This is a genomic window from Herbidospora sakaeratensis, assembly GCF_001570525.1.
Taxonomy (GTDB): Bacteria; Actinomycetota; Actinomycetes; order Streptosporangiales; family Streptosporangiaceae; genus Herbidospora; species Herbidospora sakaeratensis.
In genome coordinates this window covers 55,544-103,589 of record NZ_BBXC01000027.1, presented here as the reverse complement: position 1 = coordinate 103,589, position 48,046 = coordinate 55,544, and the positions used below count along the sequence as shown (strand labels likewise).

General features: G+C 72.1%; 48 protein-coding genes, 1 pseudogene and 1 riboswitch (1 of these 50 only partly in view). Of the genes and pseudogenes, 23 read left to right on the top strand and 26 right to left on the bottom strand.

Going from position 1 to position 48,046, the window contains the following annotated elements; genetic code table 11:
* Positions 1-260: pseudogene (locus AW271_RS41760) on the top strand (hypothetical protein); the annotation flags it as partial.
* Between the two features lie 125 nt (positions 261-385).
* Here the strand turns inward: AW271_RS41760 and AW271_RS36355 are convergent.
* Together AW271_RS36355 and AW271_RS36350 are read right to left on the bottom strand one after the other, a co-directional pair.
* Entirely contained in the window at positions 386-1,357 is a 972-nt protein-coding gene (locus tag AW271_RS36355; RefSeq protein ID WP_218008263.1) for an RNA-binding protein, read from the bottom strand.
* Positions 1,358-1,428: 71 nt separating this feature from the next.
* Positions 1,429-2,124, bottom strand: coding sequence for a L,D-transpeptidase family protein (locus tag AW271_RS36350; RefSeq protein ID WP_245653370.1), 696 nt, complete (start codon positions 2,122-2,124; stop codon positions 1,429-1,431).
* Between the two features lie 210 nt (positions 2,125-2,334).
* Between AW271_RS36350 and AW271_RS36345 the strand changes: the two genes are divergently transcribed.
* The 3 genes from AW271_RS36345 to AW271_RS43015 all read left to right on the top strand — a co-directional run bounded on the left by AW271_RS36345 (position 2,335) and on the right by AW271_RS43015 (position 3,711).
* Positions 2,335-2,811: a YbaK/EbsC family protein gene (locus tag AW271_RS36345; protein ID WP_062342577.1), complete on the top strand. Its 477-nt coding sequence runs from the start codon at positions 2,335-2,337 to the stop codon at positions 2,809-2,811.
* 18 nt (positions 2,812-2,829) lie between these two features.
* Positions 2,830-3,384, top strand: a complete 555-nt coding sequence (locus AW271_RS36340) for a GNAT family N-acetyltransferase (protein ID WP_174553142.1) — start codon at positions 2,830-2,832, stop codon at positions 3,382-3,384.
* Positions 3,385-3,579: 195 nt separating this feature from the next.
* On the top strand, positions 3,580-3,711 hold the full coding sequence (locus tag AW271_RS43015; RefSeq protein WP_275935793.1) for a hypothetical protein: 132 nt from the start codon (positions 3,580-3,582) through the stop codon (positions 3,709-3,711).
* 49 nt (positions 3,712-3,760) lie between these two features.
* Here AW271_RS43015 and metF read toward each other — a convergent pair whose 3' ends face one another.
* Positions 3,761-4,681, bottom strand: coding sequence for a methylenetetrahydrofolate reductase [NAD(P)H] (gene metF, locus AW271_RS36335; protein WP_062342575.1), 921 nt, complete (start codon positions 4,679-4,681; stop codon positions 3,761-3,763).
* Positions 4,682-4,810: 129 nt separating this feature from the next.
* Here metF and AW271_RS36330 point away from each other — a divergent pair, with 129 nt between their 5' ends.
* Positions 4,811-5,878 carry a polyprenyl synthetase family protein gene (locus AW271_RS36330; protein ID WP_062342597.1) on the top strand — a complete coding sequence of 356 codons (1,068 nt, stop codon included), beginning with the start codon at positions 4,811-4,813 and terminating at the stop codon, positions 5,876-5,878.
* On the opposite strand, the gene thiE is transcribed toward AW271_RS36330, so the two are convergent.
* Genes thiE through AW271_RS36315 form a run of 3 tightly spaced genes read right to left on the bottom strand, consistent with a single transcriptional unit; the run spans position 5,875 to position 8,131 of the window.
* Positions 5,875-6,519: a thiamine phosphate synthase gene (gene thiE / locus AW271_RS36325; protein ID WP_062342573.1), complete on the bottom strand. Its 645-nt coding sequence runs from the start codon at positions 6,517-6,519 to the stop codon at positions 5,875-5,877. The two genes, AW271_RS36330 and thiE, sit on opposite strands and share 4 nt — an antisense overlap.
* 24 nt (positions 6,520-6,543) lie before the next feature.
* Positions 6,544-6,918 (bottom strand): Rv2175c family DNA-binding protein, encoded by a 375-nt coding sequence (locus AW271_RS36320; RefSeq protein ID WP_062342571.1) that lies wholly within the window; start codon positions 6,916-6,918, stop codon positions 6,544-6,546.
* 43 nt (positions 6,919-6,961) lie between these two features.
* Complete coding sequence (locus tag AW271_RS36315; protein ID WP_062342569.1) at positions 6,962-8,131, bottom strand: NAD(P)/FAD-dependent oxidoreductase; 1,170 nt, start codon at positions 8,129-8,131, stop codon at positions 6,962-6,964.
* Positions 8,132-8,255: 124 nt separating this feature from the next.
* Positions 8,256-8,370, top strand: a riboswitch (TPP riboswitch).
* Here AW271_RS36315 and thiO point away from each other — a divergent pair.
* From thiO to pknB, 4 genes are all read left to right on the top strand, one after another.
* Positions 8,360-9,406 carry a glycine oxidase ThiO gene (gene thiO, locus AW271_RS36310; RefSeq protein ID WP_062342567.1) on the top strand — a complete coding sequence of 349 codons (1,047 nt, stop codon included), beginning with the start codon at positions 8,360-8,362 and terminating at the stop codon, positions 9,404-9,406. (Overlaps the previous riboswitch by 11 nt.)
* Positions 9,407-9,607, top strand: coding sequence for a sulfur carrier protein ThiS (gene thiS / locus AW271_RS36305; protein WP_062342565.1), 201 nt, complete (start codon positions 9,407-9,409; stop codon positions 9,605-9,607). It abuts the gene before it with no gap.
* A 6-nt stretch (positions 9,608-9,613) separates the two neighbouring features.
* Positions 9,614-10,384 carry a thiazole synthase gene (locus AW271_RS36300; RefSeq protein WP_062342560.1) on the top strand — a complete coding sequence of 257 codons (771 nt, stop codon included), beginning with the start codon at positions 9,614-9,616 and terminating at the stop codon, positions 10,382-10,384.
* 72 nt (positions 10,385-10,456) lie between these two features.
* Positions 10,457-12,373, top strand: coding sequence for a Stk1 family PASTA domain-containing Ser/Thr kinase (gene pknB, locus AW271_RS36295; RefSeq protein WP_062342559.1), 1,917 nt, complete (start codon positions 10,457-10,459; stop codon positions 12,371-12,373).
* Here pknB and alc read toward each other — a convergent pair.
* The 9 genes from alc to uraD are packed head-to-tail and all read right to left on the bottom strand — an operon-like array spanning position 12,370 to position 20,053.
* The gene (gene alc / locus AW271_RS36290; RefSeq protein ID WP_062342557.1) at positions 12,370-13,311 is read right to left on the bottom strand and encodes an allantoicase; all 942 of its coding nucleotides are present in this window, start codon (positions 13,309-13,311) and stop codon (positions 12,370-12,372) included. The two genes, pknB and alc, sit on opposite strands and share 4 nt — an antisense overlap.
* The gene (gene allB, locus AW271_RS36285; RefSeq protein WP_062342554.1) at positions 13,308-14,588 is read right to left on the bottom strand and encodes an allantoinase AllB; all 1,281 of its coding nucleotides are present in this window, start codon (positions 14,586-14,588) and stop codon (positions 13,308-13,310) included. The genes alc and allB overlap by 4 nt, the downstream gene beginning before the upstream one ends.
* A complete protein-coding gene (locus tag AW271_RS36280) occupies positions 14,585-15,736 on the bottom strand; it encodes a glycerate kinase (protein ID WP_062342553.1) in 1,152 nt (383 codons plus the stop codon). Before AW271_RS36280 ends, allB begins: the two co-directional genes overlap by 4 nt.
* 7 nt (positions 15,737-15,743) lie before the next feature.
* On the bottom strand, positions 15,744-17,072 hold the full coding sequence (locus AW271_RS36275) for an 8-oxoguanine deaminase (RefSeq protein ID WP_245653369.1): 1,329 nt from the start codon (positions 17,070-17,072) through the stop codon (positions 15,744-15,746).
* On the bottom strand, positions 17,069-17,545 hold the full coding sequence (locus AW271_RS36270) for a (2Fe-2S)-binding protein (protein ID WP_062342552.1): 477 nt from the start codon (positions 17,543-17,545) through the stop codon (positions 17,069-17,071). Before AW271_RS36270 ends, AW271_RS36275 begins: the two co-directional genes overlap by 4 nt.
* Complete coding sequence (locus AW271_RS36265) at positions 17,542-18,384, bottom strand: FAD binding domain-containing protein (protein WP_062342551.1); 843 nt, start codon at positions 18,382-18,384, stop codon at positions 17,542-17,544. Before AW271_RS36265 ends, AW271_RS36270 begins: the two co-directional genes overlap by 4 nt.
* Entirely contained in the window at positions 18,384-19,238 is an 855-nt protein-coding gene (gene pucL, locus AW271_RS36260) for a factor-independent urate hydroxylase (RefSeq protein WP_062342548.1), read from the bottom strand. The genes AW271_RS36265 and pucL overlap by 1 nt, the downstream gene beginning before the upstream one ends.
* Positions 19,239-19,241: 3 nt before the next feature.
* On the bottom strand, positions 19,242-19,583 hold the full coding sequence (uraH, locus tag AW271_RS36255; RefSeq protein WP_062342546.1) for a hydroxyisourate hydrolase: 342 nt from the start codon (positions 19,581-19,583) through the stop codon (positions 19,242-19,244).
* Entirely contained in the window at positions 19,580-20,053 is a 474-nt protein-coding gene (gene uraD, locus AW271_RS36250; RefSeq protein WP_062342545.1) for a 2-oxo-4-hydroxy-4-carboxy-5-ureidoimidazoline decarboxylase, read from the bottom strand. The genes uraH and uraD overlap by 4 nt, the downstream gene beginning before the upstream one ends.
* A gap of 128 nt (positions 20,054-20,181) precedes the next feature.
* On the opposite strand from uraD, the gene AW271_RS36245 reads away from it, so the two are divergent.
* Positions 20,182-21,018 carry a deoxyribonuclease IV gene (locus tag AW271_RS36245; RefSeq protein ID WP_062342544.1) on the top strand — a complete coding sequence of 279 codons (837 nt, stop codon included), beginning with the start codon at positions 20,182-20,184 and terminating at the stop codon, positions 21,016-21,018.
* 96 nt (positions 21,019-21,114) lie between these two features.
* On the opposite strand, the gene AW271_RS39220 is transcribed toward AW271_RS36245, so the two are convergent.
* Both AW271_RS39220 and AW271_RS36235 read right to left on the bottom strand, forming a co-directional pair.
* Positions 21,115-21,825, bottom strand: a complete 711-nt coding sequence (locus AW271_RS39220) for a LytR/AlgR family response regulator transcription factor (RefSeq protein ID WP_245653368.1) — start codon at positions 21,823-21,825, stop codon at positions 21,115-21,117.
* A gap of 28 nt (positions 21,826-21,853) precedes the next feature.
* On the bottom strand, positions 21,854-22,396 hold the full coding sequence (locus AW271_RS36235) for a molybdopterin-dependent oxidoreductase (RefSeq protein ID WP_083977754.1): 543 nt from the start codon (positions 22,394-22,396) through the stop codon (positions 21,854-21,856).
* Positions 22,397-22,671: 275 nt separating this feature from the next.
* Between AW271_RS36235 and aroF the strand changes: the two genes are divergently transcribed.
* Together aroF and AW271_RS36225 are read left to right on the top strand one after the other, a co-directional pair.
* Complete coding sequence (aroF, locus tag AW271_RS36230) at positions 22,672-23,706, top strand: 3-deoxy-7-phosphoheptulonate synthase (RefSeq protein WP_062342541.1); 1,035 nt, start codon at positions 22,672-22,674, stop codon at positions 23,704-23,706.
* Positions 23,707-23,717: 11 nt separating this feature from the next.
* On the top strand, positions 23,718-24,905 hold the full coding sequence (locus AW271_RS36225) for an MFS transporter (RefSeq protein ID WP_157554998.1): 1,188 nt from the start codon (positions 23,718-23,720) through the stop codon (positions 24,903-24,905).
* On the opposite strand, the gene thiI is transcribed toward AW271_RS36225, so the two are convergent.
* Genes thiI through macS form a run of 3 tightly spaced genes read right to left on the bottom strand, consistent with a single transcriptional unit; the run spans position 24,894 to position 27,887 of the window.
* Entirely contained in the window at positions 24,894-26,090 is a 1,197-nt protein-coding gene (gene thiI / locus AW271_RS36220) for a tRNA uracil 4-sulfurtransferase ThiI (protein WP_062342540.1), read from the bottom strand. The two genes, AW271_RS36225 and thiI, sit on opposite strands and share 12 nt — an antisense overlap.
* Positions 26,091-26,133: 43 nt before the next feature.
* Entirely contained in the window at positions 26,134-26,784 is a 651-nt protein-coding gene (locus AW271_RS36215) for a response regulator (RefSeq protein ID WP_062342539.1), read from the bottom strand.
* On the bottom strand, positions 26,781-27,887 hold the full coding sequence (gene macS, locus AW271_RS36210) for a MacS family sensor histidine kinase (protein WP_062342538.1): 1,107 nt from the start codon (positions 27,885-27,887) through the stop codon (positions 26,781-26,783). The genes AW271_RS36215 and macS overlap by 4 nt, the downstream gene beginning before the upstream one ends.
* Positions 27,888-27,997: 110 nt before the next feature.
* Between macS and AW271_RS36205 the strand changes: the two genes are divergently transcribed.
* The gene (locus tag AW271_RS36205; protein ID WP_062342537.1) at positions 27,998-28,834 is read left to right on the top strand and encodes an MHYT domain-containing protein; all 837 of its coding nucleotides are present in this window, start codon (positions 27,998-28,000) and stop codon (positions 28,832-28,834) included.
* 28 nt (positions 28,835-28,862) lie between these two features.
* On the opposite strand, the gene AW271_RS36200 is transcribed toward AW271_RS36205, so the two are convergent.
* Complete coding sequence (locus AW271_RS36200; RefSeq protein WP_062342535.1) at positions 28,863-29,888, bottom strand: 6-phosphofructokinase; 1,026 nt, start codon at positions 29,886-29,888, stop codon at positions 28,863-28,865.
* Positions 29,889-29,995: 107 nt separating this feature from the next.
* On the opposite strand from AW271_RS36200, the gene AW271_RS36195 reads away from it, so the two are divergent.
* Positions 29,996-31,450: an FGGY family carbohydrate kinase gene (locus tag AW271_RS36195; protein ID WP_062342533.1), complete on the top strand. Its 1,455-nt coding sequence runs from the start codon at positions 29,996-29,998 to the stop codon at positions 31,448-31,450.
* A 4-nt stretch (positions 31,451-31,454) separates the two neighbouring features.
* Here AW271_RS36195 and AW271_RS36190 read toward each other — a convergent pair whose 3' ends face one another.
* Complete coding sequence (locus AW271_RS36190) at positions 31,455-32,423, bottom strand: lactonase family protein (protein WP_062342531.1); 969 nt, start codon at positions 32,421-32,423, stop codon at positions 31,455-31,457.
* 88 nt (positions 32,424-32,511) lie between these two features.
* Here AW271_RS36190 and AW271_RS36185 point away from each other — a divergent pair, with 88 nt between their 5' ends.
* The 5 genes from AW271_RS36185 to AW271_RS36165 are packed head-to-tail and all read left to right on the top strand — an operon-like array spanning position 32,512 to position 37,065.
* Positions 32,512-33,423 (top strand): bifunctional helix-turn-helix transcriptional regulator/GNAT family N-acetyltransferase, encoded by a 912-nt coding sequence (locus AW271_RS36185; RefSeq protein WP_062342529.1) that lies wholly within the window; start codon positions 32,512-32,514, stop codon positions 33,421-33,423.
* A gap of 17 nt (positions 33,424-33,440) precedes the next feature.
* Positions 33,441-34,505 carry an LLM class flavin-dependent oxidoreductase gene (locus AW271_RS36180; RefSeq protein WP_062342527.1) on the top strand — a complete coding sequence of 355 codons (1,065 nt, stop codon included), beginning with the start codon at positions 33,441-33,443 and terminating at the stop codon, positions 34,503-34,505.
* Positions 34,502-35,263 (top strand): ABC transporter permease, encoded by a 762-nt coding sequence (locus AW271_RS36175; RefSeq protein ID WP_062342525.1) that lies wholly within the window; start codon positions 34,502-34,504, stop codon positions 35,261-35,263. The genes AW271_RS36180 and AW271_RS36175 overlap by 4 nt, the downstream gene beginning before the upstream one ends.
* A 10-nt stretch (positions 35,264-35,273) precedes the next feature.
* On the top strand, positions 35,274-36,254 hold the full coding sequence (locus AW271_RS36170; protein ID WP_062342523.1) for a taurine ABC transporter substrate-binding protein: 981 nt from the start codon (positions 35,274-35,276) through the stop codon (positions 36,252-36,254).
* On the top strand, positions 36,241-37,065 hold the full coding sequence (locus AW271_RS36165; protein WP_083977748.1) for an ABC transporter ATP-binding protein: 825 nt from the start codon (positions 36,241-36,243) through the stop codon (positions 37,063-37,065). Before AW271_RS36170 ends, AW271_RS36165 begins: the two co-directional genes overlap by 14 nt.
* 231 nt (positions 37,066-37,296) lie before the next feature.
* Here AW271_RS36165 and AW271_RS36160 read toward each other — a convergent pair whose 3' ends face one another.
* A complete protein-coding gene (locus AW271_RS36160) occupies positions 37,297-38,277 on the bottom strand; it encodes a YncE family protein (RefSeq protein ID WP_083977746.1) in 981 nt (326 codons plus the stop codon).
* A 152-nt stretch (positions 38,278-38,429) separates the two neighbouring features.
* Between AW271_RS36160 and AW271_RS36155 the strand changes: the two genes are divergently transcribed.
* Positions 38,430-41,252 carry a KAP family P-loop NTPase fold protein gene (locus AW271_RS36155; protein WP_062342519.1) on the top strand — a complete coding sequence of 941 codons (2,823 nt, stop codon included), beginning with the start codon at positions 38,430-38,432 and terminating at the stop codon, positions 41,250-41,252.
* A gap of 13 nt (positions 41,253-41,265) precedes the next feature.
* On the opposite strand, the gene AW271_RS36150 is transcribed toward AW271_RS36155, so the two are convergent.
* Together AW271_RS36150 and AW271_RS36145 are read right to left on the bottom strand one after the other, a co-directional pair.
* Positions 41,266-43,035 (bottom strand): PASTA domain-containing protein, encoded by a 1,770-nt coding sequence (locus tag AW271_RS36150; RefSeq protein ID WP_062342517.1) that lies wholly within the window; start codon positions 43,033-43,035, stop codon positions 41,266-41,268.
* 212 nt (positions 43,036-43,247) lie between these two features.
* Positions 43,248-43,715 carry a Dps family protein gene (locus AW271_RS36145; protein WP_062342515.1) on the bottom strand — a complete coding sequence of 156 codons (468 nt, stop codon included), beginning with the start codon at positions 43,713-43,715 and terminating at the stop codon, positions 43,248-43,250.
* Between the two features lie 108 nt (positions 43,716-43,823).
* Here AW271_RS36145 and AW271_RS38090 point away from each other — a divergent pair, with 108 nt between their 5' ends.
* Positions 43,824-44,582 (top strand): helix-turn-helix domain-containing protein, encoded by a 759-nt coding sequence (locus AW271_RS38090; protein ID WP_063818224.1) that lies wholly within the window; start codon positions 43,824-43,826, stop codon positions 44,580-44,582.
* Positions 44,579-46,951, top strand: a complete 2,373-nt coding sequence (locus AW271_RS36135; RefSeq protein WP_062342513.1) for a VIT domain-containing protein — start codon at positions 44,579-44,581, stop codon at positions 46,949-46,951. The genes AW271_RS38090 and AW271_RS36135 overlap by 4 nt, the downstream gene beginning before the upstream one ends.
* 54 nt (positions 46,952-47,005) lie before the next feature.
* On the opposite strand, the gene AW271_RS36130 is transcribed toward AW271_RS36135, so the two are convergent.
* Positions 47,006-47,713 (bottom strand): lysophospholipid acyltransferase family protein, encoded by a 708-nt coding sequence (locus AW271_RS36130; protein WP_062342511.1) that lies wholly within the window; start codon positions 47,711-47,713, stop codon positions 47,006-47,008.
* Positions 47,714-47,837: 124 nt separating this feature from the next.
* On the opposite strand from AW271_RS36130, the gene AW271_RS36125 reads away from it, so the two are divergent.
* A protein-coding gene (locus AW271_RS36125) for an alpha/beta hydrolase (RefSeq protein ID WP_062342508.1) crosses the window boundary here: on the top strand, positions 47,838-48,046 show its start. The gene runs 556 nt beyond the window's last position; the window shows 209 of its 765 coding nt (coding positions 1-209); it begins with the start codon at positions 47,838-47,840; the stop codon falls past the right edge of the window.

Genomic DNA, 48,046 nt, shown 5'->3' with positions numbered 1-48,046 from the left:
GCCCCGCCTCACCGCCCCGCCTCACCGCCCCGCCTCACCGCCCCGCCTCACCGCCCCGCCTCACCGCCCCGCCTCACCGCCCCGCCTCACCGCAGCCCGAACCGATCCCGCCGGCCTACCCCGAACCGGCCGGCCCCGCCCGCCGGTGGCACCTACCGGCCGCCGGCCTCCGCGCCCTCGTGGGGCAGCACCAGCGGCGACGGGTTCGACGACCCCGAGCCGCCTCGTCAGGGCAGCGGGTCGACCTGGTCGACCGGTGAGGCGGCGGGCTACCAGATGCTCGCGGCGCAGCCGTCCTGCAACGACTTCTCTACCGGCGCACACCAGACCGGACGAGGTGTTTCGGCACCCGCCTCTGCGACCCGGCGTCATGACTTCCGCGAGGTCAGGGCGTCCAGCGGGCGCGGAGCACTCCGTCGGGGTCGGGGAGCACGGCGGCCATCAGGGGGTGGTACTCGTCCTCGTAGAAGGAATTGATCAGCACCGCGCGGGCGTCGGTCAGGATGGCGCGCAGCTCCGTGTAGTGGGCCTCGCTGACCACCAGACTGTCGATATGGCCCTGCGGGCTCTGCCAGATGATTTCGCTGACGCCCTCGTCGGGAAGACCGGCCAGTGCCGCCTCCACGTCCGTCGACAGGTCAGGCCAGACCAGCAGTCTGGCCCTCGGGGTGAGCTTCGCCCGGATCTCTGCGATCTCGTCCACGGTTGTGATCCGGTGCCAGTGCGAGGCGTTGCCGACGTAGAGCTCCTCCAGCACCACCGCGCCGCGCCCCGCGACGAGTGCCCCCAGGTCGGCCCAGAAGGCCGCGTCGGCAGGGCGTCGTCGTGCGGGATCGGCCTCGTCGAGTTCCGGGTCGTACGGCGACCGGCCGAGGGGCTCGGCGAACAGCCCTCGCCGGTGGGTGAACGTCACCGCCTCCGCGCACGGCAGCGCGCTGCCGACGTAGACGTACTGGTCGTAGCCCACATGGACGAAGAACCGGCCCTCGGCCTCGAGGCGGCACCAGGCGCCGTTGCCGCGCAGCATCGCCCTGACCAGCTCCAGGGCGACGTGGACGGACACCTGCGCGCCGTCGTGGTAGCCGGCCAGGTCGGGCGGGAACAGCCCGGCCAGGCCGTGGCCCTCGATCGGAGCTTCGACGCCGAACTCGATGAAGCCGGTCACCGACGGTTCCCGGATCGTCAGGCGGGTGACGCCGGTCTCCCGGGCGAACGCGGCCACGGCCTCCAGATAGGCCGCCTCGACGGGGCCGTGATCGCTGCGCACGTCCTCGGGACCGGCGTAGTGGCCGCGCTCGTCGCGGTCTGCCGGGTCGTACTTCGTGATTCGGTGGACATAAACCAGCGAGCGCCCCACCCTGGCCTCCCGCGTTCACGTACAGAACGAAAAGGGCCCCGCTTTCAGCGGGGCCTTTCCTGATGCCGGCGTCAGCGCTGGAACCTGCCCCGCACGTGCACCGGCACCCCCTTGCCGAGCAGGCCGGGAAGGATCTCGGCCACGTGCATGGGGAGCCGCACGCAGCCGTGCGAAGCCGGGTAGAGGGGGACCGACAACGCGCCGTGGAAGGCGATGCCGCCGTTGAAGAAGATCGGGTTGTAGAGCTGGCCCAGGTAGGACTTGTGCCAGCCGTCGCGGCGCCACGTCGTCTTGAAGTTCCCCGTGGGGGTGCGGGCGTCGCCGGTGAACTTCTGGCGGGTGCCGTTCCACGTCGCGTATTCCACGTAGGGGATGCCGCTGCCGCTGGAGATGTGCGAGATCAGCTTGATCTGGCCCTTGACGTACAGGACCAGGATCTGGGTCGTCAGGTTGACCTCGGCGCGGGTCGGCTTGCCGTTGGGCACCAGCACCTTCGGGAGTTTGGGGTTCTCCAGGGCGCGCCAGGTCTTCGCGGCGATGGTGCTGGTCGGCTTGATGCCGTTGACCTTCTGGAAGGCCCAGACGGCCGACTGCGTGGAGCCGCCGTAGCGGCCGTCGATCTTGCCGGGCATGTATCCCAGTTCCCGCAGCCGCGTCTGCAGGATCTTGACGACGCTGCCCTTCGCGCCGAGTTTCAGCGTCTTGCCGGGTGAGACCCAGGCAGATGCGGTCTGTACGGTCTGCTGCACGGCCACCGGCGCCGCCATGGCCGGCGGTGATATCGCTAGCACGGCCCCCGCCGTGACCATAGCGGCGGCGACAGCCAGATGCTGCCGAACCCCCATTGCTACCAACCCCTCCAAATGTGCACAAGCTCGGGTCAATGGACCATAACCCAAGGGCCGATTGGTCCAAATGGGGGGCGTGGTGTCGTTATCAACACGCCATGTCCCATCCGATCTGTTTAGAGTTGGCGCGTGCCAGAAAAGTTGCCGCCGAGCGCTGTCCACATCGCCGGAATCCTCCGGGCCCATGGGGCCACCGGGGAGATCGTCCTCCTGGAGGACGCGGCGCCGACCGCCGCGACGGCCGCCGCCCAGGTCGGGTGCGAGGTCGGCGCGATCGCCAACAGCCTGGTGTTCGACGCCGACGGCGCTCCGCTGCTCGTGCTGACCAGCGGCGCGCACCGGGTCGACACCGGCCTGGTGGCGTCGTTGATCGGGGTGGCGAAGGTCCGCCGGGCGTCCCCCGAGTTCGTCCGCGAGCACACCGGGCACCCCATCGGCGGGGTGGCCCCTATCGGGCATCCGGCGCCGGTGCGCACCCTCATCGACACCTGGCTCGGCAAGCACCCCGTCGTCTGGGCCGCCGCCGGACACCCCCACACGGTCTTCCCGACGACGTTCGACGAGCTCGTCGCCCTGACCCGGGGTTCACCCGCCGACGTGGCGTGATCGGCTAGGGTGCAGGGGATGATCGAGATGCGCCGGGTGGGGCCCGAGAGCTTCACCTCGGAACTGCGCACGGTCCTGGGCATCTACACCGCCGCCATGCGCCCGCCGCCCGACCAGTTGTCGGGGCGGCTGGCCATAATGCGCAACCACACCACCTACCCGGCCTTCGCCGGGGTGCTGGCCACGACCGAGGCCGGCGAGATCGCCGGGTTCGCCTACGGCTTCCACGGCGCCCACGGCCAGTGGTGGCACGACGTGGTCAAACGGTCCCTGTTCGAACGCGCGGGTCCCCTGGTGGCCGACGACTGGTTCGGCGACGCGCTGGAGCTGGCCGAGATCCACGTCCACCCCGACCACCAGAGCAAGGGCATCGGCCGCCGCATGATCCACACCATGTGCGCGGGCCGCCCGGAACGCACGGCCGTCCTGTCGACCCACGACGCCCCGACGGCGGCCCGCCACCTCTACGCGAGCCTCGGCTTCTACGACCTGATGACGGCCTTCGCCTTCCCGGGCGGCTCAGAGCTCTACGCCATCGCCGGCGCCCGCCTCCCCCTCGGGCCGCCCGCCTAGCGCCGGCCCCGCCAAAGCCCGGGCTCGCCTTGCGACACTGGCCCAGAACGGCCCCCTGCCCGCCCGGCGCGGGCGTCTGTCGTCCCGCCGCTCTACCGCTCCACCTCGTCCAGGGCCGCAGTGATCCTCAAGACGGTTACAAGATCGCTTTGGCAGCGTGGGGCGGGTCAGGTTCTCCGCACCCAAGGGGTTCACGTGAGCGATTTCGCCTCTTCCGCCCGCCCGCTCGACGAAAGCGAGCTCGCCGAGATCACCGGCGGCCACGCCGCCGACTACAACTGGGCGGAGTACGACTGGCGCGACGCCGTGATGTGCGCTCTGCCGTAGTCACGCGAAAGGCGGGGCCGTCGTCGAGACGGCCCCGCCTTTTCGTGTGTCAGAGTGCCGGGACCGCCGGCATCAGGGCCTGGTAGACCTCGCGCGTCGCGTTCGACCGGTTGAACGTGATGAAGTGGATGCCCGGCGCGCCCTCGTCGAGGAGGCGGCGGCACAGTTCCACGCCGTGCTCGATGCCGAGCTTGTAGACGGCGTCGGGGTCGTCCTTGACCTTCTCGAAGCGTTCGGCCACCTTCGCCGGGAACGGCGCGCCCGACAGCTGCTCGGAGCGGGCGATGGTGGCGAACTTGGTGACCGGCATGATGCCGGGGATGATCGGCGTCTCGCAGCCCGAGGCGGCGACCCGGTCGCGCAGCCGCAGGTAGTCGTCGGCCTCGAAGAACATCTGGGTGATCGCGTAGTCGGCGCCGGCCCGGCACTTGCGCACGAAGTAGTCGACGTCGGACTCGACCGACGGCGACCTCGGGTGCTTGTAGGGGAAGGCCGCCACGCCCACGCAGAACTCGCCCGACTGGCGGATCAGCCGGACCAGGTCTTCGGCGTAGTGCACGCCCTCGGGATGGGCGATCCACTCGCCCATCGGGTCGCCGGGCGGGTCGCCCCGGACGGCCAGGATGTTGCGCACGCCCGCGTCGGCGAAGCGGCCGATGAGGTGGCGCAGTTCGCGGACCGAGTGGTTGACGGCGGTGAAGTGGGCGACGGGCGTGAGCGTCGTGCTGTGGGCGATGCGTTCGACGATGTCGACGGTGCGGTCGCGGGTGGAGCCCCCCGCGCCGTAGGTGACCGAGACGAAGGTCGGCTTCAGCGACTCCAGTTCCCGGATCACCCGCCAGAGCTGACGTTCCGCCTCGGGTGTCTTCGGCGGCATGAACTCGAACGAGAACGACCGCTCGCCCGCCGCGAGCAGCTCCCTCACGGTGGCGACACGGTCGGGAAAGCGTGAGGGGAGACCCAGAGCCATGCGGCCAAGGTTACTAGTCTCACTGGAAAGACGGCAGAAACCGCCTTACGGGATGATCAAATCTCGGATCACCAATCACAACCACCCCGCCAGATGAACGAATCGATCACCGGCATATACCCTCATTACATGACAAATGCCACCGCGCCTTTGGACTTCATCCGCCCCGAGGTGGATCGGGCCCTCCAGCGCTTCGTCGACCGCCGCCGGACGGCGTTCGACGACCCCGACCTGACGGCCGTCCTCGGCACGGTTCGGGACTTCCTGGCCGGTGGCAAGCGGCTGCGTCCGGCCTTCTGCTACTGGGGCTGGCGGGCCGCCGGAGGGGCCGACGACCCGGGCGTGATCTCCGCCGCGTCGGCGCTGGAGCTGCTGCAGGCCAGCGCGCTCGTCCACGACGACGTGATGGACTCCAGCGACATGCGGCGCGGCATGCCCTCGGCGCACCGGCGCTTCGAGAAGCTGCACGTCGACTCCGGGTGGCACGGGTCGGCGGTGCAGTTCGGCGAGGGCGCGGCGATCCTGGTCGGCAACCTGCTGCTCATCTGGTCGGGCGAGTTGTGGCGGACCTCCGGCCTGCCCGCCGAGAGCCTGGCGGCCGCCCAGCCGGTCTTCGACCACATGCTGACCGAGCTGATGAACGGCCAGTATCTCGACCTGCTGGCGCAGGCCCACGGCGAGAACTCCTTCGAGAGCGCCCGCCGGGTGGCCCTGTTCAAGAGCGGCAAGTACTCGGTCGAGCACCCGCTGCGGCTCGGCATGATCCTGGCGGCCCAGTCGCGCGAGGCGTGGATCGACCAGGTGTGCGCCGGTTACGGGCAGAACGTCGGCATCGCCTTCCAGCTGCGCGACGACGTCCTGGGCGTCTTCGGCGACCCGGCCGAGACCGGCAAACCGGCCGGCGACGACCTGCGCGAGGGCAAGCGCACGATGCTCATCGCGCGCACCCTGGAGCTGGCCTCCCCCGCCCAGGCCCGTTCGGTACGCGCCCTCGTCGGCGACCCCAAGCTCGACGCCGAGGGCGTGGCCACCCTCCGGGCCGTCATCGAGGACACCGGCGCCCTCGCCTCGGCCGAGGAGCTCATCACGACGTACGTGAAGGAGGCCATCGCGGTCCTCGACGCGGCCCCCATCGAGGCCGAGGCCCGCGAGGCCCTCAAGGCGCTGGCCATCGCGGCGACGACCCGCCGCAACTAACCCCGCAGACGGCGGGCGAACTCCCCGGCGGCCGCCTTCGGGTCGGCGGCCTCGGTGATCGCGCGCACGACCACGACCCGCGTCGCGCCCTGGGCCAGCACCTCGTCGAGGTTGCCCAGGTCGATGCCGCCGATGGCGAACCACGGCCGGTCGGAGGGCAGGCCGGCGGCATGGGCCAGCAGCGGCAGGCCCGGGGCCGGACGGCCCGGCTTCGTCGGGGTCGGCCAGGTCGGGCCGCAGCAGTAGTAGTCGACGCCCGGCTCGGCCGAGGCCGCGGTGGCCTCGCCGGCGGCGTGGGTCGAGCGGCCGATCAGCATCCCGGCCCCGACGATCTCGCGGGCCACCGGCACCGGCAGGTCGTCCTGCCCGAGGTGGAGCACGTCGGCCCGGGCCGCGTAGGCGATGTCGGCGCGGTCGTTGACCGCCAGCAGCGCGCCGTGCCGGTCGCAGGCCGCGCGGAACACCTCGAGGAGCGCGAGCTCCTCCCGGGCCTCCAGGCCCTTCTCCCGGAGCTGGACGACGTCCACCCCGCCGGAGAGCGCCGCGTCGAGGAACTCGACCAGGTCGCCGCGCTCTCGGCGGCCGTCGGTGCAGAGGTACAGGCGGGAGTCGGCGAGTCGGCGCCGGGAGGGGTCAGTCACCCGCCCCACGATGCCATGGGCCCGCTAGAAGCCGAGAGCCTGGGCCCTGCGCTTCACTTCCGTGTGCCTCCCGGCCTTGATGGCGTCGATCGGGGCGCCGGGAAGGGACTCGTCGGGCGTGAAGAGCCATCTGATCGACTCGACCTCGCTGAAGCCCGCGTCGGCGAGCACGGTCAGCGTGCCGGGAAGGCCCTTGATCACGTCGTCTCCGGCGATGAACACCGCCGGGATCTGGGGCTCGCCTCCGCCTCTGCGGGCGCCCACGAGCTTCTTGTCCTTGATGAGCTGCTTCGCCCTGCCGATGCTGAGCTGGAGCTTCTTCGCGACTTCCGAGAGAGGGAGCCACTCCCCCACGAGCTGGTCGGTGTCTCGGTCGATCTGCGCAACTGTAAGCGTCACGAATCCACCATTACCACACGGTCGCCACCATGAAACACCCAGTTTACGCCACGGTGCAGTCTCGAAGGGTAACGCTTGGGTCGGCGAGGCGGCCGGCGTCGAGCCTTTGCCGTCCTTCGACGAGACGTCGGCCTTGCACCAGATCGCGCGGTCTGTCGACCGTGAGGATCGCGGCCAGCCGGTGGTCGTGGGTGAGCCAGCAGGCGGCCCACTTGGCGTCGGTCTCGGGGTCGCCGCGATAGACGAGGCGGGCGCCGTGGTGGTGGCCGGCGTACTGGACCATGCGGCCGAACTGCTCGGACCAGAAGTAGGGCACCGGGTCGTAGACCGCGTTCTCGCCCATCAGGGTCGCGGCGGCGGTGTCGGGGGCGCCCAGGGCGGTGTCCCAGTGCTCGACGCGCATGCGGCGGCCGAAGCGGCGGCTGTACCAGTTGGCGCAGTCGCCCACGGCGACCACGTTGGGCACGAAGCTGCGCAGGTGCTCGTCGACCAGGACGCCGTTGTCGAGCTCCACGCCGGAGCCGTCGAGCCAGGCGACGTTGGGGCGCACGCCGACGCCGGTGACCACGACGTCGGCCGCGATCCGGTCGCCGTTCATCAGGGTCAGGCCGTCGGGGTCGACGGTGCCGACGGGGGCCTCCAGGACCAGTTCGACGCCGGCCTCGGCGTACCAGGGGATCATGTGGCGGCCGATCGGGAGCACGGTCGCGACCGGGGCGTCGGCCGCCTCGACGACCGTGACCCGGCAGCCCGCGCGGGCCGCCGCGGTGGCCGCCTCGGCGCCGATCCAGCCCGCGCCGATGATCGCCACGCGGGCGCCCTCGACCAGTTCGGCGCGCAGGGCCAGGGCGTCGTCGATGGTGCGCAGGACGTGCTGGTGGCCCTCGCCGCGCAGGCGGATCGGGGTGGCGCCGGTCGCGACGACCAGGCCGTCGAAGGCGATCTCGCCGTCGGTGGTCGACAGGACATCGTCGTGCAGCCCCTTGGCGGCGGTGCCGAGCAGGAGCCGGACGTCGAGCGCCTCGAGGTCGGAGTCGACCACGGTCGAGTCGGCGTCGCCCAGCAGGACCGCCTTCGACAGGGGCGGGCGGTCGTAGGGGCGATGGGGTTCCTCGCCGATGAGGGTGATCCGGCCCTGGTACCCGTGAGCCCGCAAGGCCTCGACACTCCGGACGCCGGCCAGACCGGCGCCCACCACCACGACGTGATCCACGAGTAGACCCTAGATTGCCGACGGGCTCACCCGCCAATGGAGATTCGGTAACGAATTGAGTAAGTAGCTCGCACAGCGTGGCTATTCCGTGTTGTGCGAATCAGATCAATTCGCATTACTCTGGACAAAGACGCGCGGGAGTCCGGCTGACCGGGCTGAGAGGGGAACTCCACAGGTTCCCGACCGCTATCGAACCTGATCCGGATCATGCCGGCGAAGGGAGCGCGGATGAACGCTTCAGACGTGTTCGTGATCGGCGGCGGCATCGCCGGCCTGTCGATCGCCTGGCGGGCCGCCACGCGGGGCCTCACCGTCACGCTGGCCGACCCCGACCCGGGCGCGCGGGCGACCCACGCCTCGGCGGGCATGCTGGCGCCCGTCAGCGAGGTCACCTACACCGAGGAGCCGCTGCTGCGGCTCGGCCTCGCCTCGCTCGAACGCTGGCCCGCCTTCGCGGGCGAACTGGAGGCCGCCGGCGGCATCCCCGTCGACCTGCGCGGCGACGGGACGATCGAGGTCGCGTACGACGCCGACGACCTGGCCCAGCTCGACGAGCTGGCCGCGTTCGAGGAGAAGCTCGGGCTGCGCGTGGAGCGGCTGACCGGGCGGCAGTGCCGCCAGGCCGAGCCGATGCTCTCGCCCAACGTGCGGGGCGGGCTGCTGGCCCGCGACGACCTGTGGGTGAACCCCCGGCGGGTGGCCCGGGCGCTGCAGCAGGCGCTGCAGAACGCGGGCGGCCGGATCGTCAGGGAGCGTGTCACCTCGGTCGACGGCCTGTCGGCCGGGCACGTCGTGGTCGCCGCCGGGGCCTGGTCGCCGAGCCTGCTGCCCGGCCTGCCCATCCGGCCGGTCAAGGGGCAGATCCTGCGCCTGCGCGGCCCGCGCGGCTTCCTGACGAAGTGCGTGCGCGCCACCGTGCGCGGCTCGGAGGTCTACCTGGTCCCCCGCGACGACGGCGAGATCGTGGTCGGCGCGACGATGGAGGAGCTCGGGTTCGACACCCGGGTGACCGCCGGCGGGGTGTACGAGCTGCTGCGCGACGCCCGCGAGATCGTCCCGGGGATCACCGAGCTCGACCTGGCCGAGACCTTCGCCGGACTGCGGCCCGGCACCCCCGACAACCTCCCCTACGTCGGCCGGCACGGCGACGTGTGGGTGGCGGCCGGTCACCACCGGGCGGGCGTGCTACTCGCCCCGCTGACGGCCGACGCCGTCGTGGCCGGTCTCTTCGGCGAAGCCGATCTCATGCCCGAATGCTCCCCCGCGAGGATCTAGATGCGCATCACCATCAACGGCGGCCCCTGCGACCTCGACGACGGGGCGACGGTCACGGAGGCCGTGCACAGACTGACGGCCCAGGCCACCGGGATCGCGGTGGCCGTCAACGACGAGGTGGTCAGCAGGGGCGCGTGGGACGCGACCGTGCTGGCCGACGGCGACCGGGTCGAGGTTCTCACCGCGGTCCAGGGAGGCTGACGGAACATGGACGATCCCCTGCTGATCGGCGGCGAGGAGTTCGGCTCGCGGCTCATCATGGGCACCGGCGGCGCGCCGTCGCTGGAGGTGCTCGACCGGGCCCTGGCGGCCTCGGGCACCGAGCTGACCACGGTCGCGATGCGCCGGCTCGACCCGGCCTCCCGAGGGTCGGTGCTCGACGTGCTGCGCGACCGCGGCATCAAGGTGCTGCCGAACACCGCCGGGTGTTTCACGGCGGGCGAGGCGGTGCTGACCGCGCGGCTCGCCCGGGAGGCCCTCCATACCAATTGGGTAAAGCTCGAAGTCATCGCGGACGAACGCACGCTGCTGCCCGACCCGATCGAGACGTTCGACGCGGCGGAGCGGCTGGTGGCCGACGGGTTCGTGGTGCTCCCCTACATCGGCGACGACCCGATCCTGGCCCGCCGCCTGGAGCAGGCGGGCTGCGCGGCCGTCATGCCCCTCGGGTCGCCGATCGGGTCGGGACTGGGCATCCGAAACCCCCACAACATCGAGCTCATCGTCGAATCGGCGCAGGTGCCGGTCATCCTGGACGCCGGCATCGGGACCGCCAGCGACGCCGCGCTGGCCATGGAACTGGGCTGCTCAGCGGTGCTGCTGGCCACGGCGGTCACCCGGGCGCAGAAGCCCGACCTGATGGCGGCGGCGATGCGCGGCGCGGTCGAGGCCGGGCGCCGGGCGTTTCTGGCGGGCCGAATTCCGCGTCGGCGATATGCTGAGGCGTCCTCGCCGGGGCGACCGTTCCAAGACGGGTAAACCTTCCTGTTTCGGTCTCGGTTTGGGATTCCTGCACTCAGCACGTGGCAAATCACCCGTAAACTCGAGGCCGTGGACACGACGCTTTCCGATCCGCTCGTCGGGCATACGCTCGACGGTCGCTACCGCGTCGAGTCCCGGATCGCCCGGGGCGGCATGGCGTCCGTCTATCTGGCTCTGGACGTCCGGCTCGACCGCATGGTCGCGATCAAGGTGATGCACCGGTCGCTCGCGGAGGACCCGCAGTTCGTCCGGCGTTTCATCGGCGAGGCCAAGTCGGTCGCCTCGCTGTCGCATCCCAACATCGTGCACGTCTTCGACCAGGGCACCGACGGCGACCACGTCTACCTGTCGATGGAGTACTTCCCGGGCAAGACGCTGCGGGCGGTGCTCGACGAGCGGGGGCCGCTCGCGCCGCGCGAGGCCCTGGAGATCATGATCCCGGTGCTGGCGGCGCTCGGCAGCGCCCACCAGGCCGGGCTGATCCACCGCGACGTGAAGCCCGAGAACGTGCTGATGACCGAAGACGGCCGGGTCAAGGTCGTCGACTTCGGGCTGGTGCGGGCGATCGAGGGCGGCAACCAGACCCGCTCCGGCGTGATGATCGGCACGGTCGGCTACATGGCCCCCGAGCAGGTCACCACCGGCCAGGCCGACGTCCGCGCCGACGTCTACGCCGCCGGCATCATGCTGTTCGAGCTGCTCACCGGGCGTCAGCCGTTCGGCGGGGAGAGCCCGGTGTCGGTCGCCTACCGCCACGTCCACGAGTCGGTGCCCGCGCCGTCGTCGTTCTCCTACGACATCGCGCCCGCCCTCGACGCGCTGGTGGCGACGGCCACCGCCAAGGACCCGGCCGACCGGCCGCGCGACGCCAACGCGATGCTGGTGGCGGCCGTCGAGGTGCACCGCACCCTGCCCGCCGCCGTGACCGGCCGCCACTCGGCGCCGCCGCGTCCCGCCCAGGTGGAGCAGGCGTTCCACACGGGCTCCCACACGATGATCCAGCCCGCCATCCAGATGCCGCCGACCACGCCGCCGAGGTCGCGGCGCGGGTTCCGGGTCAACTGGGGCATCGTCGCGCTGGCCCTGGTGATGGTGGGCGGCATCGCGTTCAGCGGGTGGTACTTCACGAGCCCGCGCACCGCGATCGTGCCCGACCTGGTGCAGCGCAACGTCGAGGCGGCCCGCCAGCTGGCCGAGAGCAACGGCTTCACCATCAAGATCGCCGAGGGCCGCTACGACGCCAAGGTGCCGAAGGACATGGTGCTGGAGACCAGCCCGGTCAAGGGCGTCGAGGCCGAGCGCGGCTCGATCATCACGATCATCGCCTCGCGCGGCCCCGAGATGGTGGCCGTGCCCAAGGTCGAGGGCAAGACCGAGGCCGACGCCCGGGTCGCGATCTCCGAGGCGGGGCTGAACGTCTCCCGAGTCCGCCGCACCCCGAGCGACACCATCGCGCGCGGCCTGGTCATCAAGACCGACCCCGTCGTCGGCAAGAAGGTCGAGAAGGGCTCCAACGTCATCCTCGCCATCAGCATGGGCCTGCTGCTGCCCGACGTGGTGAACATGCCGCGCGACCAGGCCGAGGCGATGATGCGCGAAAACGGCTTCGACCCGAGCTGCATCAACGAGGTCGTCGACGACACCCAGCAGGGCACCGTCATCGCCCAGGAGCCGATCGCCGGCGCCGAGGTCGACAAGGGCGCCCGGGTCTGCCTGACCGTCTCGCGCGGCCCCGACACCGGCTGGAAGTGGCCCTGGGAGCAGGACCCGTCGGTCGCCGCCCCCGACTTCGTGCCGGTGCCCGACGTCCGCTTCAAGGACGTCAACGAGGCCAAGCGCGAGTTAGAGGCGGCCGGCTTCCGGGTGCAGGTCCACAAGCTGTTCTCCCGGGGCCGTCCCGGCGGCGACGGCGCCGGCAAGCGCGTGCGCGGCCAGAACCCGCTCGGCCAGGTGCCGGCGGGCAGCACGATCAACCTCTGGTACTAGCCGGGCAACTGGCCCAGCAGGCGGAGGCGCGCGAGGCCGCCGTCCGGGTAGATGTCGCACTTCACGTGGGTCACCGGGCGGTCGGCGTCCAGGCGGAAGCGGTGCTGGGCGTCGGGCTGCAGGCGGGTCTTGCCCAGGAGGCTGAACCAGTCGCCGTCGCCGTCGCGGCCCGAGAGCGACACCCAGCCGGGGGCGTTGAAGACCAGGTGGGTGGTGTCGATCTCGGCGACGGCGATCGTGCCGCGCCCGGCCAGGCGGACCACCAGCCAGTCGTTGCCGTCGTCGCGGCGGCGCGCGGTCTCCCAGCCCTCGGCCTGGTGGCGGGCCAGGCCGGGGGCGATGACGTTGTTGGGCGAGCTGTAGAACTGGTTGGAGCAGTCGGTCACCAGGGCGCCGTTGGCGAGCGCGGCCAGGTCGATCGTCAGGCCGTGCAGGAAGCGGGGGTCGGGCACGACCTCGCCGTGCACCCGGAACCGGGCCACTCCCCCGTCGGGGTAGATGTTGAGCCGCACGTGCGTGTAGCGGCCCGGGTCGTCGACGGTGAACTCGTGCTCGCGGTCGCCGCCGAGCGGGCTCCTGGGCAGGATCTCGGTCCAGCCGGTCAGCTCGTCGTACGGCAGCGGCTCGTCGACGGCGCAGGCGTCCACCGAGGCGTAGGGCGGGTAGTTGCCCTTGAACCAGGCGGTGTCGATCACCAGGCCGCGCACGACGCCCGGCAGGCCGAGCCGGACGATCGCCCAGTCGTGCCCGGTGGTGCGCCGGCGGCGGGTCTCCCAGCCGTCGTAGATCTGGCCCTTGGCGCCGAAGTCGTGGGTGTGGAACTGGGCGCGGTGCGGCAGGATCAGCGCCTGGCGTTCGGCGAACGCCTCGTCGTTGGCGGCGATCACCGAGCCGCCGTTGCCGCGCAGGGCCAGGTCGGGCAGGTGGCGGAAGGTCATCGGCTGCCTCTCGTCAGGAACCGGCCGTGGCCGGGGGTCTCACCGCGAAGCCAGGTCTGCCGGACGACGCCCCGCAGCGCCCGGCCCTGGTAGGCGGTCACCGGGTTCTTGTGGGCGAGTTCGCCGGCCTCCACGACGAAGGCCGCCTCGGGGTCGAAGGCCACCAGGTCGGCGTCGGCCCCGGTCTCGATCCGCCCCTTGTACGCCAGCCCCGCGAAGTCGGCGGGCCCGCGCGCCATCCACCGCACGACGTCCCCCAGCGAGTGTCCCCGGGCCGACGCCTCGGTCCAGACGACCGGCAGGCCGAGCTGGAGGGAGGAGATGCCGCCCCAGGCCATGGCGAAGTCTCCGGGGCTCTTCATGTCGGCCGGGCACGGCGAGTGGTCGGAGACGACGCCCATCAGGGTGCCGTCGGCCAGCCCGGCCCAGAGCGCGTCGCGGTTGGCCGCCTCGCGGATCGGCGGGCAGCACTTGAAGGCGGTGCCGGTGACCTCCTCGGCGCTGAGGGTCAGGTAGTGAGGGCAGGTCTCGGCGGTGATCCGCACCCCCTGGGAACGGGCCGCGCGCAGGACGGGGATCGCGTCCCCGGCGGAGACGTGCACGATGTGCGCCCGCGCGCCCGTCTCGCGGGCCACCGCGATCACCGTCTCGATGGCCCGGACCTCGGCGTCGGGGGTGCGGGAGCCGAGGAACTCGGCGTAGGAGGGGCCGGTCGGCTCGGTGAGGGTCCAGGGGTCCTCGGCGTGCGCGATCAGCAGGCCGTCGAAGCGGGCCAGTTCGCGCAGCGCCAGGGTGAGCCCGTTCCCGTCGAGGGCCGGGAACTCGTCGACGCCCGACGGCGACAGGAAACACTTCACGCCGAACACCCCGGCGTCCCAGAGGGGACGCAGGTCGCCCAGGTTGCCGGGGATCGCGCCGCCCCAGAAGCCGACGTCGACGGCGATCTGGCCCCGGGCGGCCTTCTTCTTGATCTCCAGGTTCGGCACGGTCGTGGTCGGCGGGAGCGAGTTGAGCGGCATGTCGACGACCGTCGTCACGCCCCCGGCCGCCGCCGCCCGGGTGGCCGTGGCGAAGCCCTCCCAGTGGGTGCGGCCCGGCTCGTTGACGTGCACGTGCGTGTCGACGAGGCCGGGCAGCAGCGCGACGTCACCGAGGTCGAGCCCGCCGCCGGCATCGTACGGCACCAGCCCCGCGATCCGCCCGTCGACGACGTCGACCCCGAGGGCCCGCACCCCGTCGGGGGTGACCACCCGGCGCGACCGCACCAGAACCGTCACAGATGCTCCTTCACCGCACTCGCGACGAGCCGCTCCAGCAGCGGCCCGGCCTGGGCCATGCAGACGTCGGGGTCGGGTTCGAGGTCGGTCAGCGCGTACGCCGCCTCGATCCCCGCCTTGCGCAGGTCGTCGGCGGCGACGCTGCGCCGTCCGCAGACCGCGACGACCGGCACGCCGTGCCGCATGGCCGCGTTGGCGACGCCGACCGGGGCCTTGCCGCGCAGCGACTGCTCGTCGAGGGAACCCTCGCCGGTGATCACCAGGCGGGCGCCCTCGACGTGGCTCTCGAAGTCGAGCAGGCCGAGCAGGTAGGCGATGCCGGGCCGGATGGACGCGTTCAGGAACGCGAGCGCGGCGAAGCCGACGCCGCCGGCCGCCCCGGCGCCGGGCTGCCCGGCCACGCCCATCGCGCGGACGATCCCGTCGTGCTCGACCGAACCGGTCAGACCGTGGGTGTGGACGGCGACGGCGGCCAGCCGGGCCAGGCCCGTCTCCAGGAGCCTCACCTGCCCGGCGTCGGCCCCCTTCTGCGGGGCGTAGACGGCCGCCGCGCCGTGGGGGCCGAGCAGCGGGTTGTCGACGTCGGAGGCGACGACGTACTCGGCCGTGCCCGCGTCGAAGCCGGACAGGTCGATCGTGGCCAGATCCACCAGGGCGCCGCCGCCCTGGGGCAGGTCCGCGCCGGAGGCGTCGAGGAAACGCGCGCCCAGGGCGCGGGCCAGGCCGGTGCCGCCGTCGGTGCAGGCGCTGCCGCCCAGGCCGAGCACGATCTTGCTCGCGCCGCCCCGGAGGGCGTGGGCGATCAGTTCGCCGGTGCCGTAGCTGGTGGCGGTCAGGGGTTCGAGCCCGCCGGGCAGGCGGCGCAACCCGGACGCCTCGGCCATCTCGACGACGGCGGTCTCGTCCTTGACGGCGTAGGAGGCCCGGACCGGCTGCCCGGTCGGCCCGGTCACCTCCACCTCGACGCGGGTGAAACCGCAGGCCGCGACCGCGTCGACGGTGCCGTCGCCGCCGTCGGCGACGGGCAGGAGCACGACCGGCACGTCGCCGAGGCCGGCGGCGACGCGGTGGGCGACCTCGGGGGCGGTCAGCGAGCCCTTGAACTTGTCCGGTGCGATGACGACGTGACCGACACTGTGATCCTTCATGCCGTCATCATGACCGAAGCAATCGCGCGTGCGCCCGCGCCCCCGCCGCTCCGGCCGCCTCGCCGGAGACGGTCCGCAGATCCCCGTCTTCGACGACGGTCACGCCGTTGACGATCAGCCTGGCCAGCGGGGGCGTCTGGCCGTAGCCGAGCGCCACGATCGGGTCGTCGGCGGCGGCGTACGGGCCGTCGACCCGCCAGACCGCGACGTCGGCCAGCTTGCCGGGTTCCAGGGAGCCGATCTCGGTCTCGCGGCCCAGGCAGCGGGCCCCGCCGAGGGTCGCCATCTCCAGGGCCTGGCGGGCGGTCAGCGCCTGGGGGCCGTAGCGGGCCCGCTGCATGAGCATCGCCTGGCGGATCTCCCCGGCGAGCGGGATGAACTCGGCCGAGCCGGGGCCGTCGACGCCGAGGCCGACGGTCGCGCCCGCCCGCAGCAGTTCGCTGACCCGGGCGATCCCGGCCCCGAGGCGGCCGTTGGACGACGGGCAGTGGGCGGTGCCGGTGCCCGTCTCGGCGAAGCGGGCGACGTCGGCGTCGGTGAGGTGCACGCTGTGCGCGATCCACACGTCGGGGCCGAGCCAGCCGAGCGATTCGAGGTACTCGACGGGGAGCAGGCCGAACTGCTCCTTGCAGTGGTCGTCCTCGTCGAGGGTCTCGGCGCCGTGGGTGTGCAGGCGGACCTTCAGGTCCCTGGCCAGCGCGGCGGCCTGGCGCATCAGGTCGCCGCTGACCGAGAACGGCGAGCAGGGCGCGACGGCCACGCGCACCATCGAGTCGAACAGCGGGTCGTGGTACTTGCGCACCGCCGCCTCGGTCTCGGCCAGGATCTCGTCGAGGGTCTCGACGACCTCGTCGGGCGGCAGGCCGCCCTGGGAGCGGCCCCGGTCCATCGAGCCCCGGCACGGGTGGAAGCGCAGGCCCACCTCGGCGGCGGCCTGGATCTCGGCGGCGAACAGGTCGCCCCGGCCCTTCGGGAAGACGTAGTGGTGGTCGGTGGACGTCGAGCAGCCCGACAACGCCAGCCAGGCCAGGCCCGCCGTGGCCGCGCCGTGCACCACCTCGGCGTCCATCCGGGCCCAGACCGGGTAGCTGGCCACCAGCCACTCGAACAGGGTGCCGTCGGGGGCCAAGCCCTGGGAGGCCCACTGGTAGAGGTGGTGGTGGGTGTTGACCAGGCCGGGGGTGACCAGGCAGCCCCGGCCGTCGACGCGCTCGGCGTCGCCCGCGTACGCCCCCGCGCCCACCGACACGATGCGGTTGCCCTCGATCGCGACGTGGCCGTCGGGGATCTCCGCGCCGACGACGGGGGCGACGTAGGCGTTCTCGATGACGATCACTGACCGGCCTTCCGGCGGGCGGCCAGGCGGACCGCGTCGAGGATCTTCTCGTAGCCCGTGCACCGGCACAGGTTGCCCGCCAGGTGCTCGCGGATCTCGGCGTCGGGGGGCACCCCGTCGTGCGCCGCGATGAGCGAGTGGGCCTGGACGATCAGTCCCGGCGTACAGAAACCGCACTGGACGGCGCCGCACTCGACGAACGCCTCCTGCACCGCATCGAGCTCCCCCGCACCGGAGGCGAGCCCCTCGACGGTGCGCACCTCGCGGCCCTCGGCCTGACCGGCCGCCACCAGGCAGGCGCAGACCGGCACGCCGTCGAGGTAGACCGTGCACGAACCGCACTCGCCCTGTTCGCAGGCGTTCTTCGCGCCGGGCAGGCCGAGCCGCTCCCGCAGGACGTAGAGCAGGCTCTCCCCCGGCCAGACGTCGTCGGCGGTCATTTGCGCGCCGTTGACGGTGACGTGGACCCTCATGACGTCCTCCTGTGTTCTTCCCAGGCCCAGCCGAGCGTGCGGCGGGCCATCACGGCCAGGGCGTGGACGCGGTAGTCGCGGCTGCCCCGGACGTCGTCGATGGGCGCGGCAGCGGCGGCGACGAGCTCCCCGAACCTCCTGCCCACCTCGGGATCGCCGGGGTTCCAGTTCTCGGCCAGGAACGCCTCCGCCTCGACGGCCCGGCGCGGGGTGGGCGCGGCGGAGCCGATGCCGGTGCCGGCCGTCCGCTCGGCGACGTTCAGGGCGAGGCCGAACGAGCAGACCGCGATGACCATCGCGTTCCTGGTGCCGATCTTGGAGAAGTACTGCGGCCCCTGCCTGACCGGCACGTGGACCGCCCGGATCAGCTCGTTGGCGGCCAGGGCGTTGCGTTTGACGCCGGTGTAGTAGTCGCCGATCGGGATCATCCGCAGGCCGTCCACCGACTCGGCCTCGACGATCGCGCCCGTCGCGAGCAGCGGCGGGTGGCTGTCGCCCGCCGGGGAGGCCGCGCCGAGGTTGCCGGCCACGGTGCCCCGGTTGCGGATCTGCGGCGAGCCGACCGTGCGGGACGCCTGGGCCAGACCGGGCAGCCGGTCGGCCAGCTCGGCGATGATCCGGGTGTAGGTGACCCCCGCCCCGATCCTGATGTTGCCGGACTCGGCCGACCATTCGGTCAGCTCGGTCACCGGGGTGAGGTCGAGCAGCGCCGCCGGGCGGCCCTTGTCGAGGTTGATCTCGACCATGACGTCGGTGCCGCCCTGGACCGGCGTCGCGTCGGGCCGGTCGGCCTTCATCCGCAGGGCCTCGGCCCAGCTGGTGGCGCGCAGGAAGTCCATCAGTCCCACGCCCTTCCGGCGGCCGGCGCGTCGTCGCGCAGCACGGCGCCCTCGATCAGGCCGTAGGGGCGGTCGGCGGCGAAGTAGACCTCGCCGTCGTTGGCGAGCCCGAACGGGTCGAGGTCGACCAGGAAGTGGTGCTTGTTGGGCAGTTCGAGGCGGACCTCGCAGACGTCCGGGCAGTCGGTCAGCACCCGGGCGCCCATGGCGTAGAGGGTCTGCTGGAGCGACAGGCTGTAGGTGGTCGCGAAGGCGTCGAGCAGGGCCTCGCGGGCCGTCGCGTAGGACGCCTCCCAGTCGGCGGGGTCGCCGTCGTGCCGCCAGCGGGCGGTCACGGCGGTGGCCAGCACCCGGTCGCGGGTCTCCGGCAGGGTCGTGTACGCGTCCTTGAGGTAGCCCCAGAACTCCGAGTCGGTCGTGTTGAGCACGACCAGGTCCTTCAGACCGGAGACCACGGTGGCCCGTTCGCCGTCGTAGTGGACCAGGCAGGTGCGCGTCTCGCGGCCCTCGCGGACGAAGGAGTGGTCGCCGCGGCGTTCCCAGCCGTACTCCTCGATCTCCACGCGGGCGTGGTGGATCGTGGGCTGCCCGTCGACGAAGTGGCGGGCCAGCAGCAGGGCGAACTCCTCGATCGCGCCGACGCCGTACTTCCCGGCGAACGCGTAGACGGTGTTCTTCTGCGTGTCGGTCGGCAACACGGCCGCGTTGTCGCCGGTCAGGTGGACGTCGGTCATGTCTCCCGAGAGCGACGACGAGACGTTCAGGTCCTTGATCCGGTGGACGCCGCCGTCCCGGGTGACCCGCACGACCCGGGTCTCGGCTTTGCCGTAGCGGTTGGGGCCGAGCGTGAACACTTTCTAACTCCCCCGGTAGGTCGAGTAGCCGAACGGGCTCAGCAGCAGCGGCACGTGGTGGTGCTGATCGGCGTCGGCGATGGTGAAGACGACGGTGACCTCGGGGAAGAACGCGTCGTCCCCCAGGTAGCCGCCGGTGTCGAAGATCAGCCGGTAGGTCGCCGCCTCCAGCGTGCCGGTCCACTCGCGGCCGAGCGGCGTCCACTCCTTGATGCGGCCGTCCTTGTCGGTGCGGGCCTCGGCGAGGGCGACGTACCCGTGGGCGGCCCTGCGGGCCAGCCGCACGTGGACGTCGGCGGCCGGGCACCCGCGCGCGGTGTCGAGCACATGGGTGGACAGGCTCACGGCCCCTCCTCCCAGAGCTTGGCCAGCCGCAGCCGGACGATCTTCCCGAGCTCGTCGCGCACGACCATCCGCTCCTTCTCCGGTACGTTGCCCAGACGATCCTCCAAGATCGCCAGCATCTCCGGGGCCGACCGCCCGGTCGCGCAGACGAGGTAGACGTGCCCGAACCGCTCCTCGTAGGCCGCGTTCCCCTCCCGGAGCCGGTCGAGCACGTCCTGGTCGGCCGCGGCGGCGCCCGACTGCTCGCTGCGCGACCACGCCGACTCCCGGTCGCTCCCCGGCCGCCGGTCGCCGATCCGGGGGTGCGCGGCCAGCGCCTCCTGGACGTCGGCCCAGTTCAGCATGGCCAGCACCCCGTCGCTGCGGTCGAGCAGCCCGGCCAGGTCGGGGTAGGGCCGCCCGGCCACGCCGTCGGCCCAGCGGGCGGACGCGCAGCACGCCAGCAGGTCGTCGCGGCTCGGTTCACGCATGGTCGCCAGTACACATCGCGGCCCCGCCCGAATCCAGCAGCGGGAGCTCCCAAAGCCCCGTCCATGAGCGGCCGATGGTTTGTACGTTGCCACAAACCGGCGAAACCCCCGGGTAACCTGAAGCCACTATGAGCACTGGAAACGCGATCGGCGGCCACGTCCTGGTAGCGGGCGGGCTGGCCACCGGCGGGCTGAAGTACGCCGCCGAGATCGGCGCCGAGATGGCCCAGGTCTTCGTCACCAACCCGCGCGGCTGGGCTCTGAACGAGGGCAACCCGGCCGAGGACGCCAAGCTGCGCGCGGCCGACCTGCCGGTCTACGTCCACGCCAACTACCTGATCAACTTCGGCTCGCCGACCGAGGCCACGCTGGAGAACTCGATCGCCTCGGTCCGCCACACGCTGCGGCGGGGCCACGAGGTCGGGGCGCTGGGCGTGGTCGTGCACACCGGCTCGGCGGTCAGCCAGCCGCGCGAGGCGGCCTTCCGGCAGCTGCGCGACCAGTTGCTCCCCCTGCTGGAGGAGATCCCCGACGACGGCCCCGACCTGCTGCTGGAGCCGATGGCCGGGCAGGGCCAGATGCTCTGCGCGACCGTGCAGGACCTCGGCCCCTACCTGTCGGCGCTGGAGTGGCACCCGAAGGCGGGCGTCTGCCTCGACACCTGCCACGCCTTCGCGGCCGGCCACGACCTGTCGACCCCCGAGGGCGTGCGCGAGACGTTCGACGCCCTCCACGCCATCGCGCCGGGCCGGCTGAAGCTGATCCACGCCAACGACTCCAAAGACGTGCTCGGCGCGAAGAAGGACCGCCACGAGAACATCGGCGCCGGGCACATCGGGGCCCAGGGCTTCGCCGAGATCATGCGCCACCCGGCGGTGGCCGGGGTGCCGCTGTGCATCGAGACGCCCGGCAAGGCCGACAAGCACCGCGAGGACATCGACCTGCTGAAGAAGCTGCGCGGATAGCGGGCGGATCCGGCCGTCCCCCGAACGACCGGATCCGTGACGGCAACCTTATTTCCCAGGTCAGCGCCACACCGGCTGATCACGACAGACGGCGTGTCAGGCGCGACGAGCGGTCAGCCGCTCGCGGACCTCGCGGGTGTGCCGCCGCGAGACCGGCAGCGTCTCGGTGCCGACCAGCAGCAGCGCCCGCCCGTCGGCGAACCTGAGCTCGCTGACGTGCCGCGCGTTGACCAGGGTGCTGCGATGGGCCCGGATGAACCCGGCGGCCGCCCACCGCTGCTCCAGCGCCGCCATCGAGGTGCGGACCAGGAACCCGCCCTCGGCGGTCCGCAGCCGCACGTAGTCGCCCCGGGCCTCGGCGAACCAGACGGCGCCGGGGTCGATGAACCTGGTCCGGCCCCCCAGCTCCACCGGGATCGAGTCCAGGGCGGCCTTTCTCCTCAAATGATCAAGTTCTAGCTGGTCGGACAACCACCGGGCGGCCTTCAGGAGGTCGCAGGTCGTCGCACGGGCGGGGTGGCCGGGCTCGACGGTTCCCAGGTCGGCGGCCGGGCTGACCGATCGCGAAGCCGGGCGGTGAACCACCAGCGCTCCCACCACCGCGCCCATGATCGTCAGGGGCAGTGCGCCGCTCGAAGGCCTGCCCCGCATGGCGGCCATCGCGGCCTCCCAGCCGTCGGCCCGGCCCGCCAGGACCTCGGTCGCGGAGGTGATCGTCAACGGCGCGCCGACGGCCCGCTCCAGGTGGGGCAGGGCCGCGCGGGCGGCCTCGGGGGTGAGCCGGAAGGGCACGTCGAAGCAGCACACCCGGGCGAGACTAGACCTCCCGGCCGGGCTAGGGCGGGCCGTCGCCCGGGTCCTCCTGGTATGAGTAGCGCTGCTCGCGCCAGGGGTCGGCGACGTTGTGGTAGCCCCGGTCCTCCCAGAAGCCGCGCCGGTCGTCGGTCAGGTATTCGATGGCGCGCACCCACTTGACGCTCTTCCAGGCGTACAGATGCGGGACCACGGCGCGGACCGGGTGGCCGCGCTCGGGGCTGAGCGGCTTGCCGTCGAGCTCGGTCGCGAACAGGGTCGTGTCGCGGTCGAAGTCGCTCATGCGGACGTTGGCGCTGTAGCCGTACTCGGCCCAGATCATCACGTGGGCGACGCCCTCGGCGGGCGGCACGGCGGCCAGGAACGCCGAGGCGGGCACGCCGGTCCACTCGTTGCCCATGATCGAGAACTTGGTCACGCAGTGGAAGTCGGCCAGCACCGTCGAACGCGGCAGCTGACCGAAGTCGTCCCAGGTCAGGAAGTGCTGCTCGCCGGACGCGGTGGCGCCGAAGATCTGCAGGCGCCAGGTCGCGGGCCGGAACGTCGGCACCCTTCCGTAGTGCATCACGGGCCTGCCGCGCGGGACGTACTGCCCCGGGGGCAGCCGGTTCTCCTCCTCGGGCGTCTCCGGCACCCGCCCATCCTGTCACCCGCCCCGCGGTGCGCCCGCATCAGGGTTGTGCGATATATTTCGACCATGCTCGGCGCATTCTCGTTTTGGTATGGCGACGGACCCGTGAGGACCGCTCGCCATGAGGTTGTGCGCTAGCAGCCAAAGGCGGTCGAAAAGCCCCGGGTCCGATCTAGGACCCGGGGCTTTTCGCGTGTTAAGGAGACATCATGGTCATCGTCATGGCCCCCGAGGCCACCCAGGAAGACATCACCGACGTCGTCGCGCTCGTCGCGTCGGCCGGTGGTGAGGCGTTCGTGTCCCGCGGCGTGAGCCGCACGATCATCGGGCTGATCGGCGACGTGGAGCAGTTCGCCAGCCTCAATCTGCGCGGTCAGCGCGGCGTCGCCGACGTGATGCGCGTGTCCACCCCCTTCAAGCTCGTGAGCCGCGACAACCATCCCGTCCGGTCGACGGTCAGAGTGGGCGGGGTGCCGATCGGGCCCGACACGGTCACCCTCATCGCGGGGCCGTGCGCGGTCGAGACGCCGCAGCAGACGCTTGAGGCCGCCCAGATGGCCAAGGCCGCCGGGGCCACCCTGCTGCGCGGCGGCGCCTTCAAGCCGCGCACCTCGCCGTACGCCTTCCAGGGCCTCGGCGAGCAGGGCCTGCGCATCCTGGCCGACGTCCGGGAGAAGACCGGGTTGCCCATCGTGACCGAGGTGGTCGACGCCCACGACGTGCCGCTCGTGGCGTCGTACGCCGACATGCTGCAGGTCGGCACCCGCAACACGCAGAACTTCGCGCTCCTGCAGGCGGTCGGCGCGGCCGGGAAGCCGGTCATGCTGAAGCGCGGCATGAGCGGCACGATCGAGGAGTGGCTGATGTCGGCCGAGTACATCGCCCAGCGCGGCAACCTCGACATCGTGCTCTGCGAGCGCGGCATCCGCACCTTCGAGACGGCGACCCGCAACACCCTCGACGTGTCGGCGGTGCCGGTGGCGCAGCGGCTCTCCCACCTGCCGGTGATCATCGACCCGTCCCACTCGGGCGGGCGGCGCGACCTGGTGCTGCCGCTCACCCGGGCGGCGGTCGCGGTGGGCGCCGACGGCGTGATCATCGACGTCCACCCGCACCCCGAGCAGGCGCTCTGCGACGGCCCGCAGGCCCTGGTCGACGGTGACCTGGAGGAGCTCGCCTCGATCATGCGGGACTTCGCCCCGCTGATGGGCCGCACCCTGGCCGGTGAAGCGGTCGCGGTGTAGCCTCCGCCCTCGTGGCGTTTTCGGGGGATCTTCTTAGAAACAAGAATTTCGTCTTACTGCTCGGTGTTCAGACGTTGTCCGTGCTGGGCGACGCGTTCTCGACCGTGGCGGTGCCGCTGCTGGCGCTGCACGCGACCGGGTCCGTCGCCCAGATGGGCGTGCTCACCGCGCTGACGGGCGTCGCCTCCGTGGTGACCGGCACCTTCGCCGGGGGCCTCGTCGACCGGTTCGACCGGCGGCGCGTGCTGGTCGTGTGCGACGTCGGCCGGTTCCTCCTGTACGGCCTGATCCCGGTCCTGTGGTGGCTGACGCCGGTGATCTGGCCGCTCTACGTGATCGTGCCGCTGGCGGCCGTGCTCGGCATGGTCTTCAACGTCGCCTACGTGACCGTGCTGCCGTCGATCGTCGACCAGGGCGACATCACCCGCGCCAACGGCATCCTCTACGGGATCTTCGCCGTGGCCGGGGTGGCCGGCCCGGCCCTCGCGGGCGTGGTCTCGGGGGCGTTCGGCCCCGCCGCGGCGATCGGGCTGGATTCGGTGACCTTCCTGGTCTCGGCGTTCGGGCTGCGGTTCATCCGGCTGAGGCCGTACCGGAAGGAGGAGAGCGGCGGCCGGCTGGCCGGGGCGCGGTTCCTGCTCGGGAACCCGGTGCTGCGGACCATGACGATCCTGCTCACGGCGCTCATCTTCCTCACGGCCGGCCTCGACGACCTGGTCGTCTTCCACCTGAAGCAGAACCTGGAGCAGCCCGACGCCGTGGTGGGCTACGTGCTGGGCGCGGGCGCGATCGGCACGATCATCGGATCGGCGGCGGTGGCGCGGGTGCGCGGACGGCTGGGCTTCGGCCCGACGTGGTTGTCGTCGACCACGCTCGCGGGGCTGGCGGTGGTGGCCATCGCGTCGTCGCCGGGCGTGGCCGGGATCGGGGCGCTGATGGCGCTGTTCAGCCTGGCGATCACGGTCGGCGCGATCTGCTCGATGTCGCTGCGCCAGGAGATCACCCCGGCCCACCTGCTCGGCCGGGTGACGGCGGCGTTCTGGACCATCCACTTCGCCCTGGGGCCGCTGGGCGCGACCCTGGCGACGTGGACGGCGGCCGGGCAGGGCGTCGGGCCGGTCGTGGCGGTGATGGGGGCCGGGCTGGTGCTGACCGCGCTGGGCGGGGCGTTCAGCCCGGTCAGGCGGTCAGGACTCTAGCTTGTAGGCCTGGATCGAGTCGGCCAGCTGCACCGCGAGCTCCTCGGCGTCGAGCCGCTTCTCGATCAGCTTCAGGTCTTCGATCTTGGCGGCCAGCTCGGGCTGGCGGGAGGCCAGGATCGTGCAGCAGTCTTCGTCGGGCAGCTCGGAGATGGCCAGCGTGCCGATGCGGCGGGCCTCGGCGATGACCTCCATCTTGTCGAGCCCGATCAGGGGCCGCAGGATCGGCAGGTCGGTCGCGCTGTCCTGGGCCGCGATGTTGGCCATCGTCTGCGACGACACCTGGCCGAGGGAGTCGCCGGTGATCAGCGCGGTCGCCTTGTGGCGGTGGGCGACCTCCTCGGCGGTCTTCAGCATCAGGCGGCGCTGGGCGATCATCGCCAGGCGGTCGCTGCCGGAGGTGCGGATCGACTGCTGGGCCTTGCCGAACGGCACCACCCACAGGCGCGAGCGGCCCTGGAAGGCGTCGAGGCGGCGGACCAGGGCGTAGGCCTTGTAGATCGACTCGGTCGTGGTGAACGGGATGCCGGAGAAGTGCAGGAAGTCGACCCGCAGGCCGCGGCGCATCATGCGGTAGGCGGCCACCGGGGAGTCGATGCCGCCCGACAGCAGCGCCAGGCCCCGGCCGCTGGTGCCGACCGGGAGGCCGCCCTGGCCGGGGCGGTTGTCGACGTAGACGAAGACCTCGTCGCGGTCGACCTCGATCGAGACGGTGAGCTCGGGGTTCTTCAGGCTGACCGGCAGGCCGTAGGTGTCGTTGATCTCGCTGCCGACGTGCCAGTCGAGCTCGGCCGAGGTCATCGGGAACCGCTTGTCGCGGCGGCGCGAGCGGACCGCGAAGCTGGCCTTGCGGGCCACCTCGGGGGTCTCCCTGACCAGTTCGAGGGCGGCCTTGGTGACGACCGAGGGGTCTTTGGCGACCCGCCAGGCCAGGTGGACCAGCACGATGCCGGGCACCTCGCTGACCCGCCGGGCGACCGCCTCGGCGACCTCGACGCCGGTGCCGTCGGGCAGGAACAGCGCGATCACGCCGTGGCGCTGGCGCAGGTCGATCTCGAAGGCCGACAGGGCGTGTTTGATGTTCGCGCGCAGCCGGACCTCGAACTGCTCCCGGTTCTTTCCTTTCAGGACGATCTCGCCCAGTTTGAGCAGCACACAGGGCTCACCCAGAGCGGTCATGGTCATGGTGATGGTCCTTCGGGAAACGACTGGCGGGAACCTTTTAACTCTAGTCGAGGTCCGCCAGACCTTTTTCGATCGCGTAGCGCACCAGCTCGACGCGGTTGTGCAGCTGGAGCTTGCTCAGGGTGTTCTGGACGTGGTTCTGGACCGTCCGGTGCGACAACACGAGCCGTTCGGCGATCTGCTTGTACGACAATCCCTTCGCCACCAGCCGCAGCACCTCGGTCTCGCGGTCGGTCAGCCTTGGGCCCTCCTCGGCGGCCTTCGGCTGGGCCGCCAGGCGGCGGTACTCCCCCAGCACCAGCCCGGCCAGGCCCGGCGTGAAGACGGCGTCGCCCTGGGCGGTGCGGGCCACCGCCTCCAGGAAGTCGGCCTGGCTCGCCGACTTCACCAGGTAGCCCGACGCGCCCGCCTTCACCGCCTCCAGCACGTCGTCGTGCTCGGCGCTGGCCGACAACACCAGCACCTTCGGCGGGTGGTCGGAGGCCCCGAGGCCGCGGGCCACCTCGACCCCGGGCAGGTCGGGCAGCTGGAGGTCGAGCACCACCACGTCGGGCCGGACGGCCGCCGCCACCCGGAGCGCCTGACGGCCCTCGCCGCAGGTCGCCACGATCTCGTAGCCGGCCTCGGCGAGGTCGCGGGCCACGCCCTCCCGCCACATCGGGTGGTCGTCGACGACCATGACGCGCACGCTCATGGCGCCACGATAACCATCTCGATCTCGGTGCCATCAGGGGAGGAGACAATCGTGACCCGGCCGCCCAGAGCGGCCACCCGGCCCCTGATCGACTGGGCGACGCCCAGCCGGCCCAGCCGCTCGGCCTCCTCCAGGCGGCCCTCGGGGATGCCGGGGCCGTCGTCGCGGACGGTGATCGTCACGGCGCCGTCCTCGGCCTCGACGAGGATCCACGCGCGGGTGCCCTCGGGGCAGTGCCGGCGTACATTGTCGAGCGCGTTGGCGACGGCGGCCGACAACTCGGCGACCGTCTGGGAGGGCAGGTCGACGGGGGTCGCGGGGGTGGCCACGGTGACCGTGGGCGAGGCGTGGCGGCGGACCGCCTCGTTCAGGTCGGCCGTCTCGGCGCTGAAGGGCCGGGGCGCGGTCCGGACCAGCTCGCGCAGCACGGCCTCCTGCTCACCCGCCAGGCGGCCCAGCTCGGCCGCCTCGCCGCCGATCTCGGCGCCCCGGCGCTGGACCAGGGCCAGGACCTGCAGGACCGAGTCGTGGATGCCCCGGGCCAGGCGTTCGCGTTCGCGTCCGGCCGCCTCCAGCTCGACCGCGCGCTGCATGCGGGCCTCGGCCTGTTTGGCCAGGCGGGCGACGTGGCCGATCACGACGCCGGCCAGGAACAGCAGGACCGCGCCGTTGACCGGCACGGTGTTCAGGTCGAGCACGCCGACCCCGCGCAGCCACACGTCCAGCACGGCGATGACGGCGGCCGCGGCGGCCCCGGCGCGGCGGCCCGCGTAGACCGCCCAGGCGACCACGGGGGCGGCCACCCAGGTGGCGGTGATCGGCATCGCGCCGTGGGGCCCGTCGAAGCCCTGGACCCAGATCGACGACAGCAGGCAGGCGGCGGTGACGACCAGGTCGGCGGTCAGCAGCGGCCAGCCGCGCAGGCGCTCGCGGGAGTAGGCGTAGGTGGCGAACACCGTCCAGGCGGTCATGAGGACGAGCACCGACCAGGCGGGCCCGGGGTTGCCGTACGAGTCGGCCTCGACGACCAGGACCGCGGCGTAGCCGAGAGAGCAGAACCGGTAGACGGCGATGGCCCGCCAGAACGGCGTCTCGATGGTCATTTCGGTCATCGTACGACTACATAACGAACGTCACATGAACTCCTGAAAGGGACAAAGGGCGCGGATGGAGCGGTGCAATAATTTTGTTGCAACCACAACGAGGAGCACGTATGTCCCATATCAATCACTTCTCGCACGGAGCGTTGACTCCTCTCCTCGCCTACCTGATGTCCGTCGTCGGCTCACTGCTCGGCCTCATCCTCACGTCCCGGGCACGCTCGGCGCAGGGCGCCTCGCGGTACCGCTGGCTCGCGGGCGGCGCGCTCGCCATCGGCGGAACCGGCATCTGGGTGATGCACTTCATCGCCATGATGGGCTTCGACGTGAACAGCGAGATCCGCTTCAGCGTCGGGCTGACCGCCGTGTCCGCCGTCGTGGCGGTCGGCGTCGTCTACGGGGGGCTCCACGTCGTCTCGCGGGGCGACGGGTTCCCGCGTCTGCTCGCGGGCGGCCTGCTGGCCGGCACCGGCGTCGGCGCCATGCACTACATCGGCATGTTCGCGATGAGCATGTCGGGCACCCTGACCTACGACCCGGTGATGGTGGCGCTGTCGATACTGATCGCGATCGTCGCGGCCACCGTCGCCCTGTGGTTCACCCTGAAGGTCGAGGGCCCCCTGGCCACCACCGGCGCCGCCCTCATGATGGGCGTGGCCGTCACGGGCATGCACTACACCGGCATGTACGCCCTCAGCGTCGCCCCCGGCGCCAACGTCCCCCAGGGGGCGCGCGCCATGGACTTCCTGCTGCCCCTGATCGCCGGCATCAGCCTGATCACCGTGGGCCTGCTGCTCGCGATCCTGCTCTCGCCCTCGGCCCGCGAGATGCGCGAGGACAGCGAACTCCTGGAGCGCCTGCAGCAGCGCAGGACCACCCCGGCGATGCCGCCGCAGCCCGCGCCGCAGCGCAGGCCGGACGGCGACGACCTGTTCACGCCGCGCAGGTGACCCCGCGCGGCGCAGCAGGAGAAGATCTTTAGCCGAAGAAGACCTCGGCCTCGGCGTAGCGGTGCACGGGCACGGTCTTGAGCTCGGCCGTCGCGGCGTCGAGGCCGTTGCGCACGATCTCGGTGCCCTGGAGGCCGACCATCTTGCCGAAGTCGCCCTCGTGGACGGCGTCGATCGCGGCCAGGCCGAAGCGGGTGGCCAGCACGCGGTCGTACGCCGTCGGGGTGCCGCCGCGCTGGATGTGGCCGAGGACCGTGGTGCGGGCCTCCTTGCCGGTGCGCTTCTCGATCTCCTGGGCGAGACGGTCGCCGATGCCGCCGAGGCGGACGTGGCCGAACGCGTCGAGCTCGCCGGCCTGCAGCTCCATCTGGCCGTCGATCGGGTGGGCGCCCTCGGCGACCACGATGATCGGGGCGTAGCGGGTCTTGAAGCGCGACTCGACGTACTCGCAGACCTTGTCGATGTCGAACGGCTTCTCGGGGATCAGGATGACGTTGGCCCCGGCGGCCATGCCGGCGTGCAGCGCGATCCAGCCCGCGTGGCGGCCCATGACCTCGCAGATCAGGGCGCGGTGGTGCGACTCGGCGGTGGTGTGGAGGCGGTCGATGGCCTCCATCGCGATGTTCACCGCGGTGTCGAAACCGAAGGTGTAGTCGGTCGCGTTCAGGTCGTTGTCGATCGTCTTGGGCACGCCCACGACGTTCACGCCACGGTCGAACAGCTGCTTGGCGACGCCAAGGGTGTCCTCACCGCCGATGGCGACCAGGGCGTCGACGCCCTGCGCGGCAAGGTTCTCCTTGATGCGCTCGACGCCGCCCTCGATCTTGATCGGGTTGGTGCGCGAGGAGCCGAGGATGGTGCCACCGCGCGGCAGGATGCCGCGCACGGACTGAACGTCGAGGGGCATCGTGTCGCCCTCGAGCGGGCCGCGCCAGCCGTCGCGGAACCCCACGAACTCGTGACCGTAGACCGTGACGCCCTTGCGGACCACGGCCCGGATCACGGCGTTCAGACCGGGGCAGTCGCCGCCGCCGGTGAGCACTCCAATACGCATGTCGGGTTCCTCCATATGAGATAGCGCGGCCAGACTGTGTCTGGACGCCGACGGTGGCATTCTGCCGTGACGGCGCAACAATGGTCTAGACCAAAAAGTGAGGCGCCGTGGCGGTTTTGGCGATAGACGCTGGTACGACCGGTGTGACCGCACTCGTGGTGGGTGAGGACGGCCACATCGACTCGCGCGGATACCAGGAGTTCGAGCAGCGGTTCCCGGAACCCGGCTGGGTCGAACACGCGCCCGACGACATCTGGCGCGCGACGCTGGCAGCCTGCCGCACCGCTCTGGCCAGGGCAAGCACCACTGTGCGGTGCGTCGGCCTGACCAACCAGCGTGAGACGGCGGTGCTCTGGAACGCCGTCACCCTCGACGCCCCCCGCAATGCCATTGTCTGGCAGGACCGCAGGTCCTCCGGCATCTGCGCCCGTCTTCGTGACGAAGGTCACGAACCCCGTGTGACCGAACTCACCGGCCTGCGGCTCGACCCCTACTTCACCGGCACGAAGCTGACCTGGCTGGCCGAGCACGACCCGGACGCGTGGGGGGCCAAGGACCTGGCGATCGGCACGGTCGACAGCTACCTGGTGGCCCGGATGACCGGCGGCGCCCGGCACGTCACCGACCCGTCGAACGCCTCCCGCACCCTTCTCTACGACATCCACGCGGGCGCCTGGTCGCCCGAGTTGTGCGACCTGTTCGGGGTGCCGCTCGACGCGCTGCCCGAGGTGGTGCCCAACTACGGCGAGCTCGCCCGCACCGACCCCGGCCACTTCCTCGGCCTCGACCTGCCGATCAGCGGCATGGCCGGCGACCAGCAGGCGGCCCTGTTCGGCCAGACCTGCTTCGACGTCGGCGACGTCAAGTGCACCTACGGGACCGGCTCGTTCGTGCTGGTCAACACCGGCCGCGAGGCGGTGGGCTCCGACGCGGGGCTGCTGACCACGGTCGCCTGGCAGGAGCCCTCGGGCGAGCTGACCTACGCCCTGGAGGGCGCGATCTTCGTGACCGGCGCGGCCGTCCAGTGGCTGCGCGACGGGCTGGGCCTCATCGGGACGGCGGCCGAGTCGGAGGAGCTGGCCCGCTCGGTGCCCGACGCGGGCGGCGTGGTGTTCGTGCCTGCGCTGACCGGCCTGGGGGCGCCCCACTGGGACCCGGACGCCCGGGGCACCATCACCGGCCTCACCCGCGGCACGACCAAGGCCCACCTGGCCCGCGCCACGCTCGACGCCATCGCCTACGAGGTGCGCGACATCGTGGCCACCATGTCGGAGGAGGTGACCGTGCTCAAGGCCGACGGCGGCGGCAGCGCCAACGACCTGCTCATGCAGGTGCAGGCCGACCAGCTCGGCATCCCGGTCGAACGCCCGGTCGTCCAGGAGACGACCGCGCTCGGCGCGGCCTTCCTGGCGGGCCTGGGGGCCGGGGTGTGGTCGACGCGTGCGGAGCTCAAGCACACCTGGCGGCTCGACCGGCGGTTCGAGCCCGGCCCCCGCGACGAGCGCGCCTACGACGACTGGCTGCGCGCGGTGAGCCGGTCGCGGGGCTGGGCCACGCGCTGAACGTCTACGCGCTGGACTCCCGAAGGAGGACGCAGGTCGGGGTCGGCACGGGCAGCACGTGGCCGGTCGGCTCCGGCACGCCGCCCGCCAGCCGGAAGTGCACGACGCCGCCCGAGCGCTGGTTGGCAACGTAGAGGTCGTCGCCCTCGATCGCGAAGTGGCGGGGCCAGTCGCCGCCGCAGTCGACCTCGGCGAGCATCTTGAACGTCTCGGGGTCGAACACGCTGATCGTGTTGGGGCCCCGGTTGGCGACGTAGAGCCGGTCGCGGTGCAGCTGGAGGTGGGAGGGGTAGTTGGCGCTGTCGCGCCCGCTCGCCGCGAACTGCCCGATCGGGTGCCACTTGTGGTCGAAGGCGTGCACCTGGCCGTCGAGCTCGCCGGTGACGAACCAGCCGGTCGGGGCGCTCACCAGGTGGCGGGGGCCGGTGCCGGGGGTGAGGGTGATCGGTTCGAGCTCGGTGACGTCGGGGTGCACCCGCCACTGGCGGATCTGGTCGGCGCCCAGGTCGGTGACGTGGAGCACGCCCGCCTCGAAGGTGGCCTGGTGGGCGTGGGGGCCGCGCTGGCGGTCGGAGTCGGGGCCCGAGCCGAACCCGGGGAAGAGCAGCGGCGGGCCGGAGAAGAGGCCCTCGTCGTCGAGCGCGTGCAGGGCCACCATGCCGTCGCCGTAGTTGGCCACCGCCAGCCAGCGGTCGGCCACGGCCACGTGGCACGGGGAGCCGCCGCCGCTCGACCGGGTCGCCAGGCGCTCGGGGTCCTCGGTGGCCGTGAAGGCGGTGATCGTGCCGGGGTCGGTCTCGCCGACGGCGTAGAGGACCGGGAGCGCCGGGTGGGCGGCGAGGAACGAGGGGCCGGAGGCGGCGGCCGTGCCGACCTCGGTGAGGGCGCCCGACGCGGCGCGACCGGCGACGGTGACGCCGGCCCCAGCGCCTCCGGTGTCGGGTGTGTAGCCGCCGATGTAGACCGTGCTCACGTCGCTCCTTCGAGAAGGCTGGCGGGTTTCGAACCCTAGCGCATCGGGGTTATCGTTGCCTGAGTCAACGATTTACTTGAGGAGAGCAATGGACCCGATCGCGGAGGTCCGCGCGTTCAACCGCTTCTACACCGAGGTCATCGGCGTGCTCGGGCCCGGCATGCACGACTCCCCCTATTCATTGACCGAGGCCAGGGTCCTGTACGAACTGGGCCAGGCCCCCGCCCCCATGGAAACCGGGGAGATCCGGCGGGCGCTCGGCCTCGACGCCGGCCACCTCAGCCGCCTGCTGACCCGGCTGGAGGCCGACGGGCTGGTGACCCGGGAGCGGGCCGGTCACGACGCCCGCCGCCAGGTCGTGTCGCTCACGGGGGCCGGGAGGGAGACGTACACGGACCTGGACGGGAAGTCGGCGGCCCAGGTCGCCGCCCTGCTCGACGGCGCCGACCTGCCGCGCCTGCTGAGCGGCATGGCCGCGATCCGGGAGGCGCTCGGTGGCGCCCCCCGGAGCGACACCGTGGTCATCCGGCCGCCCCGGCCCGGCGACCTGGGGTGGGTGGTGCAGCGGCACGGCGCGATCTACGGCCGCGAGCAGGGCTGGGGGGCCGACTTCGAGGCGCTGGTGGCCCGCGTGTGCGCCGACTTCCTCGACCACCTCGGCGACCCCGGCCAGGCCGGGTGGATCGCCGAGGTCGACGGGCGTCCGGCGGGGTGCGTGCTCTGTGTCCGGAGCGATCAGCGGACCGCGCAGTTGCGGCTGCTGCTGGTCGAGCCGTGGGCGCGCGGGCGCGGGGTGGGCGCGCGGCTGGTCGAGGAGTGCCTGCGGTTCGCCGCCGACGCCGGATACACGCGGATCCGGCTCTGGACGCGCGACGTGCTGACCTCCGCCCGGCGGATCTACCAGGCCGCCGGCTTCGAGGTCACCGGCACCGAACAGGCCGACGGGTTCGTGGACGAGATCTGGGAGCGCGAGATTCCCCCCTTTACTGATGGGAATTAGCGGAATATGCTCCCGGCATGCGGTTCCACTGGTTCCTCCCGACGTCGGGCGACGGCCACTACGTCCGCCCGGCGACCACCACGGTGGCGGCCGGCGCGGCGCCGGTCCGGCGGCCCACGCTCCGATACCTGACCCAGGTCGCCCAGGCGTCCGAGTCGGCCGGCTTCGAGGCCGTGCTCACCCCGGTCGGGCTCGGTTGTCCCGACCCGCTCGTCACCTGCGCGGCCGTGGCGGCCACGACCGACCGGATCGGCCTGCTGGTCGCCTTCCGGCCCGGCTTCACCCTGCCGACCCTGCTCGCCCAGCAGGCCGAGGCGTTCCAGGAGGTCAGCGGCGGGCGGCTGCGCCTCAACGTCGTCACCGGCGGCGACCCCGCCGAGCAGCGCGCCTACGGCGACTTCCTGAACCACGACGAGCGCTACGCGCGGACCGCCGAGTACCTCCACGTGCTGCGCCGGACCTGGGAGGGCACGCCGTTCTCGTTCACCGGTGACCACTACCGGGTCGAGAACGCCGGCCTGGCCACCCCGCTGGCGGACCCGCCGGAGATCTACTTCGGCGGCGCCTCCCCGGCGGCCGAGAAGGTCGCGGCCGACCACGCCGACGTCTACCTGATGTGGGGCGAGCCCCCGGCGATGATCGCCGAGCGCCTGGAGCGCATGCGCAAGCTCACCGCCGAGACCGGCCGCACCCTGCGCTACGGCATCCGCCTCCACGTCATCGCCCGCGACACCGCCGACGAGGCGTGGGCGTACGCCCGGCGGCTGCTGTCGGGCATGGACCCCGACCGCATCGCCGCCGCCCAGGCCCGCTTCGCCCGGATGGACTCCGTCGGCCAGGCCCGCATGGCCGGGCTGCACGGCGGCAGCGCCGACGACCTGGAGATCTCCCCCGGCCTGTGGGCGGGCGTCGGGCTGGTCCGCGAGGGCGCCGGCACCGCGCTGGTCGGGTCGTACGCCGAGGTCGCGCGGCTGATCCGCGAGTACGCCGCCCTCGGCCTCGACGAGTTCATCCTGTCGGGCTGGCCGCACCTGGAGGAGTCGGTCCGGGCCGGCGAGTTCCTGCTGCCGCTGCTCAGATGAACCTCGCCCTGCGCCTCGGGGCCGTCGTCTTCCTGCTCGCGGTCTGGCAGGTGGTGGCCTGGCTCAAGATCTGGCCGCCGGTGTTCGTGCCCGAACCGGTCGCGGTCTGGGACCAGCTGCTGCGCACCTCCACCGAGGGCTACAGCGGGTACACCCTGGCCGGGCACCTGCTGGCCAGCCTGCGCCGGATCGTCCTCGGCTGCCTCTACGGCGTCGGCGGCGGCATCGTGCTCGGGCTGCTCATCGGGGTCGTGCCGGTGCTGCGCACGCTGCTCGGCCCGCTCGTCACGTTCGTGCGCACGCTGCCGCCGCTGGCCTACCTGAGCCTGCTCGTCATCTGGTTCGGCATCGGCGAGGAGCCGAAGGTGTGGCTGCTGCTGCTCGCCGCGCTGCCGCCGGTGGCCGTCGCCACCGCCGACGCCGTCAGGGGCGTGCACGACGACTACCTGAACGCCGCCCGCTCGCTGGGCGCCCGCCCGTGGGAGATCCCCTACCGGGTGGTGCTGCCCAGCGCCCTGCCCGAGATCGTGACGGGGGTGCGGGTGGCGGTCGGGGTGGCGTACACGACCGTCGTGGCCGCCGAGACCGTCAACGGCGTGCCGGGCATCGGCGGCATGGTCCGCGACGCCCAGCGCTACAACCAGACCGACGTCGTCGTGCTGGGGATCATCGTCATCGGCCTGTCCGGCCTGCTCATCGACTACCTGCTGCAAACGCTCGACCGGCGGCTCGTGCCCTGGCGCGGCCGTCACATCTGAAGGAGCCCCCTTGAAACGCGTCATCGTGGCGCTGCTGGTGCTGGCCACGGCCTGCGCCGCCCCCGCCGACGAGCCGGCCAAGACCGCGCTGCGCATCGGCTACCAGCTCATCCCCAACGGCGACCTGATCGTCAAAGACCAGAAGTGGCTGGAGCAGGCGCTCCCCGACACCGAGATCACCTGGAGCAAGTTCGACTCCGGGGGCGACGTGAACACGGCCATGATCGCGGGGGCGATCGACATCGGCCTGGCCGGCAGCTCGCCGGTGACCCGGGGCCTGTCGGCGCCGCTCGACATCCCCTACCGGGTGCCGTGGATCTTCGACGTGATCGGCGACAACGAGGCCCTGGTCGCCAAGAAGGAGATCACCTCGGTCGCCGGCCTGGCCGGGAAGACGATCGCGACCCCGTTCGCCTCGACCGCCCACTACAGCCTGCTGGCGGTCCTGGCGGAGGCCGGCGTCACCGACGCCAAGGTCATCGACCTCCAGCCGCCGGACATCCAGGCCGCCTGGGTCCGCGGCGACATCGACGCCGCCTACGTCTGGACGCCGGTCCTGGCCGAACTGGAGAAGGACGGCGGCGTCCTGGCGTCCAGCCGCGAGCTGGCCGGGAAGGGCAAGCTCACCGCCGACCTGGCGGTGGTCCGCAACGAGTTCGCCGACAAGCACCCCGAGATCCTCCAGGAGTGGCTCAAGCAGCAGGACCGGGCGGTCAAGCTGACCCGCACCGACGCGGCGGCGGCGGCCGCGGCCATCGGCCGCCAGCTCAACCTCGACCCGGCCGAGGCCGGCCGCCAGCTGGGCCAGCTCGTCCTCCTCGACGCCGCCGAACAGCGCTCCCCCGACTACCTCGGCACGGCGCAGGCGCCCGGCAAGCTCGCGGAGAACCTGCGCAGCGCGGCGGAGTTCCTGGTCGGCCAGAAGCAGCTCGACGCGGTGCCCGACCTGACGGTCTTCCAGAAGGGCCTGCTGCCCAATGCCCTCCCCTGACCTCGGGGCCGGCGAGAGCCCGGGTTCCGCCGTCGTGGAGGCGGCGGACCCCGGCGTCGTCATCGACCCGGCGACCAGATCGGCGGCCGGATCGGCGGCGATCGAGCTTCGGGCGGTGACGCGGGTCTACCGCGACCGCCCGGCGCTCGGGCCGATCGACCTGGTCATCCCGGCCGGGGAGTTCCTGACGGTGGTCGGGCCGTCGGGCTGCGGCAAGAGCACGTTGCTGAGCCTGGTGGCGGGGTTCGCCCCGCCCACGGCCGGAACCGTGCTGGCCGACGGCGTGCCGGTGACCGGGCCGGGGCCCTCCCGGGGCGTGGTCTTCCAGCAGCCGCGCTTGTTCCCCTGGTTGTCCGTGTCAGGAAATATCGGCTTCGGGCTTCGCCGCCTGCCCAAAGCCGCCCGGAAAGAACGCGTCGCCGAGCTGCTGGCCATGACCGGGCTGGAGAACGCGGCGAGGCTGAAGCCCTACGAGCTCTCCGGCGGCATGCGGCAGCGCGCCGCCATCGCGCGGGCGCTGGCGCCCCGCCCCAAGGTCCTGCTCATGGACGAACCCTTCGGCGCTCTCGACGCCTTCACCCGCGAACGCATGCAGGAGGAGATCCGCGGACTCTGGCGGAGCACCGGGGTGACGGTGCTGTTCATCACCCATGACGTCACCGAGGCGACCACCCTGGGCACCCGCGTCATCGCCCTGGCGGGACCACCGGGCCGCATCACCCTGGACGCCCGGGTGGGCGGGGACCTGCGCGAGAAGGTGGACGCCGCGATCAGGGACGCGGCCTCGTCCCGCGCCGGGATGGCCACCTGAAGAAAGCCCCGCTCAACGACTGCGATGCGCCGCCCAGGCCGAATCGGGAGGCAGCCTCCTGATCAAGACCCCCGTCAACGACCTCAGTGTGCCGCCCCGGCCGCGACGGCCTTCTGATCAAAGCTTCCGTCGACGATCGCAGTGTGTCGCGCCGGGAGCCGGTCTCCTGGGCAAGGGCCCGCCTGCGATTGGGGTGTGCCGTTCGCGGCCGGTGTGGTCGTACCGGAAATATCAGCCTTTGAAAGGGCCGGTCACCTCGTAGGTGACCCCGCCCTCCCGGGAGGAGAAGTAGAGGCGCTCCCCGTCGGGGGAGAAGGCGAGGCCGGTGATCGACCGCTCCGGGCCGCCGACGCGCAGGAGCGGGGTGACCGCCCCGTCGTCGCCGATGATGGTGATCTCGCCGTCGCGGGTGACGAACAGGTCACCGGCGCCGGCCAGCAGTCTCGGGTCGGCCCCGTAGAGGACCGAGAGCTCGCCCGCCGTCGGGTCGTAGGACCAGACCCGGTCGTCGCCGGTCGAGAAGTAGCAGAAGCCGCCCGAGGTCGAGCAGCGGCCGGCCCGTTCGAAGCGCACCGTGCCCTCGACCTGGTCGCGGGTGGGCGCGTCGGTGGCGGCGGGGTTGGGCACCCGCGACCACGTCACCTTCCCGGCGCCGGCGCCGACCATGACCTCCAGGACGCCGGTCGTGAGGTCGCCCCAGTCGTCGGGGCGGAACCGGTAGAGGCATCCTTCGGGGTGGTCTTCGGTCAGGTAGACGACCTGGCCGACCTCGTCGCAGACGGCGCTCTCGTGCCGGAACAGGCCCATGGCCAGGCGCGGCATGGCGGCGAAGTGGCCGTAGGGGTCACACTCGAAGACGCGGCCGCGGCAGGTGTCCTCACACGAGAGCCACGTGTTCCACGACGTCGCGCCCCCGGCCCGGTTGCTGTCGGTGCCCGACAGGATGCGGTAGCCGCTGCGGATCGACCCGTCGGGGCCGAACCTGAGCGCCGACACCCCGCCGAGGAGCGGGATCTCGGAGTTGGAGACGTAGATCCAGCCGTCGCCGTCGGCGAAGCACGCGCCGTCGTCGGGCGCCTGGTGCCACGTGAGCCCCCCGACCCGTTCGCCCGTGCGGCCGACCACGCGGCTGGTGAAGCCCTCGGCCAGCTCGATGGCCGGATCACCAGGTGTTCTCATCAGGGCCGCGAACCTCCCCGAACCGGCAGCCATGGAACCTCCCTCACAAATCACGCTACGCGCGGCAGGCGGGGCCAGTCGAACCGAGCGACGTGAACTTACGGGGAATCGGCGCGGGTCCCCGGCTAAAACTTTGCCCAAACCACGGGCGGCGGAGAGCTGGACCATTTCTAAAGTGATCGGCCATGCCCCTTCCACCCGGCGACGTGCTCGCGCCCGCCGTCACCTCACGGCGCGCCCTCGTCTTCCTCGACCAGGACCCACCGGGCCGCCGGCTCGCGAGTGCCCTCAGATCGTCCGGCTATGCCGTCGAAACCTCCCCGTCGGGGCGGCGCGACCACGAGCGGCTGGCCGCCTTCCTCGCCTCGGGGCGGCCCGGCGACCTGCTGCTGGTGCGCTGGCCGTCGACCTCGACCTGGTCGGGGGCCGACTTCGCGACGCTGGTGAAACGGTTCGGGGCCTCGGTCGGCGAGACCACCGCCTCGGCCGTGCTGATGATCGTCGACTTCGGCTGGATCGGCAGCGCCTCCCCCGACGAGCAGACCGTCAGCGCCCTGCTGACCCCGCCGGGCATCGCCGCCGCCGCGCTGACCACCGGCCTGGCCCTCGGCGCGGAGGTGCGGCCGGGGGCGCCGTCGCTCACCGAGGTGGTCGCCGACGGGCTGCTGACCTTCGACGCCGACCTCGGCGGCGACGGCGTGGTCTCGGTCGCCGACCTGCTGGCCCACGCCCTGGCGACCTTCGGCGAGCACGCCGAGTTCCTGCCCCACCTGCTGACCTCCCCGGAGGCGCTCGACGTGGCCGTGGCGGTGCGCGGGACCGTGCCGGGCACGCTGCCCACGGTGTTCGAGCGGGCCGCCGCGATGCTGGGCGGGCCCCGGCCGAAATCGGCCGAGCAGGCGGTCGCCCGCGTCTACGACGAGCACCTGTCCGTGGACGCCCAGCTGCTGCTGCGCCGCGGCAGCCTGCTGGCCGAGGGGGAACGGCTGACCGGCGAGGTCGCCGAGGTGCTCGGCGGCACCAGGAAGGGCCGCACCGAACTGGCCGAGTGGGGCCTGCTGGGTGAACCGTTCAGCCATCCGGCGGTGTCGCTCTTCGGCCGGGCCCGGCTCGACGAGGACGAACGGGCCGCCCTGCCGGGCGCGCTGCGCCGCTGGCGGGCCCGCCGCCGGGCCACCCGCCCCCGGGCCCGGCTGACCCCCGACCGGTGGACCGTCGACGACCACCTCGGCCACCGCGTCTACGCCGAGGCCATCGCCGCGTTCATCCGCCACGCCGAGACCCGGCCGCCGCTGACGATCGGCGTCAAGGGCCCGTGGGGCACCGGCAAGACCTCGCTGATGCGGATGATCCAGGAGGAGCTCGACCCCGGCGCCCCGGCCGGGAAGGCCCGCGAGCTGCGGCTGCCCCGCAGCCTGCCGGCCCGGCCGCCGGCCCGGCTGATCCGGCTGCTGGCCGGGCTCTGGCCGGGCGGCCGGGCCTCCGAGGGCGTCACGAACGCCGAGGTCCGGGCCCTGTCGAAGGAGGCCGAGGGGGAACCGGCGCCGGTCGAGGCGACCACGGGCGCCTGGCGGCCGACGGTCTGGTTCAACCCGTGGATGTACCAGAACGACGAGCAGGTCTGGGCCGGGCTCGCCCACGAGATCATCACCCAGATCACCGACCGGCTCCCGCGCGCCGAGCGGGAGCGCTTCTGGTTGCGGCTCAACCTGGCCCGCGTCGACCGCGAGGCGGTCCGCCGCCGCGCCTACCACCTGGCGCTCATGCGGCTGGGACCCGCGCTTCTCGGCCTGGTCCTGACGCTGCTGCTGTCGGGCGCGTCCCTGCTGGCCGCGCCCCTGCTGCCGTTCCTCGACGGCGCGGCGGGCGCGCTCGCCTCGGGCGGCGCGGTGGCCGCGGTCTTCGCGGCTTCTGTACGTCTTGCGCGCTTCCTCACCGAATCGGCGGAGTCGGCCTTCGCCTCCCTGGTCCGGGCGCCCGACCCGCTGAGCGGAGACGGGCCCGGCTATGGCGCGCGGACGGGCTTCCTGCATCTCGTCCAGACCGACATGGGACACGTGCTCGACCTGGTCGCCACCTCCGAGCGCCCCCTGGTGGTCTTCGTGGACGACCTCGACCGCTGCTCGTCGGGCGCGGTCGCCCAGGTGATCGAGGCGATCAACCTGTTCCTGGCCGGGGAGTTCCCCAACTGCGTGTTCGTGCTGGCCATGGAGCCGGAGGTGGTGGCCGCGCACGTCGAGGTGGCCTACCGCGACCTGGCCGAGAGCATGCCCGCCCACCTGCGCGAGGACCTCGGCTGGCGGTTCCTGGAGAAGATCGTGCAGCTGCCGCTGCGGGTGCCGCTGCTCGACGAGGACGCCCGCCTGCCCGAATACGTGCGCGCCCTGATGGACATCCCGGCCCAGCGCCGCGCCCCGGTCGCCGCGCCGGCCCGCCCGTCGGTCGACCTGGCGATGGTGGCCCGCATCGAGCGGCAGATCCGGGGCTCCGGCGCGCGGGTCGACACCCTCGACGAGGCGGCCCGCGTGGCCCAGGACACGGTGGCCGTGGACCAGGGCGAGACCTCCGCGCTCGGCGGCCTGTGGGCGGAGACCCGCCTGGCCGCCGACCGGGTGTTCGACGACCTCTACAGCGACGAGAACGCCTACCGCGCCATCCGGGGAGCGCTGCCGGTGCTGACGGCGTCGAACCCGCGCGAGCTCAAGCGCTACGTGAACGTCTTCCGCTTCTACTCGTTCGTCACCTACCGCCAGCGGCTGGCCGGGGAACGCGCCGCCTCCGACGCCGAGGTGGCCAAACTGGCGGCGCTCACGGTCCGCTGGCCGCACCTGCTGTCGCGGTTGTCGGGCGGCACGGTGCTCGGGCAGCTGGAGGAGGCCGCCCGCGACGGCCGGTGGGCGGAGGCCCTGGCCGGCGCGGGCCTGGAGCCGGGCCCCCGATGGGACCCGCTGCAGGTGCTGCTGGCCGCCCCGCCGTCGGTGACCGACCTGGCCCGGCGGCTGCTGTGATCACCAGGTGGGGTCACGAGAACGGGATGGAGGGAGCATCGCCATCCGGAACGTCGACGGTGCACCCGGAGCTGCCGGGAAAACACTCGCTTTCCGCGATCTCATCGGTGTCCGGTGAAGGGGCGGGCCCGTTCGAGACCGCCAGGTAGATCGTGGAAGTCGGCGGCGCGGTCTTCCCCGCAGGTTCCCTTCTGATCACCACGCCCCTGGCGGCCGCGCTCGTCACCCAGTCGATGTCGACCTCGAAGCCTGCTTTCCGCAGCTTGTCCCGGGCTCGCTGCCAGCCGAGACCGATCACGCCGGGCACCGGCACGAGAGCAGGCGGCAGGTAGACGGTCACGACGCTGCCGATCGGCAGCGCCGACCCTTCGGCCGGGTCGGTTCGTGTCACCCGTCCCGGCCGATCGGGGGCGGTTGATCTCTTGATCCTGCCGACCAGCCCGGTCTCCCGTAGGACCGCCAGGGCGACCTCCTTCGAACGACCCGTCACGGCCGGGACCCGCACCGTGGGCGGTCCCGACGACACCCGCAGGACGACGAAGGAGCGGCGCCTGAGGGAGGTCCCGTCGGGAGGCTCGGTGCCGAGCACCGTCCCGGCCGGATGTGTTGCCGACGCCTCGTTGGTGATGGAATATCTCAGGTCGCCGTGGGACAGGATGCCGGCGGCCTCGTCGATCGTGACCAGGTGCACGCGGGGCACCGGCACCAGACCGGCCGAAGTCCCGGCACGGCGGGTTTCGGGTGGAGGGCCGCCTTCCTGCGTCGAACCACCCAGCAGCGGAACGGTCACCAGCACGGCAGCGAGCCAGGCCGGCCAGCGTGGCGATCTCCAGTCGCGGCCGGCCCGCCGGGCCCGGACCGACGCGATCTCGGCCTTGATCCGCCCCAGTGCCGCGGCTTCCTGGTCGAGCAGCACGTCCACTCGTTCGAGCACCCGATCGTCGAACGGCGGCGGGGTCGAGCGGGCGGCGGGCGCCGCGGGCAGGCTGGGCCGGGCGTCGAGAGCGCGAAGGCGGCTCATCGCGGCCAGGTGGTCGGCGACGGCCGCGTCGCGGAGCAGTTCGGCCTCCCTGCGCTGCTGCTCCGATCTCGCCAGCCGTCGTTCCGCCGCGCGCAGACGGCGCCGGTGCTCTGCCAGCACCGCTTTGGTCTCGCGCAGTTCGGTGCGTAGATCCTCTTCGCTCAGCCGAGCCACATCGTCGGCCAGTCTCCGCACGACCCCTGCCATGCCCGCGTTGATCGACTCGTACCGGGACACTGACAGCCGGATCTCGGACACGATCTCCCGGGTGTCCTCGACCTCCCGCAGGACGTCGCTCAGTGACCGCGCGTCGATAGGGGCGACGGGTTGCGGTTCGTCTCCGGAGGCCGCGAGCCAGGCCTCCCGGATCCGCCGCTCGACGACCTCGACCTGCCAGGGATCACCCGTGCCGATCACGGCCGCGAAGTCGGCCGCGAACTCCCAGGGCGGCACCATCCGCCCGGACAGGACGTCGTCGACGGTCGTGGCCTCCCATTGGGAGAGACGCTCCTTCAGCTGAGCGGTGGTGACGCCGGAGGCATCCGCGACACCTCGAAGGAAGTCACCGAAGGGGACGCCTTCGCCCGTCTCCCGGCGCGTCTTGGCCCACTGCACAGCGGCCACGGCCAACGGGAGAAGCGACATGAGCTGAGCGACGTTCGCCGCGTCGGACAGGCCGCCCAGACGCAGGGCCAGGCCCAGGCCCGAGACGAGCAGAAACACCGCGCCCGCCGCGGCGGCCCAGCGCCCGATCCTGCCCACGGAGGAGATTCTGGCGACCCGCTGCCGAAGGTGTGGCACACGTGATCAGAAAGATGCGGATGGGTATTTAAGGGCATACCGAAAACACACCGATGCCGCGGTCTCGAAAGACCGCGGCATCGGTTCCCGGTGACCCAGGTTGGCGCCGCCGCTCCTGAAAGGATCCAGCCAATCACGTGATCAGGCGCGGCGGCCGTCTCGGTTCGGGGGTGTCAGCGCTGGGCCTGGATCATCCAGTGCTGCTTCTCCAGTTCACGGGTGATCCCGATCAGGAGGTCCTGGGTGACCAGGTCGCTCTTCTCGGTCGCCTCGATGCGCTCGCGCATGTGGCGCACCATCGTCTCGAGGATGTCGGTCATCGCGGCGATGACCTTGCCGTCCTCGATGTAACCGGGGTCGAGCTGGTGCAGGTGCGTGTGCTCGGCCAGCGTGCGCGCCCGGCCGTCGGGGTTGACGCCGATGGCGATGGCCCGTTCGGCCACGCTGTCGGCGCTGTCGCGAGCCAGGCTGACGATCTCGTCGAGCTGCAGGTGCAGCGAACGGAACGACCGTCCGATGATGTTCCAGTGGGCCTGCTTGCCGAGCAACGACAAGTCCAGCAAGTCGACGAGTGCCCCCTGCAACGCCTCAGCCGTGACCTTCTTGTCCTCCGCGCTCAAGAGGCTGGTGATCGAAGCCATGAAAGCGGATCTCCCTCCCAGATAAGTCGGTCTATTCCGCACAACATTGGACGAATCGCCCATATTCCCTAGTTGACAGTGTCATCGTGACAGTGTCACTGTGGAGGTATGGACGAGACCTGGACCATCGCCGAACTGGCCGAGCGCGCGACCGCCGCGCTCGCCGGGCTGGCGCCTGCCAACGGCCGGGTCAGCGACGTGCCGAACGAACGCCTGATCCGCTACTACACGACGATCGGCCTCCTCGACCCCCCGCTCGCCCGCCGCGGCCGGATCGCCCTCTACGGGCGACGGCACCTGCTCCAGCTGGTGGCGGTCCGACGCCGCCAGGCGCAGGGCCTGTCCAACGCCGCCATCCAGAGAGACCTCCTCGGCGCGACCGACGACCGGTTGGCCGAACTGGCGGGCGGCGAGCTCCCCGCATCCGCCCCGATCGGCCGACGGGAACCGGAGGCATCCCGAAACGGCCTCACCCTGGCGACCGAACCCGGCGTGGCCGAACCACGGCCGAGGTTCTGGACCAGCACCCCGACGTCGGCCACCCCCTCGACGCCGGACAGCACCTCTTCGCCGATTGCCCCGTCATCGGCGGATACGCGCACACCGCCTGGGATGCCGACGGCCACCACCGCCCCGGCACCGGCGGCCACGTCGAAGACCCTCGACGCTCCCCCGCCCGCCCCGGTCTCCACATCAGCACATCGGGCGTTTCCTCCCGTTTTCCACGGCGTCAGCCTGACCCCGGAGGCGGCGCTGCTGCTGTCCCGGCCGCTCGACGACCACGAGCTGGCCGCCGTCACGCGGGCGGCGCAGCCGTTGATCGACCTCCTGACCGACCTTGGTTTCACCGAAGGGATTCCGTCATGACCGTTCCCATCACGCCGATCAGGCCCGATGAGGTGCTGCCGGTTCCCGACGCGGGGTTCGGGGCGCTGGAGACCGAGAAGGGCAACCTGCCCCTGGAGTCGGTCGACGTCCGGGCGTCCATCTCGGCGCTCACCGCCGGGGTCGAGGTCGTGCAGGGGTTCCGCAACCCCCACGACGTCCCGCTCGAGGCCACCTACGTCTTCCCGCTGCCGCCGCGCGCGGCCGTCACCGCGTTCCGCATGGAGGCCGACGGGCACGTCGTCGAGGGCGTGCTGAAGGAGCGCGGCCAGGCGCGGGCCGACTACACGCAGGCCCTCCAGGAGGGCAGGCGGGCCGCCATCGCCGAGGAGGACCGGCCCGACGTCTTCGCCATCAGGGTCGGCAACATCGTGCCGGGCGAGCGGGTGACCGTCCACCTCGACCTGAGCCAGCCCCTCCCCTACGAGGACGGCGCCGCCGAGTTCCGGTTCCCGCTGGTGGTGGCCCCGCGCTACATCCCGGGCGCCGCCCTCGACGGGCCGCCCGCCGGGCCCGGCGTCGAGCCCGACACCGACGCGGTCCCCGACGCCTCCCGCATCACGCCGCCGGTGCTGCTGCCCGGCTTCCCGAGCCCGGTCCGCCTCGGCCTGAGCGCGACCGTCGACCCGGCCGGCCTCGCCGTCACCGAGATCCAGAGCAGCCTGCACGACGTCGACCGCGAGGGCGACACCCTCACGGTCCGGCCGGGCGAGCGGCTCGACCGCGACTTCATCCTGCGGTTCCGCTACGCCGAGTCGACCTCGCTGACGCTCACCCCCGACGCCGAGGGCGAGGAGGGCACCTTCGCGCTGACCGTCCTGCCGCCCGAGGTGGAGCGGCGGCGCACGCCGCGCGACGTGGTGCTGCTGCTCGACCGGTCGGGCAGCATGTCGGGCTGGAAGATGGTCGCCGCCCGGCGGGCCGCCGCCCGCATCGTCGACACCCTCACCCCCGCCGACCGGTTCGCGGTCATCTCCTTCGACCACGTCGCCGAGCAGCCGTTCCCCGGCCTGGCCGAGGCGACCGACCGCACCCGCTACCGCGCGGTCGAGCACCTGGCCCGCCTGGAGGCCCGGGGCGGCACCGAGATGCTCCAGCCGCTGGAGACCGCGCTCGCCCTGCTGTCCGACGAGGGCCGCGACCGGGTGCTGGTCATGGTCACCGACGGCCAGGTCGGCAACGAGGACCAGATCATCGAACGCGTCGGCGCCCGCCTCACCGGCGACGTCCGGGTGCACACGGTCGGCATCGACCAGGCGGTCAACGCCGGTTTCCTCGGCCGCCTGGCGCTGCTCGGCGGCGGCCGGTGCGAACTCGTCGAGTCCGAAGACCGCCTCGACGCCGCGATGGAGCACATCCACCGCCGCATCGGCGCGCCCCTCGTCACCGACGTGACCCTCCACCCCGAGGGCCTGACCCTCTCCGGCGTCACCCACGTCGGCTCGTTGTTCCCGGGCGTCCCGCTCACCGCCCACGGCCGCTACCGCGCGGCCGCCGGCACAGCCTCCATCTCTGTACGCGGCCACGCGGCCGCCCCCTGGTCGCAGACCGTGACCGCGCGGGAGACGGGCAACCCGGCCGTCCGGTCGATCTGGGCCCGCGCCGAACTGCGGCGGCTGGAGGACAGGTACACCATCGGCGAGCACACCCTGGAGCAGCGCATCGTCGAGACGTCGCTGGCGTTCGGGGTGTTGTGCCGGTTCACCGCGTTCGTGGCGGTCGACGCGCGGGTGGTCGGCGACGGCCCGCCCGTGCACCAGGTGATCCAGCCGGTGGAGACGCCGGCGGGCTGGGAGACGGCCGCGCCGATCCACCTGACCGCCGCCGGCGGCGCGATGCCCATGATGGCCCAGGCCCGCCTCGGCTTCAGCGCCCCGCCCCCGCCCGCGCCCGGCGGCCCGCCGCCCATGCCCGCCCCGATGTCCCCGCCCATGTCGCCGCCCATATCCCCGCCGATGCCGGCGCCGAAGGCGGCGGGCCGGTTGCGCCGGGCGTTCGGCGGCGGAGGCGGCGGGATCGACCGGATGATGCCGCACCCCGGCCGGGAGCAGGCGCCGCAGACCGACCTGAGCGGCATCGTCCCGCTGCTGCAGGGTGAGCTGACCCGGCTGGCTCAGGCGAAGGGACGGCCCGACGACGAGCGCCGCCGCTACCTGGCCGACCTGGCCAGCCGGCTGCGGGTGGCCGCCCAGATGGTGGGCGGGCACCACGAGCTGACGGCGCTGGCCAGCGAACTCGAATGGGCCGAACGGGCCGACTTCGACCTGGCCCGCCACTGGGCCAAGACCGAGGAACTGCTCACCCGCCTGTCGGGCGGCGCTCCGGAGCCGAAGCCCTTCTGGAAACGCTGAGAGAAGAGAAAGGGCCCGGACTCCGCCGAAGCCCGGGCCCTTTACGAAGTAAGATCACGGGTTCTCTTTGGCCGCCTTGGCGGCGCGGACCATCTCGACCTTCGCGCTGGCCGCGTACTTGTCGACGTATTCCTGGCCGGAGAGTTCCATGAGGGCGTACATGATCTCGTCGGTGACCGCGCGCAGCACGTGGAAGTCGTTCTCCATCCCGTAGTAACGGGAGAAGTCGAGCGGCTTGCCGTAGCGGACGCCGGGGCGGATGCCGAGCTTGGGGACGAGCCGGCCGGGGGGCATCATCTCGAAGGTGTTGACCATGGCCCACGGGATGACCGGCGCCCGCGACTCGAGGGCGAGCCGGGCCACGCCGGTCTTGCCCTTGTAGAGGCGGCCGTCGGGCGAGCGGGTGCCCTCGGGGTAGATGCCCAGCACGTTGTCCTCGCCCAGGACCCGCAGGCCGGTGTTGAGCGCGGCCTCACTGGCCTTGCCGCCCGACCGGTCGATCGGGACGGTGCCGACCCCGGAGAAGAACGCCCGGCTGACCAGGCCTTTCAGGCCGGAACCGGTGAAGTAGTCGGACTTGCCGAGGGAGATGACCTTGCGGGGCAGGAACAGCGCCCCGAAGAAGTGGTCGGCGAACGACAGGTGATTTCCGGCCAGGATGACCGGCCCCTCTTTCGGCACGTTGTCCACCCCTTCCGCCCACGGGCGGAAGACGAAGTGGAGGAAGGGCCAGAGGATGGCCTTGACCACCCAGTAGAACACTCAGGGGCTCCTTCTCTCGGCATTGCCTGTGCCATCTGTTCGTGTCATCTTGCCACGCCCTCTCCTCTCGCACGACTACGGCTTAACGTGCGACTATCGGGCATATTTCCCATCGGGAGGTGCCATGCCGTTGTTGCCGGGCGCGGAGCCCTACCACCACGAGGGCGGACCGGTCGGGGTGCTGCTCTGCCACGGCTTCACGGGGACGCCGCAGTCGCTGCGCCCGTGGGGTGAACACCTCGCGGAAGCCGGGCTGACGGTCTCACTGCCCCGATTGCCCGGGCATGGAACCACCTGGCAGGAAATGAACCGCACCCGCTGGGAAGACTGGTA

What these genes read in the sequence shown, in the direction of transcription:
- AW271_RS36175 (WP_062342525.1), top strand. Translation starts at nt 34,502, where the DNA reads ATGAACCTCGCCCTGCGCCTCGGGGCCGTCGTCTTCCTGCTCGCGGTC.
- thiO (WP_062342567.1), top strand. Translation starts at nt 8,360, where the DNA reads ATGAACGCTTCAGACGTGTTCGTGATCGGCGGCGGCATCGCCGGCCTG.
- AW271_RS36340 (WP_174553142.1), top strand. Translation starts at nt 2,830, where the DNA reads ATGATCGAGATGCGCCGGGTGGGGCCCGAGAGCTTCACCTCGGAACTG.
- thiI (WP_062342540.1), bottom strand. Translation starts at nt 26,090, where the DNA reads ATGACCATGACCGCTCTGGGTGAGCCCTGTGTGCTGCTCAAACTGGGC.
- uraD (WP_062342545.1), bottom strand. Translation starts at nt 20,053, where the DNA reads ATGCGTGAACCGAGCCGCGACGACCTGCTGGCGTGCTGCGCGTCCGCC.
- AW271_RS36270 (WP_062342552.1), bottom strand. Translation starts at nt 17,545, where the DNA reads ATGAGGGTCCACGTCACCGTCAACGGCGCGCAAATGACCGCCGACGAC.
- AW271_RS36235 (WP_083977754.1), bottom strand. Translation starts at nt 22,396, where the DNA reads ATGCACTACGGAAGGGTGCCGACGTTCCGGCCCGCGACCTGGCGCCTG.
- AW271_RS36245 (WP_062342544.1), top strand. Translation starts at nt 20,182, where the DNA reads ATGAGCACTGGAAACGCGATCGGCGGCCACGTCCTGGTAGCGGGCGGG.
- metF (WP_062342575.1), bottom strand. Translation starts at nt 4,681, where the DNA reads ATGGCTCTGGGTCTCCCCTCACGCTTTCCCGACCGTGTCGCCACCGTG.
- macS (WP_062342538.1), bottom strand. Translation starts at nt 27,887, where the DNA reads ATGACCATCGAGACGCCGTTCTGGCGGGCCATCGCCGTCTACCGGTTC.
- AW271_RS36200 (WP_062342535.1), bottom strand. Translation starts at nt 29,888, where the DNA reads ATGCGTATTGGAGTGCTCACCGGCGGCGGCGACTGCCCCGGTCTGAAC.
- AW271_RS36155 (WP_062342519.1), top strand. Translation starts at nt 38,430, where the DNA reads ATGCCCCTTCCACCCGGCGACGTGCTCGCGCCCGCCGTCACCTCACGG.
- AW271_RS36280 (WP_062342553.1), bottom strand. Translation starts at nt 15,736, where the DNA reads ATGAAGGATCACAGTGTCGGTCACGTCGTCATCGCACCGGACAAGTTC.
- AW271_RS36205 (WP_062342537.1), top strand. Translation starts at nt 27,998, where the DNA reads ATGTCCCATATCAATCACTTCTCGCACGGAGCGTTGACTCCTCTCCTC.
- thiS (WP_062342565.1), top strand. Translation starts at nt 9,407, where the DNA reads ATGCGCATCACCATCAACGGCGGCCCCTGCGACCTCGACGACGGGGCG.
- AW271_RS36160 (WP_083977746.1), bottom strand. Translation starts at nt 38,277, where the DNA reads ATGGCTGCCGGTTCGGGGAGGTTCGCGGCCCTGATGAGAACACCTGGT.
- aroF (WP_062342541.1), top strand. Translation starts at nt 22,672, where the DNA reads ATGGTCATCGTCATGGCCCCCGAGGCCACCCAGGAAGACATCACCGAC.
- AW271_RS36185 (WP_062342529.1), top strand. Translation starts at nt 32,512, where the DNA reads ATGGACCCGATCGCGGAGGTCCGCGCGTTCAACCGCTTCTACACCGAG.
- AW271_RS36300 (WP_062342560.1), top strand. Translation starts at nt 9,614, where the DNA reads ATGGACGATCCCCTGCTGATCGGCGGCGAGGAGTTCGGCTCGCGGCTC.
- AW271_RS36215 (WP_062342539.1), bottom strand. Translation starts at nt 26,784, where the DNA reads ATGAGCGTGCGCGTCATGGTCGTCGACGACCACCCGATGTGGCGGGAG.
- AW271_RS38090 (WP_063818224.1), top strand. Translation starts at nt 43,824, where the DNA reads ATGGACGAGACCTGGACCATCGCCGAACTGGCCGAGCGCGCGACCGCC.
- AW271_RS36350 (WP_245653370.1), bottom strand. Translation starts at nt 2,124, where the DNA reads ATGGCGGCGCCGGTGGCCGTGCAGCAGACCGTACAGACCGCATCTGCC.
- AW271_RS36145 (WP_062342515.1), bottom strand. Translation starts at nt 43,715, where the DNA reads ATGGCTTCGATCACCAGCCTCTTGAGCGCGGAGGACAAGAAGGTCACG.
- AW271_RS36330 (WP_062342597.1), top strand. Translation starts at nt 4,811, where the DNA reads ATGACAAATGCCACCGCGCCTTTGGACTTCATCCGCCCCGAGGTGGAT.
- AW271_RS36265 (WP_062342551.1), bottom strand. Translation starts at nt 18,384, where the DNA reads ATGGACTTCCTGCGCGCCACCAGCTGGGCCGAGGCCCTGCGGATGAAG.
- alc (WP_062342557.1), bottom strand. Translation starts at nt 13,311, where the DNA reads ATGACCTTCCGCCACCTGCCCGACCTGGCCCTGCGCGGCAACGGCGGC.
- AW271_RS36180 (WP_062342527.1), top strand. Translation starts at nt 33,441, where the DNA reads ATGCGGTTCCACTGGTTCCTCCCGACGTCGGGCGACGGCCACTACGTC.
- AW271_RS36135 (WP_062342513.1), top strand. Translation starts at nt 44,579, where the DNA reads ATGACCGTTCCCATCACGCCGATCAGGCCCGATGAGGTGCTGCCGGTT.
- AW271_RS36165 (WP_083977748.1), top strand. Translation starts at nt 36,241, where the DNA reads ATGCCCTCCCCTGACCTCGGGGCCGGCGAGAGCCCGGGTTCCGCCGTC.